At 35.0% G+C, this 55,630-nt stretch carries 56 protein-coding genes, 1 pseudogene and 3 riboswitches; of the genes and pseudogenes, 35 read left to right on the forward strand and 22 right to left on the reverse strand.

Annotation, left to right across the window (positions count from 1 at the left end; genetic code table 11):
• The 4 genes and pseudogenes from FOT98_RS26950 to FOT98_RS26965 form a co-directional block, all read right to left on the reverse strand.
• Positions 1 to 97: helix-turn-helix domain-containing protein (locus tag FOT98_RS26950; RefSeq protein ID WP_186292139.1), on the reverse strand; the 97-nt coding region annotated here is incomplete at its 3' end.
• Positions 94 to 693, reverse strand: a pseudogene (locus FOT98_RS26955) (IS607 family transposase). The pseudogene FOT98_RS26955 and the gene FOT98_RS26950, both read right to left, overlap by 4 nt.
• Before the next feature lie 60 nt (positions 694 to 753).
• Positions 754 to 1,566 carry a MetQ/NlpA family ABC transporter substrate-binding protein gene (locus FOT98_RS26960; protein ID WP_063259859.1) on the reverse strand — a complete coding sequence of 271 codons (813 nt, stop codon included), beginning with the start codon at positions 1,564 to 1,566 and terminating at the stop codon, positions 754 to 756.
• An 84-nt stretch (positions 1,567 to 1,650) separates the two neighbouring features.
• Positions 1,651 to 1,765: riboswitch (SAM riboswitch) on the reverse strand.
• Between the two features lie 81 nt (positions 1,766 to 1,846).
• Positions 1,847 to 2,755, reverse strand: a complete 909-nt coding sequence (locus FOT98_RS26965) for an NAD(P)-dependent alcohol dehydrogenase (protein ID WP_063259860.1) — start codon at positions 2,753 to 2,755, stop codon at positions 1,847 to 1,849.
• 145 nt (positions 2,756 to 2,900) lie between these two features.
• On the opposite strand from FOT98_RS26965, the gene FOT98_RS26970 reads away from it, so the two are divergent.
• From FOT98_RS26970 to FOT98_RS26995, 6 genes are all read left to right on the forward strand, one after another.
• A complete protein-coding gene (locus FOT98_RS26970; protein WP_063259861.1) occupies positions 2,901 to 3,665 on the forward strand; it encodes a DUF6612 family protein in 765 nt (254 codons plus the stop codon).
• Positions 3,666 to 3,782: 117 nt separating this feature from the next.
• Entirely contained in the window at positions 3,783 to 5,219 is a 1,437-nt protein-coding gene (locus FOT98_RS26975; RefSeq protein ID WP_063259862.1) for an FAD-binding oxidoreductase, read from the forward strand.
• Positions 5,216 to 5,749 carry an MFS transporter gene (locus FOT98_RS26980; RefSeq protein ID WP_063259863.1) on the forward strand — a complete coding sequence of 178 codons (534 nt, stop codon included), beginning with the start codon at positions 5,216 to 5,218 and terminating at the stop codon, positions 5,747 to 5,749. The genes FOT98_RS26975 and FOT98_RS26980 overlap by 4 nt, the downstream gene beginning before the upstream one ends.
• A 78-nt stretch (positions 5,750 to 5,827) precedes the next feature.
• Positions 5,828 to 7,546, forward strand: a complete 1,719-nt coding sequence (locus FOT98_RS26985) for a DUF3981 domain-containing protein (protein ID WP_063259864.1) — start codon at positions 5,828 to 5,830, stop codon at positions 7,544 to 7,546.
• A 127-nt stretch (positions 7,547 to 7,673) separates the two neighbouring features.
• Positions 7,674 to 8,924 carry a multidrug effflux MFS transporter gene (locus tag FOT98_RS26990; RefSeq protein WP_080467476.1) on the forward strand — a complete coding sequence of 417 codons (1,251 nt, stop codon included), beginning with the start codon at positions 7,674 to 7,676 and terminating at the stop codon, positions 8,922 to 8,924.
• 249 nt (positions 8,925 to 9,173) lie between these two features.
• Positions 9,174 to 9,677, forward strand: coding sequence for a hypothetical protein (locus FOT98_RS26995; protein WP_061677906.1), 504 nt, complete (start codon positions 9,174 to 9,176; stop codon positions 9,675 to 9,677).
• Positions 9,678 to 9,801: 124 nt separating this feature from the next.
• On the opposite strand, the gene FOT98_RS27000 is transcribed toward FOT98_RS26995, so the two are convergent.
• Positions 9,802 to 10,305: a hypothetical protein gene (locus FOT98_RS27000; RefSeq protein ID WP_063259865.1), complete on the reverse strand. Its 504-nt coding sequence runs from the start codon at positions 10,303 to 10,305 to the stop codon at positions 9,802 to 9,804.
• 506 nt (positions 10,306 to 10,811) lie between these two features.
• Between FOT98_RS27000 and FOT98_RS27005 the strand changes: the two genes are divergently transcribed.
• The 6 genes from FOT98_RS27005 to FOT98_RS27030 all read left to right on the forward strand — a co-directional run bounded on the left by FOT98_RS27005 (position 10,812) and on the right by FOT98_RS27030 (position 17,409).
• The gene (locus FOT98_RS27005) at positions 10,812 to 11,384 is read left to right on the forward strand and encodes a hypothetical protein (protein WP_000371230.1); all 573 of its coding nucleotides are present in this window, start codon (positions 10,812 to 10,814) and stop codon (positions 11,382 to 11,384) included.
• A 484-nt stretch (positions 11,385 to 11,868) separates the two neighbouring features.
• A riboswitch (SAM riboswitch) is annotated at positions 11,869 to 11,974 on the forward strand.
• A 134-nt stretch (positions 11,975 to 12,108) separates the two neighbouring features.
• The gene (locus FOT98_RS27010) at positions 12,109 to 13,026 is read left to right on the forward strand and encodes an ABC transporter permease (RefSeq protein ID WP_063259866.1); all 918 of its coding nucleotides are present in this window, start codon (positions 12,109 to 12,111) and stop codon (positions 13,024 to 13,026) included.
• Between the two features lie 17 nt (positions 13,027 to 13,043).
• Positions 13,044 to 14,048, forward strand: a complete 1,005-nt coding sequence (locus FOT98_RS27015) for an ABC transporter permease (protein ID WP_063259867.1) — start codon at positions 13,044 to 13,046, stop codon at positions 14,046 to 14,048.
• Positions 14,005 to 15,015 carry an ABC transporter ATP-binding protein gene (locus tag FOT98_RS27020; protein WP_063259868.1) on the forward strand — a complete coding sequence of 337 codons (1,011 nt, stop codon included), beginning with the start codon at positions 14,005 to 14,007 and terminating at the stop codon, positions 15,013 to 15,015. Before FOT98_RS27015 ends, FOT98_RS27020 begins: the two co-directional genes overlap by 44 nt.
• Positions 15,012 to 15,785, forward strand: a complete 774-nt coding sequence (locus FOT98_RS27025; RefSeq protein ID WP_061677909.1) for an ABC transporter ATP-binding protein — start codon at positions 15,012 to 15,014, stop codon at positions 15,783 to 15,785. Before FOT98_RS27020 ends, FOT98_RS27025 begins: the two co-directional genes overlap by 4 nt.
• 13 nt (positions 15,786 to 15,798) lie before the next feature.
• Positions 15,799 to 17,409 (forward strand): peptide ABC transporter substrate-binding protein, encoded by a 1,611-nt coding sequence (locus tag FOT98_RS27030; RefSeq protein ID WP_063259869.1) that lies wholly within the window; start codon positions 15,799 to 15,801, stop codon positions 17,407 to 17,409.
• Positions 17,410 to 17,425: 16 nt separating this feature from the next.
• Here the strand turns inward: FOT98_RS27030 and FOT98_RS27035 are convergent, their stop codons facing one another.
• Entirely contained in the window at positions 17,426 to 17,893 is a 468-nt protein-coding gene (locus FOT98_RS27035) for a YusW family protein (protein WP_063259870.1), read from the reverse strand.
• A gap of 172 nt (positions 17,894 to 18,065) precedes the next feature.
• Between FOT98_RS27035 and FOT98_RS27040 the strand changes: the two genes are divergently transcribed.
• The 3 genes from FOT98_RS27040 to FOT98_RS27050 are packed head-to-tail and all read left to right on the forward strand — an operon-like array spanning position 18,066 to position 19,522.
• On the forward strand, positions 18,066 to 18,965 hold the full coding sequence (locus tag FOT98_RS27040) for a helix-turn-helix transcriptional regulator (RefSeq protein ID WP_063259871.1): 900 nt from the start codon (positions 18,066 to 18,068) through the stop codon (positions 18,963 to 18,965).
• 18 nt (positions 18,966 to 18,983) lie between these two features.
• Positions 18,984 to 19,175 (forward strand): hypothetical protein, encoded by a 192-nt coding sequence (locus FOT98_RS27045; protein ID WP_061677913.1) that lies wholly within the window; start codon positions 18,984 to 18,986, stop codon positions 19,173 to 19,175.
• Between the two features lie 35 nt (positions 19,176 to 19,210).
• Positions 19,211 to 19,522: an ABC-2 transporter permease gene (locus FOT98_RS27050; RefSeq protein WP_063259872.1), complete on the forward strand. Its 312-nt coding sequence runs from the start codon at positions 19,211 to 19,213 to the stop codon at positions 19,520 to 19,522.
• 46 nt (positions 19,523 to 19,568) lie between these two features.
• On the opposite strand, the gene FOT98_RS27055 is transcribed toward FOT98_RS27050, so the two are convergent.
• The 7 genes from FOT98_RS27055 to modA all read right to left on the reverse strand — a co-directional run bounded on the left by FOT98_RS27055 (position 19,569) and on the right by modA (position 28,210).
• Entirely contained in the window at positions 19,569 to 21,209 is a 1,641-nt protein-coding gene (locus tag FOT98_RS27055; protein WP_063259873.1) for a peptide ABC transporter substrate-binding protein, read from the reverse strand.
• A gap of 480 nt (positions 21,210 to 21,689) precedes the next feature.
• Complete coding sequence (locus tag FOT98_RS27060) at positions 21,690 to 23,330, reverse strand: peptide ABC transporter substrate-binding protein (protein ID WP_063259874.1); 1,641 nt, start codon at positions 23,328 to 23,330, stop codon at positions 21,690 to 21,692.
• 132 nt (positions 23,331 to 23,462) lie between these two features.
• A riboswitch (SAM riboswitch) is annotated at positions 23,463 to 23,567 on the reverse strand.
• A gap of 153 nt (positions 23,568 to 23,720) precedes the next feature.
• A complete protein-coding gene (locus FOT98_RS27065) occupies positions 23,721 to 24,554 on the reverse strand; it encodes an aldo/keto reductase (RefSeq protein WP_063259875.1) in 834 nt (277 codons plus the stop codon).
• Between the two features lies 1 nt (position 24,555).
• Positions 24,556 to 25,359, reverse strand: coding sequence for a pyrroline-5-carboxylate reductase (proC, locus tag FOT98_RS27070; protein WP_063259876.1), 804 nt, complete (start codon positions 25,357 to 25,359; stop codon positions 24,556 to 24,558).
• 212 nt (positions 25,360 to 25,571) lie between these two features.
• On the reverse strand, positions 25,572 to 26,423 hold the full coding sequence (locus tag FOT98_RS27075) for a GRP family sugar transporter (RefSeq protein ID WP_000353549.1): 852 nt from the start codon (positions 26,421 to 26,423) through the stop codon (positions 25,572 to 25,574).
• A 300-nt stretch (positions 26,424 to 26,723) separates the two neighbouring features.
• On the reverse strand, positions 26,724 to 27,398 hold the full coding sequence (gene modB / locus FOT98_RS27080; RefSeq protein ID WP_063259877.1) for a molybdate ABC transporter permease subunit: 675 nt from the start codon (positions 27,396 to 27,398) through the stop codon (positions 26,724 to 26,726).
• A 5-nt stretch (positions 27,399 to 27,403) separates the two neighbouring features.
• A complete protein-coding gene (gene modA, locus FOT98_RS27085; RefSeq protein WP_063259878.1) occupies positions 27,404 to 28,210 on the reverse strand; it encodes a molybdate ABC transporter substrate-binding protein in 807 nt (268 codons plus the stop codon).
• Positions 28,211 to 28,343: 133 nt separating this feature from the next.
• Between modA and FOT98_RS27090 the strand changes: the two genes are divergently transcribed.
• The gene (locus FOT98_RS27090) at positions 28,344 to 29,291 is read left to right on the forward strand and encodes a helix-turn-helix transcriptional regulator (RefSeq protein WP_080467478.1); all 948 of its coding nucleotides are present in this window, start codon (positions 28,344 to 28,346) and stop codon (positions 29,289 to 29,291) included.
• A gap of 65 nt (positions 29,292 to 29,356) precedes the next feature.
• On the opposite strand, the gene FOT98_RS27095 is transcribed toward FOT98_RS27090, so the two are convergent.
• Both FOT98_RS27095 and FOT98_RS27100 read right to left on the reverse strand, forming a co-directional pair.
• Entirely contained in the window at positions 29,357 to 29,458 is a 102-nt protein-coding gene (locus tag FOT98_RS27095; protein WP_001060018.1) for a DUF3948 family protein, read from the reverse strand.
• Between the two features lie 255 nt (positions 29,459 to 29,713).
• Positions 29,714 to 30,580, reverse strand: a complete 867-nt coding sequence (locus FOT98_RS27100) for a LysR family transcriptional regulator (RefSeq protein WP_061677920.1) — start codon at positions 30,578 to 30,580, stop codon at positions 29,714 to 29,716.
• Between the two features lie 127 nt (positions 30,581 to 30,707).
• Between FOT98_RS27100 and FOT98_RS27105 the strand changes: the two genes are divergently transcribed.
• Both FOT98_RS27105 and FOT98_RS27110 read left to right on the forward strand, forming a co-directional pair.
• The gene (locus FOT98_RS27105) at positions 30,708 to 31,676 is read left to right on the forward strand and encodes a DMT family transporter (protein ID WP_063259879.1); all 969 of its coding nucleotides are present in this window, start codon (positions 30,708 to 30,710) and stop codon (positions 31,674 to 31,676) included.
• Between the two features lie 21 nt (positions 31,677 to 31,697).
• On the forward strand, positions 31,698 to 31,838 hold the full coding sequence (locus FOT98_RS27110; RefSeq protein WP_061677922.1) for a YrzO family protein: 141 nt from the start codon (positions 31,698 to 31,700) through the stop codon (positions 31,836 to 31,838).
• A gap of 60 nt (positions 31,839 to 31,898) precedes the next feature.
• Here FOT98_RS27110 and FOT98_RS27115 read toward each other — a convergent pair whose 3' ends face one another.
• Complete coding sequence (locus FOT98_RS27115; RefSeq protein WP_001060007.1) at positions 31,899 to 31,994, reverse strand: DUF3948 family protein; 96 nt, start codon at positions 31,992 to 31,994, stop codon at positions 31,899 to 31,901.
• Positions 31,995 to 32,330: 336 nt separating this feature from the next.
• On the opposite strand from FOT98_RS27115, the gene FOT98_RS27120 reads away from it, so the two are divergent.
• Positions 32,331 to 32,936 (forward strand): lysophospholipid acyltransferase family protein, encoded by a 606-nt coding sequence (locus FOT98_RS27120; RefSeq protein ID WP_000277789.1) that lies wholly within the window; start codon positions 32,331 to 32,333, stop codon positions 32,934 to 32,936.
• 73 nt (positions 32,937 to 33,009) lie between these two features.
• Here FOT98_RS27120 and FOT98_RS27125 read toward each other — a convergent pair whose 3' ends face one another.
• Positions 33,010 to 33,105, reverse strand: coding sequence for a DUF3948 family protein (locus FOT98_RS27125; protein WP_001060010.1), 96 nt, complete (start codon positions 33,103 to 33,105; stop codon positions 33,010 to 33,012).
• Positions 33,106 to 33,409: 304 nt separating this feature from the next.
• On the opposite strand from FOT98_RS27125, the gene FOT98_RS27130 reads away from it, so the two are divergent.
• The 6 genes from FOT98_RS27130 (at position 33,410) to FOT98_RS27155 (ending at position 39,579) form a co-directional block, all read left to right on the forward strand.
• Positions 33,410 to 34,387 (forward strand): LacI family DNA-binding transcriptional regulator, encoded by a 978-nt coding sequence (locus tag FOT98_RS27130; RefSeq protein ID WP_063259880.1) that lies wholly within the window; start codon positions 33,410 to 33,412, stop codon positions 34,385 to 34,387.
• Positions 34,388 to 34,536: 149 nt separating this feature from the next.
• On the forward strand, positions 34,537 to 34,866 hold the full coding sequence (locus FOT98_RS27135; protein ID WP_063259881.1) for a PH domain-containing protein: 330 nt from the start codon (positions 34,537 to 34,539) through the stop codon (positions 34,864 to 34,866).
• 117 nt (positions 34,867 to 34,983) lie between these two features.
• The gene (locus FOT98_RS27140; RefSeq protein ID WP_063259882.1) at positions 34,984 to 35,820 is read left to right on the forward strand and encodes a YitT family protein; all 837 of its coding nucleotides are present in this window, start codon (positions 34,984 to 34,986) and stop codon (positions 35,818 to 35,820) included.
• Between the two features lie 138 nt (positions 35,821 to 35,958).
• Positions 35,959 to 36,315 carry a YxeA family protein gene (locus tag FOT98_RS27145; protein WP_063259883.1) on the forward strand — a complete coding sequence of 119 codons (357 nt, stop codon included), beginning with the start codon at positions 35,959 to 35,961 and terminating at the stop codon, positions 36,313 to 36,315.
• 898 nt (positions 36,316 to 37,213) lie between these two features.
• Entirely contained in the window at positions 37,214 to 37,978 is a 765-nt protein-coding gene (locus tag FOT98_RS27150) for a TatD family hydrolase (RefSeq protein ID WP_063259884.1), read from the forward strand.
• A gap of 95 nt (positions 37,979 to 38,073) precedes the next feature.
• Complete coding sequence (locus FOT98_RS27155; RefSeq protein ID WP_063259885.1) at positions 38,074 to 39,579, forward strand: DL-endopeptidase inhibitor IseA family protein; 1,506 nt, start codon at positions 38,074 to 38,076, stop codon at positions 39,577 to 39,579.
• Positions 39,580 to 39,613: 34 nt separating this feature from the next.
• Here FOT98_RS27155 and FOT98_RS27160 read toward each other — a convergent pair whose 3' ends face one another.
• Positions 39,614 to 41,263 carry a DUF2334 domain-containing protein gene (locus FOT98_RS27160; protein WP_063259886.1) on the reverse strand — a complete coding sequence of 550 codons (1,650 nt, stop codon included), beginning with the start codon at positions 41,261 to 41,263 and terminating at the stop codon, positions 39,614 to 39,616.
• Positions 41,264 to 41,513: 250 nt separating this feature from the next.
• On the opposite strand from FOT98_RS27160, the gene FOT98_RS27165 reads away from it, so the two are divergent.
• On the forward strand, positions 41,514 to 42,047 hold the full coding sequence (locus FOT98_RS27165; protein ID WP_063259895.1) for a transglycosylase SLT domain-containing protein: 534 nt from the start codon (positions 41,514 to 41,516) through the stop codon (positions 42,045 to 42,047).
• An 11-nt stretch (positions 42,048 to 42,058) separates the two neighbouring features.
• Here the strand turns inward: FOT98_RS27165 and FOT98_RS27170 are convergent, their stop codons facing one another.
• Together FOT98_RS27170 and FOT98_RS27175 are read right to left on the reverse strand one after the other, a co-directional pair.
• Positions 42,059 to 42,853 carry a DUF4931 domain-containing protein gene (locus FOT98_RS27170; RefSeq protein ID WP_063259887.1) on the reverse strand — a complete coding sequence of 265 codons (795 nt, stop codon included), beginning with the start codon at positions 42,851 to 42,853 and terminating at the stop codon, positions 42,059 to 42,061.
• A 134-nt stretch (positions 42,854 to 42,987) separates the two neighbouring features.
• Positions 42,988 to 43,110 (reverse strand): hypothetical protein, encoded by a 123-nt coding sequence (locus FOT98_RS27175; RefSeq protein WP_063259888.1) that lies wholly within the window; start codon positions 43,108 to 43,110, stop codon positions 42,988 to 42,990.
• 426 nt (positions 43,111 to 43,536) lie between these two features.
• On the opposite strand from FOT98_RS27175, the gene FOT98_RS32590 reads away from it, so the two are divergent.
• Both FOT98_RS32590 and abc-f read left to right on the forward strand, forming a co-directional pair.
• Positions 43,537 to 43,671 carry an RAxF-45 family protein gene (locus FOT98_RS32590; RefSeq protein WP_046956655.1) on the forward strand — a complete coding sequence of 45 codons (135 nt, stop codon included), beginning with the start codon at positions 43,537 to 43,539 and terminating at the stop codon, positions 43,669 to 43,671.
• Between the two features lie 124 nt (positions 43,672 to 43,795).
• A complete protein-coding gene (gene abc-f, locus FOT98_RS27180) occupies positions 43,796 to 45,676 on the forward strand; it encodes a ribosomal protection-like ABC-F family protein (protein WP_063259889.1) in 1,881 nt (626 codons plus the stop codon).
• A gap of 244 nt (positions 45,677 to 45,920) precedes the next feature.
• Here abc-f and FOT98_RS27185 read toward each other — a convergent pair whose 3' ends face one another.
• Positions 45,921 to 46,118, reverse strand: a complete 198-nt coding sequence (locus tag FOT98_RS27185) for a hypothetical protein (protein ID WP_000369258.1) — start codon at positions 46,116 to 46,118, stop codon at positions 45,921 to 45,923.
• Between the two features lie 236 nt (positions 46,119 to 46,354).
• Here FOT98_RS27185 and FOT98_RS27190 point away from each other — a divergent pair, with 236 nt between their 5' ends.
• The 6 genes from FOT98_RS27190 to FOT98_RS27215 all read left to right on the forward strand — a co-directional run bounded on the left by FOT98_RS27190 (position 46,355) and on the right by FOT98_RS27215 (position 53,971).
• Positions 46,355 to 48,058, forward strand: coding sequence for an ABC transporter substrate-binding protein (locus FOT98_RS27190; protein WP_063259890.1), 1,704 nt, complete (start codon positions 46,355 to 46,357; stop codon positions 48,056 to 48,058).
• Positions 48,059 to 48,296: 238 nt separating this feature from the next.
• Positions 48,297 to 50,024 (forward strand): ABC transporter substrate-binding protein, encoded by a 1,728-nt coding sequence (locus FOT98_RS27195; RefSeq protein ID WP_063259891.1) that lies wholly within the window; start codon positions 48,297 to 48,299, stop codon positions 50,022 to 50,024.
• Positions 50,025 to 50,127: 103 nt separating this feature from the next.
• The gene (locus FOT98_RS27200; protein WP_000860734.1) at positions 50,128 to 51,084 is read left to right on the forward strand and encodes an ABC transporter permease; all 957 of its coding nucleotides are present in this window, start codon (positions 50,128 to 50,130) and stop codon (positions 51,082 to 51,084) included.
• Positions 51,085 to 51,097: 13 nt separating this feature from the next.
• Positions 51,098 to 52,018 (forward strand): oligopeptide ABC transporter permease, encoded by a 921-nt coding sequence (gene opp4C, locus FOT98_RS27205; protein WP_063259892.1) that lies wholly within the window; start codon positions 51,098 to 51,100, stop codon positions 52,016 to 52,018.
• A 10-nt stretch (positions 52,019 to 52,028) separates the two neighbouring features.
• A complete protein-coding gene (locus tag FOT98_RS27210; protein ID WP_063259893.1) occupies positions 52,029 to 53,009 on the forward strand; it encodes an ABC transporter ATP-binding protein in 981 nt (326 codons plus the stop codon).
• Positions 53,006 to 53,971 (forward strand): ABC transporter ATP-binding protein, encoded by a 966-nt coding sequence (locus FOT98_RS27215; protein ID WP_001294507.1) that lies wholly within the window; start codon positions 53,006 to 53,008, stop codon positions 53,969 to 53,971. The genes FOT98_RS27210 and FOT98_RS27215 overlap by 4 nt, the downstream gene beginning before the upstream one ends.
• Before the next feature lie 36 nt (positions 53,972 to 54,007).
• Here FOT98_RS27215 and FOT98_RS27220 read toward each other — a convergent pair whose 3' ends face one another.
• Complete coding sequence (locus FOT98_RS27220; protein WP_000766410.1) at positions 54,008 to 54,880, reverse strand: Cof-type HAD-IIB family hydrolase; 873 nt, start codon at positions 54,878 to 54,880, stop codon at positions 54,008 to 54,010.
• Between the two features lie 604 nt (positions 54,881 to 55,484).
• Here FOT98_RS27220 and FOT98_RS27225 point away from each other — a divergent pair.
• Positions 55,485 to 55,592, forward strand: a complete 108-nt coding sequence (locus FOT98_RS27225; RefSeq protein WP_000664237.1) for a DUF3948 family protein — start codon at positions 55,485 to 55,487, stop codon at positions 55,590 to 55,592.
• Positions 55,593 to 55,630 lie beyond the last annotated feature (38 nt).

A 55,630-nucleotide genomic window follows, 5' to 3' on the forward strand; every position in this document is an offset into this window, starting at 1 on the left:
ACAGGTTATATACATATCGACACACCCCAATAGTTTGACGGATTTTACTAACTTGTTCAGTTGTCGGTTTGATTTCTATTAAATATGCTCTTTTCATAGGTCTTCATCTTCCGAGATTTTCTTTTTGTATTTTCTCAACCCATATATTCTACAGCTAAATACATGAATGATAGATATTAAATCCTGAACAAGTTCTTCTTGAGGAGATAGTTTTTCATTGTTAACAATCATAATTTCCACTCCCATTTTACGAAGAAACTCTTCAAACCAATCATATCCAAAACGTACAAATCTATCTTTCTGTGCAATGATGATCGTCGAAATATTTCTTTCCATACAACTGTCAATCAGTTTATTCCACTGTTTTCTTTTGTAGTTTAATCAGCTACCAATATCTTTGATAACTTCATCTACAATCATTCCTCGTGCATTTGCGAATGTTTTTAAAAACTCAACCTGATTTTCTAAATCATCTTTCTGACCTGGATTTGATACTCTTGTGTAAATAACTACTTTACCTACTTTATTTTCTTCTTGAATACCCATATATTCCTTATACTGTTCTTCTGTATAATATCTTCTTCCTTTTGGGTTTCGGTAAGCAGGTAAAACACCTTGATTGTCCCACCTTTGTAATGTCTTAACAGAGACATTAAGCATTTCTGAAAATTCTTTTGGTTTATATTGTTTCATAATTACTTTTTATTATATACGCCTACTTTTGTCTATGTTTTTGTTTACTGTTTCTTTCTCCTACCAAGACGGTAAAACAGAACCATCAAATTTTTTCTCGATAAATTCTTTTACTTCTTTAGATTGATAAGCTTTTTTTAATTTATTTACAACAGCATCATCTTTATTTTCAGTACGAACAACGACCCAGTTCACATATGGTGAATCTTTTCCTTCACGGAAGATAGAATCTTTCGAGGGGCTTAATTTTGCACCTAATGCAAAGTTTGTATTAATTGCAGCTGCTTTCACTTCACTTAGTTGTGTTGGTAATTGGGATGCTTCTAATTCAACAATCTTTAAATTTTTTGGATTTTCAATTACATCTTTCGCAGTCGCTTTTTCTGTCGCTTTTGGATCTACTTTTAAAACTCCTGCTTTTTCAAATAGCTTTAAAGCTCGAAGTTCATTCGTTGGATCATTTGGTACAGCGATTGCGTCGCCCTCTTTTAAGTCTTTTACATCTTTTAAGCTTTTAGAATATACGCCCATAGGGAATGTTACTGTTGAAAATACTTCCGTTAATTTCATATTGCGCTCAGCTTTAAATACGTCTAAATATGATTTCGTTTGATAGCTATTTACATCGAGGCTTTTTTCATCTAAAGATACGTTTGGTGCTACATAATCATTAAATACTTTTACATCAATTTCGAGTCCGTCTTTCGCTGCTACTTCTTTTACCTTTTCAAAAATTTGTTCATGCGGTCCGCCAGTTACACCGACAGTAATCTTTTTCTCATCTAATGCTTTTACCTCTTTATCAGAATTAGCACCACATGCACCTAGCAATAATACCGCTCCACTTACAATGCTCAATAATACTTTTTTCATCTATAATTCCCCCTCCATATACGTTCCAAAATAAAAAGCACCTCTCAAAATAAGAGAGGTGCCGAATAGACAAAATAGGTTCCTCTCTTATCTTCCAAAACGAAAACTCGTTTTGCAGGAATTAGCACCTTAGCTTATACGTCATAAGCTCGGTTGCCGGGCATCATCGGGCCAGTCCCTCCGCCACTCTTGATAAGAGTTTGTGTATGTAGTTTTTTTAATATGGTATTAATAGTAAATCTTACAAAAAGAACTGTCAATGTTATTTTCTGAATATATTTTATTTTAAGGTAATCGAAACATTACCTTTCTTATGTCCCTTTTCCACATATATATGAGCTTCAGCAATTTCTTCTAATTGGTAGGTTCTATCAATAACAGGTTTTAAATGTTCTGTTTCAGTTAGTTCTTTTAGTAGAATCATATCCTCTTTACTTACCTTTGCCATCATTCCATTAACAGATACATATTTTCCATTGGGTGTTAATGTATTTGTGCAAAGGGATTTTTTATACTTCCCAACTGCATCAAATATAATATCATAGCGCTCGCGCCGCTTAGTAAAATCTTCTTTCGTATAATCAATTACCTTATCAGCTCCTAAAGATTGAACGAGTTCAAAATTTGAATTACTACAAACAGCCGTAACAGTCGCACCGAAATATTTAGCAAGTTGTACAGCAGCTGTTCCTACTGATCCTGAGGCACCATATATGAGCACTTGTTGCCCTTTTTTTACACGGCCCTTTCTCAGAAAATGCAATGCGGAAGTTCCACCAAAAGGAATAACTGCAGCTTCTTCATACGTCACATTGGTAGGTTTTAATGTTATTAATCCACTTTCATGTACGCATGTGTACTCGGCATAACCACCGAGGTTTAGTTCTGTTAATGCAAAAATTGGATCCCCTTTTTTAAATTGGGTTACATCTGTTCCTATTTCTTCGATTTCACCGGATAATTCTACGCCGAGTATAGGTTTTCTCGGTTTTCTGAAACCTAATATGATCCGCATAGGGATCCAAAATAAGAGGGGACTATTAAAACCACGTATTCTACAATCTCCAGTTGATACACTTGTTGCATGAATTTTAACTAATACTTCGTTTTTTTTAGGCATAGGTTTTTCTATATTTTGAAGCTGAAGAACGTTAGGTGGTCCATACTGTGTGCAAATGATCGCCTTCATAATGACCTCCTGAAATGAATTGTTGTTATTTACATCATATTTAAAACTTTTATCAAACATGTCGCGATATAGCGAATATAGATTAAAAATTATATAGATTTCATAGGAAAAGAGGTGATATTATTTTTGGAAAGGGGGCAATATTATGAAAAAAATTATTTTTGTTTCAAGTTTAGTACTTGCAATCAGTCTAGGGGTAGGGTGTAGTAATGACAAAACAGCAAAGACGGACGAACCGAAGAAAGAATCAGTTCAAAAGGAAAAGGAATTAACAGCGAAGGATGTTTTCAAGAAAACGAACGAAGCTTTTAAAAATGAAGAACATGTAACGATGACATATGATGTAGGGGTAAAAGCTGAAGGAACAGAGATGGATATATTAAAGGCTAAGATGCAATTAGAGCCAAAGACAAAAAATTCTCGTTCTGAAATGAATATTTCTGGTACAGATGTTGTAGTGTATACTGTGGATGGTAAAGTTGCTGGTGAGGTGAAAAAACCTAATACAGGAGAAGTTATAACCGTACCAGAGGAGCAATTAAACGCTGGTGGAATGAAGGCAACTCAAGATATTGTAGATAAGTTGGAAGTACCGGAAGTAGTTTTAGATAAAATGAAGATGGAGAAAAGCGGAGATAAATATAAACTGAAATTTACATTAAAAGGGCAAGAAACAGAAAGTATGTTAACTAGCATGGATGAAACGCAGAAGAAAATGTTACAAGCACAAAATGCGAAGATAGAAGAAGTAGATGCAGAATATATTATTACAAAAGATTTTAAATATGAATCAGCAAAGATAGACATGATTATGAGTAGTAATGGCAAGGATAAAGCACATATTATTACGAATGCAAAATATACGTCGTACGAAAAGTTTGACCCAATACAATTGCCAGCAGCAAAATGATAGTTTTGATAAGAGAGAGACCTAGAATAAGGGCTCTCTCTTTTTTTATTCATACTTTCTTCTTAAGAAAATAGGTACAATATGAAGAGGAAGAATTATAGAAGAGGAGAGTGTCATTTGAAAAAAAGAAAGATAGCGGTGGTCATTGTAGCTTATACAGTGTTGCTTGCAACATCTGTAAATACATATAAAGAGCAACTAAATCATCCCATTATGAGCGATGTAGGAAAGCTACTTCCAACGAAAATTAAACGTGTTGAAAATGCTGAAGATGAAGGTTCATTAAAACAGGTCGTGCAAGATGCAAATGTTTCTGGGGAGAAAATTTCTATTGCTGGTATGCAGCATAGCCAAGGCGGGCAGACGTATTATCCGAACGGTACGATGCTTGATATGAAAGGGTACAATGAAATATTAGAATTTAATCCGGCGGAGAAGAGGATTAGGGTGCAAAGTGGTGTCACATGGAATGACATTCAAAAGAAAATCAATCCATATGGTCTTGCGGTTCAAGTGATGCAATCTCAAAATATTTTTACTGTTGGTGGTTCATTAAGTGTAAATGTACATGGGCGTGATATTCGTCATGAAGCATTGATTGATACAGTAGAGTCGTTTAGGTTGTTAATGGCAGATGGTAAGGTGCGTAATGTAAGTAGAGAAGAAAATGCGGATCTGTTTCCGTATGTAATTGGGGGATATGGATTGTTTGGCGTGATTTTAGATGTGACGCTAAAGTTAACAGATGATGAATTGTATGAAGCGCATACGAAGGTACTAGATTATAAAGAGTACTCTTCATATTTTAAGAATAAGGTGCGAAGGGACGAGAATATACGCATGCATTTAGCACGTATTTCTGTGGCCCCACATTCATTTTTAAAAGAAATGTATGTGACAGATTATGTATTGGCAAAAGATCAGCAGAGGTTGAAAGAGTACAGTAAATTGAAAGAAGAAAATATTATAGCTGCGCCAAAATTTTTACTCGGTTTATCACGCTATAGTGATTGGGGAAAGGATACATTTTGGGATATACAAAGAAGTTATTTTGAACGTACAAATGGTAAGTACGAAACACGAAATAATGTAATGAGGTCGGATAGTGCCTTTATGGAATACGATAATCCAAACTTGACCGAGATTTTACAGGAGTATTTCGTACCGGTAGATAGTTTTGCAGCTTATATAGATGACTTGCGAAGTGTTTTGGATGAAGAGGAATTAAACCTTCTTAACATTACCATTCGCTATGTAGAAAAGAATGAGAATGCGGTACTATCATATGCGAAAGATGATATGTTTGCACTTGTGCTTTTAATTAATCAAGGGCGCTCAGAGGATGAAATAAAGAAAACAAAAGCGGTCATTCAGAAGATGATTGATGTTACTTTAAAGCATAATGGGAGTTATTATTTACCGTATTATTCTTATCCAGAAAAGGAGCAACTAAAGAAAGCATATCCTCGCATAGAAGAGTTCCTTCAGAAGAAGAAGGAAGTAGACCCAGAGGAACGGTTTGTGAATTTATTTTATAAGGAGTATAGCAAATGACATATAGAAGATTTGTAGCGTCACAAAGCATAATTATGATGGCGGGAAGTATGGTATTTCCTTTTTACATTCTATTGCTTCGTAATGTTGGGAATAGCTTCTCGCAGTTTGGCTGGGCGTATGGTTTATTCGCCTTAACTTCAGCACTTGTATATCCGGTAGTAGGAAAGGTGTCTGATCGAGTAGGTGATCGGAGATTATTAATTATATATGCTTGGTCCATGGCAATATTAATGCTTTGTTTCCCGATTGCCACGGAAGTCTGGCATGTGTACATTCTTCAAATTGTCATGGGGGTTTTAGGTGCTGTCCAGCGTAATACGGAGAAGACATCGTTAGCGCGAAAGGTTGTGCAAGAAAATGCTGGTTATGAGATTGGAAAATATCATGTGTGGACATCGATTGGAGGAGCAGTAGCAATTATTGCAACGGGATATTTAGTAGATTTCTTTACGATTGGTACGATTTTTTATATTGCATCTATCTTATATGTAGTAAGCGGCGTTGTATTAAGTAGTAAAAAAATATAATCATCCCCATTTTTACCTGAATACCCTTTATTTGTTATACTAAAAGGGAAGACAAAAGAAAAGGGGACATTGCCTTTGATGAAATTTTTAATTTTAGCTATTCTCACTTTGTTTTTGATTCCATGGACAAGAAGCGGTAGTAAACTTCGTGCAGTGGATAAGAAAGGGGATGAGAAGGTTGTAAAGGGTAAGAAATCATCCATTTTAGTTATTCCTGTTTTATTTTGGATCGGTATTGCAATCTATGAATATCTTTGGCTAATTGATGATCGAGCAGATTCGATTCTTACTCATTATTCTGTTGCAGTAGCAATTTTAATTGGGCTTGTTTTATTTTCACAAGATCAAATAGGGAAATTAGAAGGTACGTTAAAAGGACTTCTAATGTTTGTTTTACTCGCAAGTTACGGCTATTTTGGTTATTTGCACGATATAGTAATCACGCAAAAAAAATATGATTCTGTTGTAAAGGTAGAGAAAGATATTTCAGAGCCATTTACTGAAAATGATCAGCCGTTTACAGTGCCGCCAAAGACAGCGGAGAATAAAATGAAAAAAGTATTTGGGGACATTCCGAAAGTAGCTTATTTTGAGCTAGGGGAATTAACGCCACAAATGGTAAATGGTGAGGCTTTATATGTAGCACCGATTGAAGTTTCAGGCTTTTTTAAAGCACGTAAAGCTGAGACAATTCCAGGGTACGTAACGATGTCAGGTACGAATCCTGATGCGGAAGCGAAACTGCATCTTGGTTATAAAATGAAATATGTGCCGAGCATGTTTTTTGGTAATAAATTAGAACGTGTCGTTCGAAAAGCAGAACCGGATTTGATTTTTAAAGGGAAACCTAAATTCGAAGTGGATGATAAAGGGAAACCGTATTATACAATGACGTATGGTGAATTTATCTCAGGAAGATCTGGATTTGAGGTAGAGGGCGTTGTAGTAGTAGATGCACAAACAGGTGAAGTGAAAAGATACGATAAAGGAAAGGCACCTAAATTTGTTGATGGTGTATTAAATCATGAGACCGCATCTACATTAAATACGTATTTCGGTAAATATATTCACGGATTTTGGAATACAAAATTCTCGCAAACGGATATGAAGATTCCGACTGAGTGGGGAACGAAAGAAGGAGTTACACCAATTTTCGGTAAGGATGGAACGTTATATTACTTTACTGATTTCACCTCTCCGAAAGAGGGAGTAGATTCTGCACTAGGTTATTCGCTTATCGATGCGCGTACCGGTAAGTTGTATTACTATAACGGAAAAGAAGTGAAGGGAATTATGGATGGTTCAGCTGCTTCGGAAGTAGTGGATAATTCCTTTAAGAGAGAGAAATGGCATGGAACGATGCCGGTTATTTATAACGTGTATGGTAAACCTTCTTGGATTGTACCTGTTATTGATGACGGGGGATTAGTACGTGCTCATACAGTTATCTATGCTTCTAATGCAAAAATATTTGCAACAGGTTCGACGCAAAAAGAAGCGCTTGAGAATTATAAAAATGCGCTGAGTGGCAGTGGAGATTCATTTAGACCAACTTCAAATGGTAAAGAGGCACAAAAAGAAGGCGTTGTACAACGTGTATATAAAGAAAAATCAGGTGAAAATACTATTGTGTACGTACTGTTAGAAAATGAACAAAAAGTATTTATGATACCTGTGAAGAAATTCCCATATGCTATGTTTACAGAAGTGGGAGATCCAATTCAAATCACATATTTAGATACAGGAGAGGCGATGTCTTCCGTATCTAAATTTGCCAATAGTAATTTGAAAAAGTAAAGCGATAGAAATTCTATCGCTTTTTTTTACAGCATGAAACAGGAAAATGCACTATACTTGACGTATGTTTATGTTGTAACTATAATTGTTACGATTCAGTAGTTATAGGAAAGGGTGAACGGAAAAAGTGAATGGAGTTAATCAAGAAATATATAAACCTGTAAAGACAAATAGGTTATGGATGATTCTTGTACTAGGGACACTTACGGCGATTGGGCCATTATCTATTGATATGTATTTGCCTTCTTTACCGAAATTAACGGATGATTTACAAACAGGTGCATCCCTTGCGCAGCTTACATTGACAGCTTGTTTACTTGGGCTTTCAGTTGGGCAATTATTTGTCGGTTCAATTAGTGATATTTACGGAAGGCGCAAACCTCTTATTATTGCTCTTATTATTTATGTTGCTTCTTCTTTACTTTGTGCTATTGCGCCATCTATTTGGAGTTTAGTGTTATTACGCTTCTTACAAGGAGCTTCAGGATCGGCTGGAATTGTTATATCACGTGCAATGGTACGTGACATGTATTCAGGTTCTGAAATGACGAAGTTTTTCTCACTGCTCATGTTAGTAAACGGAGCAGCGCCTATTTTGGCACCGATTATTGGAGGACAATTGCTACAGTTTACAACATGGCGCGGTGTCTTCATCGTTCTTGGAGCAATTAGTGTATTCATGTTAATATCAGCTACTTTCGTATTACGTGAAACATTACCTCCTGAAGAAAGAGAAACAGGTGGTTTGTCAGGGACATTGGCGACGTACGGAAAACTGTTAAAGGATCGTTTGTTCATGGGATATGCATTGTCACAAGGACTAGTAACAGCGGCAATGTTTGCTTACATTTCAGGCTCACCATTTGTATTGCAGAACATATACGGAGCATCACCACAGCAATTTAGCTTATTCTTTGCAATCAACGGTATCGGTATTATTATTGCTAGTCAGGTTACGGGCCGTTTAGCAGGGAAAGTGAATGAGAAAACGTTATTCGTTTCCGGTATTATTATCGCAGCTGTTGGTGGTCTATCGTTACTATTTACAATCGTATTAGGAATAGGACTAATCGGTGTCTTATGCTCGTTATTCCTTGTCGTATCAAGTGTCGGGGTTGTATCAACAACGGGGTTCTCATTAGCGATGAGAAATCAGAAACAAGCTGCAGGAACAGCATCAGCTTTATTAGGCTTATTACAGTTTATTTCAGGAGCACTTGTTGCACCGTTAGTAGGGATTGGTGGAAGCAACACCGCATTACCGATGGGTATTGTAATAGCTCTTTGTGAAATTGGTGCTGTGCTATGTTATCTATTTATGGCCAGAAGAAGTGAGAAGCAGTTTGAACTGCAACAAAGACAAAATTTAGAGGCTTAATTTATAAAAAGAGCTGATTCAAACGTGTGTTGAATCAGCTCTTTTTTCATTTCTTTGAAATAACTTATACAGTATTGTAAGGTGATGCAAAATTTATTTGCATAAAGTGACGATACTGTGACAAAAATGTTGGTGTGTATATTAAGATATCGTCTTAAGTGTAAAAAGTAGGGTGTTCTCGGTATAATAACAAGTGGAGATAAAAGAAACTATAATGAGTAATAGCTGTAGATAAAAGGAGAAGAAGAGATGAAGAAGGTTTTGGGTATTGCTGTAATGGGAAGTATGCTCCTTCTAGCAGGGTGTAATGGAAATAAAGATACGAAAGAACCGAAAGAAAAGGTAGAGCAATCTACTGAACAAACAGAAGAGATAAAAGAATATCTTGCAGTACATGAAAAATACGATATAAAAATAAATAAAGAAATTAATAAAGCACTGCAGTTATTTGAAGTAGCAAAAGAAAAGGGCGGTAAGGAAATAACGAATGCTACATATAAAGAGGATGTGCAAAAGGTAACAACGAGCATGTTAGAAGATATCGATAATATACGTAAAGAAATTCGTGTTCCAAAGTCGAAAGAGCAAGAACATGAGGTATACGCTGGTTTCTTGAATGAATCGGAACAAGCGATGAAAAAATTACAGAAGCTAGCTAAAGAAGAAGACTCATCATTGATTCGTGATATAGAAATTAATTTTGCAACAGCATCGACATACTATAAACGTTTTCAAGCAGAAACGAAAAAATAACCTTGCGCGTGCAAGGTTATTTTTTATTGTCTAAAGTATTTAAATAGTACGGCACAACCTGCACCAAGCAATATTAAACTGCCTACAAGGACTCCTATAACGATTAAAGTGGGTTTATCCATCATTATTTTAAGTATCCTAAATCTTTACAAGCTGTTTTAACTTTGCTGTACTTTTGCCATTTACGACAAAAAGAAATAGCAGCTAACTTATATACATCTGCTATAATTTGTGCAGCAACAGCCGCAGCTGCAGCAACTAATACTGGAATTACCGCTTGTTGTACTTCTGGCGTAGCTGACATATAAAGAGCATTTTTATTTACCTTAGCATCTTCACTATTTACACCTTCAAAAATATCTTTCATAACTTCTTGTGATTGAGTTGTGAAAAAGATCTCTAATTCTTTTACGTGTTCTTGTGTAAGATTAGAATTATTTAGATTTTCTTTATTAAACTTGTAAATTCCATTTTCTAATGAAAGACCCGCTTTAACGGCATTAAATCCATTATTGAATTGTTCCTCGCTAACATTTTCAATAACATCTTTTGTAACCTCATCAATAACCGCAGCCTTTGTTTTTTCTTGTAACGAAATTGTAAAACACAATACCGCTACTAATGCCATTACTAGCACTTTAGTCCATTTGAATTTGTGTAATGTTTTCTACCCTACAACAAAATATTGAAATTTATGGTATTTAAATACAATTATGGTTGTCTATTCATTTTTTTGGTACAATTAACCTGTAAAGAAATGTAAACTTCATGAAGTGTACCATTGGGAATTATCAGATTTTCATCCTTTTATTGGAATGTGAAATTGTAGTTCGAGTCGGAGAAAGGCACCTTAGGGTGTCTTTTCTTTATTAAAAAATATAATAAGTATCTTTGTCGATTTTTCAATATATACATACCTTGCCCCCTATAGTATAATAAATGTTGTAATTATACATTATTTTCCTAACGAACCCTATATAGTTAAAACCATTTTTTATCAAGATGTTTTTTTGAAATCGATATATAGGCCTTGAACAAACAAAAAAATGTAAATCTTTCATTTGTTTATTAAGTTTTAGTAATTTATAAAATAAAATCAACATATCATTGGTAAAAAAAGGAGAGTGTTTGTTAGTGGATCCATTTACTTCACGTTTTGCGAAACGATTTTTTATTACAGTTGGGTCAGCTGTAGGGTTATTTTTGATAGGAGCTATGATTAATAGCGAAGCCATAGCATTTTCTTATCTGCTTGCTTTGTTTGGGATTCCTATTTATTTTGTGATTCAGGATAACAAAGGGAAAAACAGTTGTAAAGAAATTGTTCGTAATAAGTATAATCAAACCAGTATATTGACACTAGAAGTATTTCATCATTCAGATTTTGGATGGGGATGTCTTACGTTAACAAAAGAGGCGCTAATTTTCGTTCCAAAGAAAGGTGATATAATATATATTCCTCATAGTAATTATGCGGAATATGGTTATAAAGGCCTTGGTACTGGCGATTATATAACAACTTCAACAAAAATCGGGAATACGAATATGAGTATTAATAATACGAGTGAGAAAAAAGCTCCTGTATTCTACCTTATTGGGCACGATGGTACTGAAGTCCAATTGCATACAAGAAAAAACAAGCAGATGTATAATGCTGTCAAAAAAGCACTTGGTCGAGATAATAGTCATCTTAAAAGTAATTATTAAGAAATTGAAATGCAATTATATTTTCTTTTATTAGTTTTATAATAAGTAATTAATGCGAATAAGTGTTACAAAAAACCATTTCATATTGGAATGGTTTTTTTATGGTCTAGTAGGGGCCCACCATATCGTATCAACTTAACAGAACAGGTTGCCCCTAAAACGATAAAAATGAACTTCGGTGCTATAAAACACACAAGATTTCCGTTTGGGGGGGTATTCTAAAATCTTAGCTTGATGGGTATGGGGTCCCGCCAACATTTCGTGGAAAACATACGCTAAGGGTATTTGTGAATATTTTCCTTAATATATATTTTATGCGTTTTGCTGGTACTACTCCTGTTAAGTATAAGTGAAAAAACGCGATTTAGATAAACTTCTTATTAAAAACTGATTTTTCTAAAAATATCCAATTTGATTGACTTTTCATTTTTTCAGAATTATAATTCGAAATATACAATTTGAACCAAATAATAATATAGCAATTTACTTATCCAGAGAGGTAGAGGGACTGGCCCTATGACACCTCAGCAGCGGGTTCTGTAACAGGAACACCGTGCTAATTCCAGCAAGCAAGTCTTGAAAGATAAGTGATGGGCCTTCGTTTATTAAGCCTTGATCTTATTTTTTAAGATCAAGGCTTTTTGTATTTTAAGAAGTGGAAAAGTAAGGAGAATAAATATGTCAATAAAACAAAGTAAATTCATTTGTTTAGGGGGTTATTGAAGTGTATGTTATTAAAAAACTATCGGTTATGGTGTTCACGCTATGGGTCATTACGACAGTAACATTTTTGATTATGCATATCATTCCTGGAGATCCATTTTCATCAGATGCGAAAATCTTCCCAGAGGAAGTAATACAAAATATGAGGGCGAAGTATCACCTCGATGAACCGTTATGGAATCAATATGTCGCTTACTTAGATGGTGTAGTTCATTTTGACTTTGGTGAATCGGTTCAATCGACGGGACAAGGCGTATCAGAAATTATAACGACAGGATTTGGTCCGTCAGCGATTATTGGTTTACAAGCACTGATCATTTCATTATTAGTCGGAATTGCAGCAGGTACATTTGCAGCTCTATATCATGGGAAAGTAATTGATTATAGTGTGAGCTTACTTGCGATTCTCGGTATTTCTATTCCAAGTTTTATTTTAGCACCATTATTTATACAAGTATTTGCTATACAGTTTGAACTGTTACCTGTTGCTTCTTGGGGCACATTCGAACATACAGTATTGCCATCCTTCGCATTAGCATTAGGGCCAATCGCGGTTATTACAAGATTTGTTCGCTCTAATATGATTGAAGTTTTGCAGAGTGATTATATTAAGCTAGCGAGAGCGAAAGGCATACCAATTAAAAAAATTATTATAAGACATGCTCTTCGAAATGCGATTGTGCCAGTACTTACCTTTGTTGGACCATTAATGGCTGGACTGTTAACAGGGACTTTCGTTATTGAAAAAATATTTTCCATTCCTGGTCTCGGGAAATATTTTGTAGACAGCATTTTTAACCGAGATTATCCGGTCATTATGGGAACAACCATTTTCTATAGTGCGCTATTAATTGCATGTATTTTTATTACAGATATTATTCATCGTATTGTTGATCCGCGTATTCGTTCTATTACATAAGGAGGGGGGACATTTAAATGGGAGCTTATGAAATCAATAACCAGTTATTAACGAATGAAGAGAAAAAAGAATTAACGATAAATAAAGAGCAGCAAACGATTAGCCGAAAGAAGGAAGTGTTTCGCAAGTTTATATCAAACCCTATAGCGGTTTTAGGAGCAGTGACGTTATTACTAATTATTATTTTCTCACTAATTGGCGAAAGTTTAACATCATTTACTGCGAGTGAACAAGTGAAGGAAGCAACTAATTTACCTCCTAGTAGCGAGCATTGGTTTGGAACCGATGATTTAGGAAGAGACATATGGGTGCGTACTTGGGCTGGTGGGAAAATCTCACTAACAGTTGGGTTGGTAGCAGCAGCTCTAGACATAGGGCTTGGTGTACTAATCGGAGGTTTTAGCGGATATGTAAGAGGGCGTAATCGTCTTGGAACGTTAATTGATGAGTGGATTATACGAGGGATTGAAGTATTATATGGTATCCCATATCTACTAATTGTTATTTTGCTATTAATTGTTATGAAACCAGGTCTTTTTACCATTATCATTGCCCTTGCATTAACAGGATGGATTGGAATGGCTCGTCTTATTCGAGCACAAGTACTGTCTTTAAAACAAAGAGAATTTGTTATCGCTGCAGAACGGTTAGGTACGTCTCATATGAAAATTATATATGGACATTTAATTCCGAACTTAACAGGGATTATTATCGTAAATTTATCATTTACAATTCCGGCAGCTATTTTCTCTGAATCATTTTTAAGCTTTATCGGACTCGGAGTGCAATCACCAGCGGCTAGTTGGGGAACGATGACGAACGATGCACTCGGGACATTGCTAAGCGGAGAGTGGTGGCAATTATTTTTCCCGGCAATCATGATTGCACTCATCATGTTCGCATTTAATGCAATTGGTGATGGTTTGCAAGATGCAATTGATCCAAAAATCGTAAAAAGGAATCGAAAGGAGAAAAAACATGGGACAGCTTTTATCTTTAGAAAACGTAACGTTAGCCGTTGAAAAAGAGAATAGTAAGCAAGCGATTGTGAAACATGTTTCCTTTTCTATTAACGAAGGTGAAATAGTTACACTTGTAGGAGAAAGTGGCTCAGGAAAAAGTGTTACAGCACAATCTATTATCGGACTAAATCAAGATTCTATTCATATCGATGATGGAAATATTTCTTTCCAATCTCAAGGATTAACGAAATTACAAGAATCAGAATGGAATCAAATTCGAGGGAAAGATATTTCCTTTATTTTTCAAGACCCTCTGTCCTCCTTAAATCCGACGATGAAAGTGGGAAGACAAATTACAGAAGTGATTTTGCAACATGAGAAAAAATCGAAAAGGGAAGCAAAAGAAATTGCGATTAACTTATTAAATGATTTAGGGATACATGAAGCAGAGAAACGTTTTGAACAGTACCCGCATCAATTAAGCGGAGGTATGAGACAACGTATTTGTTTAGCAATTGCATTTGCGTGTCACCCAAAGCTCGTTATTGCAGATGAGCCTACAACTGCATTAGATGTAACAATTCAAAAACAAATTATGGGGTTATTAAAAGAGCGAAAAGAAAAACAAAATACGAGTATTTTATTAATTACACATGATTTGGCACTTGTACGTGAAGTAGCGGATCGAGTAGTTGTGATGTACGGGGGACGTGTTGTTGAAAAAGGAACGATACAAGAAGTAATAGGTTCACCGAAGCACCCATATACGAAAAGCTTATTGCAAGCCATTCCGAATATGGATGATTCTGAAAAGGTGCTTAGGGCTATAGAGGGAACAACACCATCAATTGAAACGTTAAATAGCTTTGGGTGCCCATTTGTAAATAGATGCCCAGTAGCAATAAAAGAATGTATTCATCGTTTCCCTGATAGAACATCGTATTCTGAGGAACATAATTCACATTGTTGGCAACATGTTCTAGAGCATAACCAAGCGAAATCAAAAGAGAAGGTGAATGCCTCATGACTACAGATTTAATTACTGTAAAGAAAGTAACAAAAACGTATGGAAGTAAAAAGAAAGAAATAGCAGCGCTAAAAGAAATATCACTTTCTATCCCGAAAGGAACAACACTTGGCATTATTGGAGAAAGTGGTTCAGGAAAAACAACACTTGGTAAGCTCATAGCTGGGATCGAGAGTCCAACGTCTGGTCAAATAGATTATAACGGTCAAGTTGTCCACAAGTTGAAGTCAGCTCATAAACGGGATTTCTTGCAGAAAGTACAGTTCATTTTTCAAGATTCAACAGCTGCATTAAACCCGCGCTGGAAAGTACGCGATAGTGTAACGGAAGGCTATATTTCATTCGGTTTAGGCGATAAAAGGCTGAAAGATAAAGTCGCAGGTGATGCACTAGAACGTGTTGGACTAGATAGACGATATATTGATCGTTACCCACACGAATTTAGCGGAGGGCAACGTCAACGAATTGCTATTGCAAGGGCGTTATTATGTGAGCCAGAGGTATTAATTCTTGATGAACCAATTTCTGCATTAGACGTTTCATTGCAAATTCAAGTTGTACATTTACTGCAAAAGATTCAAAAGGAGCAAGGGTATACATATTTATTTATCGCTCACGATTTGCCGATGGTTCACTATTTATGTGAAAAAGTGGCTGTCTTATATAAAGGAGAACTTGTTGAATTTGGAAATACGGATGAAGTATTCCGTAATCCACAACATTCTTATACAAAAACATTATTAGCATCAACACCAAAAATTTCGGGTTAAAGGAGAATGTAGGATGAAGAAGTTTTTATTATTTGTCATTATGACCGTATTAGCAATTACTTCTGTCGCTTGCGGTAAGAAAGAGGCGCAAAAGGCGAGTGCAGGTAAGGGAGAAGGGGATCGATTAGTAACGAATATTGGTAGCGATCCATATACACTCGATTCCGCTATTGCAACGGATAGCACATCAGGTTATGTAATTGGACATTTATTCTCAAGCTTATATACGCAAGATAGTGATGGGAAATATCAAAATGAGTTAGCAGAAAAAGAAGAAGTAAATGCGGATGGAACTGAATATACAATCCATTTAAAGAAAGATATTAAATGGTCAGATGGTTCTCCTATTACAGCAAATGATTTTGAATTTGCATGGAAGCGATTATTAAATCCGAAAACAGGCTCTATGAATGCGACAGAAATGTATTTTGTTAAAGGTGCAGAGGCATATAATACTGGAAAAGGTGAAGAAGGCCAAGTTGGTATTCAAGTCGTTGATCCTCAAACATTAAAGGTAACACTTGAGCACCCAGTTGCTTCTATTAAACAAAAATTAGCGAGTTCATTATTTATTCCATTATCTAAAAAATCAATTGATGATAACAACAAATTAAAAACAGATCCAAAAGAGTTAATTACAAATGGACCATTCACGTTAAAAGAATGGAAGCATAACCAAGCAATTACAGTACAAAAAAATAAAGAATACCATGATAAAAAGGTAACATTAAAAGAAATCGAGTTTCGTATTATTCCAGACTCTAAAACAGCGTATCAATTGTACAAATCAAAAGAATTAGATTTATTAAGTAGCTTACCACAAGAGATGATTGAGAAAGAAAAAGGGAATAAAGAATATAAACGTGTTGCGGGATTCTCATCTTATATTTACTCGTTTAACGTAGAAAAAGAGCCATTTACAAATGCGAAAGTACGTAAAGCATTTTCATTAGCAGTTGATCGTAAGTTTATCGTTGAAAAGCTGTATAAGAATAATGCACAAGAAGCATATGCATTCGTACCAGAAGGAGCAAAAACACAAAGTGGTCGTGATTTCCGTAAAGAAAAAGGTGATTACGTAAAATTTGATACAACAGAAGCGAAAAAATTATTAGAAGAGGGTATGAAAGAACAAGGTTGGTCTACATTACCTGAAGTAACATTAAAATTCACTACAGATACACAGCATAAAAAAGTAGCAGAAGCAATGCAGGAAATGTTTAAGAAAAATCTTGGTGTAGATATTAAATTAGAAAATAAAGAGTGGAAGAGTTACATCGATACATATAAGCAAAGTGATTTCCAATTAGCTTATATGGGATGGGGTGGTTCTTTATTAGATCCGATTACTAAACTAGATTTATATGCAGGTGATGGTCCGAATAACTATGCAAAATGGCATAATAAAGAATTTGACGCTTTAGTAAAAGAAGCAGAAGTTGAACAAAACGAAGATAAGCGTTTTGACTTATTGCATAAAGCAGAAGATATTATGTTTACAGATTCACCATTAATTCCAATTATATTCCCTTCTGATTCTTATTTACAAAAAGGATCAGTATCAGGTCTTCAATATTATGTGGGATCTAAACCGGATTTAAAATATGCAAAAATAAAGAAGTAGGCAACCGCCTACTTCTTTATTTTATTTCTCTTTTATATTCTTTTTTCGTTCCATCAGAGAAGACAACTTCTAAATCGAACTTTTGGTAGTCTTTATCAAGCTTGAACACGTTTACTACTTGGTCGATTACTTCTTGGTCAGGAGTATCTTTATTAAATTTTAATTCTTGTAGAAGTGGGCTTAATTTTGTGATGGCCTCGTTTCCTGTTAATTTTACATCTGCTTTATGATCTTCAATTTTTGCTTCCATTTTTTTATCTGCTGCTACATTTTTATAGTCAGCTTCGTAGTCTTTCTTTGTATCTTGGTAGTCTGCCTTTAAATCGAATTCATTAAAGTCTAGTTTTAAATCAGCAGGAGCTTCATTCTTTGCCTCTTCTGTAGTCTTTTTATTAGAAGTTGTGTCTTCTTTTGCAGGAGCTTTACATCCTGTTAATGCAGGTACTAGCATAAGAGCTAATAAAACTGATAGTAACATTCTCATTATAAATTCCTCCTTATGTAAATTCGTTCTATACAAGTTTTTCCCAAAATCATGTAATTATGTATGAGTTGAAAATAAATTATTACCCTATAGCCACAAGGGATAATCCGCAATTTAAATCAAAAATGATTTGTATGTATATGGTAAATTGAAGTTGTGAGGGGGTACTAACATGCATGAAGAATATAAAGAGATGATAAAAGAAGCAATCGAATATATAGAAGATCATTTGCATGAGGAGCTTACAACAGAAAGAGTAGCATCTCACAGTGCAGTATCGATGTACCATTTTCATCGCATCTTTCAAAGATATGTTGGGATGAGTGTAACGGATTATATTCGAAAGAGAAGGTTAACTCATGCTGCGCAAGTTTTAGTTTCAACGGAGAGAGCTGTTATTGATATTGCAGTGCAATACGGTTTTTCCTCACAAGAGGCATTTACGAGAGCTTTTAAAAGAATGTTTCAATTGCCACCAAAGAAATATCGAAAGTACTTTCAGTCATTTTATATAGAAAGAGAGGGTGTTTCAATGCAAAAAGGTATACCGAAAGGATGGATCTTAAGTGGAAGTCATCCTGCTGAATATGAGATGGGTTTAGATTATGAAATTGTCCATCAAGGAAAAGTATCTGCATACATAAAAGCAAAAGAGAATGTTACGCATGGAGGATTTTCAACATTAATGCAAATGTTCCGAGCAGATAAATATGTAGGTAAAAGATTACGTTTAACAGCATTTGTTAAGAGTGAGAACGTAAGGGATTGGGCAGGATTGTGGATGCGAGTAGACGGAAAAGATACAGAACCACTGGCTATGGATAATATGCAAAATCGCCCAATTAAAAATACGAATAACTGGCAATCGTACTCGGTTGTATTAGATATAAAAGAAGGGGCGCTTGGTATTGCATTCGGTGTTTTATTGTCAGGAGAAGGTTGTGTATGGCTAGATAGTATTCGATTTGATGAAGTAGATGAAAAAATTCCTTCAACAGATTTGGCAGAAAATTTTTATGAAACACTCTTAGAAGAGCCGGTGAATCTGCAATTTGAAGAAGTAGAAAAATAAAAAATAAGGAGAAAAGATATGCTCAAATATGTAAAACTAATAAGTATTAGCTTAGTAATATCGTCTTGTATTATGGGGATTAACTATTTAATTAGCTATCTTTGGTCAGGGCATGTACCTTCTTTGACGTGGCGAACATATTTGATGTTTATGTTTATATTTCTGATGAGTTTTAGTTCGATGCAAAAAGAAGGGGAAGAGGATTATTAAAAATAGTCTTCTTCGCCTTTCTTTCATTAACACAAATGTTCATAACTGTTTTCGGAAATGCAGGTATGATCTTTAATATAATTTCACTTTCACTACAACTTGTAAGTTCGGGTGTCATTGTACCACACGAGATGCTTTCTAAAACATATGAAACAATCGGCGAATTATTTCCCGCAACCTATGCAGCGAATGGCTATTATACAATAATATTTAGGGGAGTTAGTTTAGAGAAAAATATTATTTCATTATTAGTCATTATATTAGTTACACAATTGGTAGCAATGATTACTGTATCTATAAAAGGAATAGTAAAGGGAAGAAGAAGCTCTGTAGTTAAAGAAGTATAAAGTAAAAAGGTATCCTTCAATTGGATACCTTTTTTACTGGTACTTATTATTTTGCAACTTCTGTCCACTTGTAGTTAAATTCACCGCCGAAGTCAGTTGTTACAAGCCCTTTAATGAAAGAGCGTTGTAAGTAAGAACGACCTTGTTGGTATAAAGGAGCGACAGCGCCGTCTTGTAATAGGATTTTTTCAGCTTGCTTCATCGCTTCAAAGCGAGCTTTTTCATCGCCAGCTAAATCTGTTTTCACTTTATGGATTAGCTCATCATACTCTTTGTTAGAGTATTTATCGAAGTTATAAGCACTATCTGTTGTAAATAAATCTAAGAATGTAATTGGATCCGCGAAGTCAGGGCCCCAGCCATCAATACCGATTTCATAGTCACCACTTAATAGTAGTTTTAACTGTTGTTTACGTGGTTGTGGTTTTAATGTCACTGTTAATCCATCTAGATTCTTTTCTAGTTCACCTTTTAAATATTCACCAGTCTTTTTAGCTAAAGCATTATCACTTGTTAATAGTTCGATTGTTACTTTGTCAGTACCAAGTTCTTGTTTCGCTTTTTTCCAGTTTTCTTTCGCTGTTTTCACATCATCTTTGACTAGGTTTCCGTTTTCTTTACGGAAGTCGTTACCTTCTGGACTCTTTGCGAATTTCGCAGGAATCATTCCTTCAGCTGGAACAGCACCGTTATTTAAAATTGTTTCTACGTATGCTTTTTTATTCATTGCTCCGTTAATAGCAAGGCGTGCATGTTGATTTTTTAATGTTTCATTTTTTTGATTTAGTCGTAAGAATTGAATGCCAACTTCAGCACGGTCCTTGAAGTTTGGATCGCCCTTATATTTATCAACAAACTCCGCAGTTAAAGCAACGCGATCAATTTGTCCTGAATCATATAAGTTAACTTCTGTAGACTTATCTTTAACGACATTGAAGTTGATTTCTTCTAATTTTACAGTTTTAGCATCCCAATAGTTAGGGTTTTTCTTCAATTGGAAGCTTTGCTCATGTTTCCAGTTATCTAATGTGAAAGCACCGTTGTAAATTAAATGATTTGTTTCTAAACCATATTTATCTCCTTGAGATTTTAAGTACTCTTCGTTAATTGGTAAGAATGTTGAGAATGTCGTTAAGCTTAAGAAGTAGGGAACAGGACGGTCTAGTTGTACTTCTAACGTTTTATCATCAAGAGCTTTGACCCCTAGTTGATCAATTGGCAATTGTTTCTGGCTTATTTGTTTTGCATTCTGTATATCGAAGAATAAGAATGCATATTCAGCTGCTGTATCAGGATTTACGGCACGTTGCCAAGCGAAGACGAAGTCCTTTGCTGTAACAGGAGTACCGTTTGACCATTTTGAATCACGCAGGTGGAATGTATATTTTGTTTTGTCGGGACTAACGTCAACCGACTCAGCAACACCAGGAATCGGTTTGTTATCTTCTCCCATTGCATATAAACCTTCAAAAACATTTCGCATTACGCTCATGGATTCCCCATCCGTTGCTTTTGCAACATCCATTGTTGGAATTTCTGAAGCAAATGATAAGTTAATTGCCTGTTTATCAGGTGCTTTATCATTTGCTTTCGCTCCGCTTGCATGATCTTTATTTCCCCCACAAGCAGTTAGTAATAGACTTGCCCCTAAAACAGATGCAACAACAGGTATAACTTTTTTCTTCATTGTTCGTTCCTCCCTAAATGTGTTGTTCGTAACGTCGTAATGTCCACGTTTTGAAGTGTAGCTATAGAAGAAGAGAAAACCTATTACGGATATGTGTATGTAGGTAATCAGGTGTTCTATATGTATATACATGTTGAACTATAATCTATCGTTATATGTTTCAACGTAGTAGACGTTATATTTTGATGGTGAAATATTTCGTTTCTTTGATTATTTAGAATATTAACACTGGAAAGAACTATATGTCAATAATAAAAATAGATTGTTAATTTCTTAGAATAATATATTGAAAAAGCAGATTTCCTCGGATTAGGGAATCTGCTTTTCATATGTTTTGCTAAAAAAGTAATTGGTATGGGGGAGAAATTTTAAATAAAGTGGCCTTTTATTCCGCTATTTGCGGGCTACCGATAAACCCCCGATTGATGCGGGTTAATAATTAGTGGGGGTGAAGAAAACCCCGCTAATTAAAGTTTTGCTTTATTTTTCAATTTTTGCCCATTTGAAGTTTAATTGACCTGCAAAGTCTACTTGCACAATTCCTTTCACATAAGAACGTTCTAAATAAGATTCGCCTTTTTGGTAAAGAGGAGCGATAACAGAGTCTTTAAATAATATTTTCTCGGATGCTAGTAATGCTTCCCAGCGAGCTTTTTCATCACCGGCTAAAGTTGTTTTCACTTTTGCTATTGTTTCATCAAACTCCTTATTAGAGTAATGATCTAAGTTATAAGGGTTATTCGTTGTAAATAGCTCAAGGAATGTAATTGGATCTGCAAAGTCAGGGCTCCAGCCGTCAATTCCAATTTCGTAGTCACCTTTTAATAAAAGTGAAACTTGTTGTTTACGTGGTTGCGGCTTTATATTTACTGTTAGGCCATCTAAGTTCTTTTCTAGTTGTCCTTTTAAGAATTCACCAGTTTTCTTTTCAAGGTCACCGTCACTTGTTAATAGCTCTAACGTTATTTTTTCAGACCCAAGTTCTTGTTTTGCCTTTTTCCATAATTCTTGAGCAGATTTTGTATCAACCTTTGTTAAATCGCCGTTTGCAGCACGGAAATCTGTTCCGTCAGGTCCTTTTGCAAAGTTTTTCGGTACGAGACTAGATGTTGGTGTAGAGCCATCATTTAATAACGTATTTACAAAGGATTTTCGATCAATTGTTTGATCGATTGCTTGGCGTGCAGAAACGTTTTGAAGTACTTTGTTTTGTTGATTCATACGTAAAAACTGTACTCCTACATTCGGACGCTCTTTAAAGTTAGCATCCTTTTTATATTTATCAACGAAGTCAGATGTTAGTTTGATACGGTCTAATTGTTTTGACTCGAATAAATTTACTTCGGTAGACTTTTCTTTTACGATGTTAAAGTTGATTTCTTCTAGTTTGACAGTATCTTTATCCCAATAGGTAGGATTTTTCTTGAATTTAAAGCTTTGCTCGTGCTTCCAATCGCTTAGTGTAAAAGCTCCGTTGTACAAAATTGTATTGTCTTCTAAAGCGTATTTATCACCTTGTGCTTTAAAGAATTCCTCGTTAATTGGTAGAAATGTTGGGAACGCTGTTAAGCTTATAAAGTACGGAACAGGACGTTCTAATTCTACCTCAAACGTATGGTCATCAATTGCTTTTACACCAAGTTGATCGGCTGGAAGTTCTTTGTTGTTAATTTTTGTTGCATTTTTAATATCAAAGAATAGAAATGCATATTCAGAGGCTGTTGCTGGATCAACAGCTCTTTGCCAAGCGAAGACAAAGTCTTTTGCTGTAACAGGAGTGCCGTTTGACCATTTTGAATCTCGTAAATGGAATGTGTATTTCGTTTTATCGCCACTTACTTCATGAGATTTTGCAACACCAGGGACAGGTTTGTTACCTACACCAAGATTATACAAACCTTCAAATACGTTTCTCATTACTTGACCAGAATCAGTATCTGTAGCGCGAGCTGTATCCATTGTTCGTATTTCAGTAGGTGAAGATAAGTTTAAAACCTGTTTACTAGGCGCCTCGTCTTTTGCATTTGCTCCGCTTGCTTCGTTTTTATAACTACCGCAACCAGTTAATAAAATACTTACTCCTACAACTGATGCAATACCGGGTACAAACTTCTTTTTCATTTGATTTTCCTCCTAAATAATTAAGTTTGGATGATGATGAGGGAAATGAAAAATAAAAAATCCCTCTTTTCGTATTGAGAAAGAGGGATTTTTACGTACAAGTTATGCACCCGTATATAAACGAAGTCCCTCATTCTATCTTTCAAGCATAAAGCTTGCAGGAAGTGGCACAGTATTCAAAATGAACCTGCTGCCGAGGTTTCAAAGGGCCAGTCCCTCCACCTCTCTTGATACAATGAGTAAACGAATAAACTTTATTAATTTTTGTGTTTCTTTGATAATTCAAAATCTTACACCTTGGATAATGAAGTGTCAACCAAATGAAATATAGTTTAAATTTTCAGTTTTCTTTGATAAAAAAAACCACTGCATATGGCAGTGGTTTTTCTATTAGAAGTTAAAGTTATCTGGATCTGGACCAACGCGACGATCTTCATTTAGAGCTTGAATTGCTTTCATGTCATCGGCGCTTAATTCAAAATCGAATATATTTGCATTTTCAATAATGCGATGTTCTTTAATAGATTTAGGGATTGTTACAACTTCGTTTTGTAGATCCCAGCGTAAAATAACTTGTGCAGTTGATTTATTATATTTTGTTGCAATGTCTTGTAATGTTGGGTTGTCTAGCAGTTGGCCTTGCATTAATGGTGACCAAGCTTCCAGTTGGATGTTATGTTCTTTACAGAAAGCATGCAGCTCTTCTTGTGCTAAACGTGGGTGATATTCCACTTGGTTGACCATTGGCTTAATTTCGGCAATTTCAAATACGTCTTGTAAGTGGTGAATGTGGAAATTACTCACACCGATAGCGCGAACACGGCCGTCTTTATAAAGCTTTTCTAATGCTTTCCATGATTCAGTATACTTCCCTTTTACAGGCCAATGTACTAAATATAAATCTAAATATTCTAGGCCTAATTTCTCTAATGTAGTTTCAAATGCTTGAAGTGTTGTTTCATACCCTTGATCGCTATTCCACACTTTTGATGTAATAAATAATTCTTCACGTGAAACACCTGATTCACGGATCGCTTGTCCAACGCCTTCTTCGTTTTGATAAATTGCTGCAGTATCAATGCTGCGGTAGCCATTTTTAATTGCTGCTTTTACAGATTCAATTACTTCTGAACCATCTTCTACTTTAAAAACACCTAAACCGAACCAAGGCATTTTTACACCGTTATGTAATGTTGTGTAGTCTTTTAAACTTGTTAAATTCATATTATTTCCCCCTAGCTTTTTTGTTTGTTGCTTCTACTGCTTTTTGAATTGCCTCTGAAAAATTATATTCATATAAAGCTTTGAGACCCTCAGCTGTGGAACCACCTGGTGTTGTTACTTGTTCGCGGAGGTTAGCTGGATCTTGCGTTTGTTCAAGCATAGAAGCAGAGCCAGAAATCATTTGAATGACAAGGTGTTTGGCAGTTGCTTCATCGACTCCATAACTTTTTGTTGCTTCAATTAAGCTTTCAGCAAAGTAATAAAGGAAAGCTGGTGCACTTCCAGTAACTGCAGTAAGCTGATGAACTTCCTCTTCAGTGCAAAGTTGCGAAGCACCAATGCCTCTTAAAAGCAGTTGCAGGGTTTCTTGATGCATCTCGTTTACTGATCGTCCCATTGTATATAAGGAGATAGACTTTCCAATTTCAGCAGCTGTGTTTGGCATAATCCAAGCAACAGGTGTTCCCCCGGGAAGTCTTTCTTCTAAATAAGATGGGCCAATGCCAGCGGCTACCGTTACGACAAGTTGATTCGATAGTAACGGAGATAATTCTGCTAATAATTCTTCATGTGCAGAAGGTGGCATTGCTAAAACAATCGTATCAACAGATGTAACATGCTGCTTCCAATCTGTTGCAGTAGACACATTATATCGTGCTTGTAATTGTTCTAGCTTTTCTACGTTGCTTCGGTTAGAAACGATAATTTCTTCGATGTATTCTTTGCTTGTTTTAAGTAATCCGGAAAATATAGCTTCTGCCATACGACCAGCACCAATAAATAGAATTCGATGTTTAGTTAGCATATCCTTTATTCCTTTCTAGTGGAGATATGTTATAAAAAACGATACCATTTTTAAGAGAATTTTGTAAAAAGAAAAGACTTATCGTGAAAAGAATGGAATGGGAGGGAGGAGAGGTGATACAAATAAGGCTATAAAGATTATTATATTTAAAAAATAGTTGTAATAAAAAATCCCTGAAACATAATTGCTTCAGGGATTAATAGATTATAAGTTTATGCTTTTGTCATACCTAACAATACAGCGCCGCCGATAATTAAAACACTACCTAGTGCAATAAAGATCAATTGACGTTTTGTTTTCTTTTCACCTAAGAAGACAATCGCACCGAATGTTGAGATAACGATTCCAGTTTGAGATAATGGGAAGCTTGTTGCTACTCCGACACGTGGTAATGAAAGAAGTAAGAATAAGTTTCCAGTTCCCCATAGTAAACCAGATAAAGCATTACGGATTGCATATTTATTAAATGGCTTATGTTTAGATGTCAGTACAACCGCACCAACAAACATACCAACTGCTTGTGGTAAAATAGCAGACCAACCATCGATATTATACCAACGAATAATAATTACATATACAAGGTAGCCGAAAGTAGAAACAATTAAAGTAAGAAGTCCTTTTTTCAATTGTCCTGGTGGCTGTGCATTTTCTTTATCATCTAGTGATGTGAATACAACACCAACTACGATTAATAGGATTGCAATCGTTCCCAGAACAATCGTCGTTGTAGTAGTCCACTCACGGAAAGCGATAACCCCAAAGATAGAAGTTGCAACAAGTTGCATACCAGTAGAAATCGTTACAGTAGTTGAAACACCTAGTTTTTCAACTGTTTTTAATTGGTTTACTTGTCCTAATGCCCAGAATAAACCTGAAATAAAACCAACAATCAAGACTGTCATTGTTAAAGCTGGTTGAGTAAATACATACATAATTGTTGCGAAGAATAGAGCACCGATTGTCATACCTACCGTTTGGCTATATGCACCACCGCCCATTTTTACGCTTACTAATAAGATGTTTCCCCATGCAATTGCAGGAAGAAGCGCTAATAAAATGTCCATTACAAGACTCCCTTCGGTTTTCTATACCAATATAATTACATATCGTTCTAACGATCGGTAATGCCCCACTAATAGAGTAGAAGATTACCGATCGCTAAAACAGGATGAAGAATTCACGATATAAATGCGTTTTCATTTCTTCATTTTTTGAAACACCTCCATATAATAACAGGAAATTGCCTATTTTAGAAAGTGAATTCAAATAAAATGTATATTTTAATAAAAGGTAAAATTCAGTTATTTCCCGTTAGTATATTTTATTTCCTAAGAAATAAAGAAGCAGCTTCGATAGAAGCTGCTTTAAGAGTTAGTGATTCTTTTATTAATAAGCTGAATACATAGCAGAAATAGGAGTGACATACTAATAGTTATAACTACTAGTGTCCAAGCAAGTTGCATATTACTTGCATCAATCGCCATATAAATTGCAGTTGGGATAGTCTGTGTTTTACCAGGAATATTTCCAGCAAACATGAGTGTAGCACCAAATTCCCCTAGTGCACGAACAAAGCTCAAAATCATTCCGCTTAGTAAGGCAGGAAATGCAAGCGGGAGTGTGACGTGTAGAAAAACTTGATATTCACTTGCACCAAGATCACGAGCACTTTCTTCAATTTGTACATTTGCGATAGAAAATCCTGTTTTTGCTGATTGGTACATAAGCGGAAATGCAACAACTGTAGAAGCGATGATAGCAGCAGTAGATGTGAACATAATAGACTGCTGAAATATTGATTCTACCCACGTTCCAATGGGACTATTATTTCCGAAAATGATAATGAGAAAAAAGCCGATTACAGTTGGCGGAAGTACCATTGGTAATAAGAAAATAGTTTCTAATATTACTTTATATCTCCATGAGGAGCGTGCTAGCGCTCGTCCAATTATCGTTCCTAAAATTGTAACGATAAGGGTGGCGCATGCAGCTACTCGTAAAGATAGAAAGATTGGTGACAAAATAGCATCAAAGCTCATGGCAATTAGGATAGGACTGTAAATCCATATTTCTTAAAGATAGATTGTGCATCTTTTGACTGCAAATACTCATAAAATGAGGTCGCCTCTTTCTTGTGCTTAGATTCTTTTATAACACCTAAAGGATAGTGAATTGGCTCATGCGAAGTAGCTGCTGCTGTCTCGCCAATTTTTACTTTGTTTGAAATAAGAGCATCTGTTTTGTATACAATACCAGCATCGACATTACCTGTTTCTACATATGTTAACACTTGGCGAACATCTTTTGTAAATACAATTTTATTTTGAATATCATTCCATAGATTTTCATGTGTGAGAGAAGCCTTTGCATATTTACCAGCAGGTACTGATTCAGGTGTACCAAGTGCGATTTTCTTAATTTTTTCATCTTTTAAATCTTGAATTTTTGTAAGAGAACTATCTTTTGGGACGACTAGAACGAGTTCGTTTCCAAGAAGATTTTTCCCTTCTTTTTCATTAATGAATCCATTTTTAACAAGAGTTTGGAATTTATCTTCGGCTGCTGAGAAGAATAAATCAGCAGGTGCACCTTGTTCAATTTGTTGTTGAAGTGCACCAGAAGCACCGAAGTTAAAAGAAAGTTTAATAGTAGGTTCTTTTTCTTTATATTTTGTTTCAATTTCTTTTAGTGCATCTTGTAAGCTTGCAGCAGCTGATATAGTAAGTTCTACTGTTTTTCCTTCTTTAGCAGTTGATTTCTCTTTCTTTTCACCGCTTGTACATGCAGCACTAAATATAAGAAGAAAAGAAAGTATAAGTGCTCCGATGGATCGTAATGTAAACTTGTTCATAAAAATTCCCCTTTCGTTTTGACATATTTAATTATAACTAAATATAACTAATTATAACTAGTTATAATTGAATATAATTTGAACGATGTAGTTGTTTTTAAAATATAGGAGAAATATTCTTTTCTTTGTTACAATGAAGGAAGAAAGTGAGGAATCGTCTATGGATCATCATTCCTACACAACGGAAGAAGTAGCGAAGCGATTAAAAGTATCAAAATTAACTGTATACGATCTAATTAAAAAAGGAGAACTGCCTTCTTATAGAATCGGTAGACAGATGCGCATTGATGCAACAGATTTAGAACAATATATAAAGCAAATGAAAACAGGGAAAATACAAGGTGCTCCTGTAAAGAGCGAAGATAGTAGAGGCTTGGATACATGTATTATTAGCGGACAAGAACTAACGTTAGATATGTTGGCAAAACGTATAGAAAATCGCCTGCCAAGTTCAAATATATTAAGGGCATATCAAGGTAGTTTAACGAGTTTAATAAAAATGTATCAAGGAGAAGGAAGTATCGTTAGTCTTCATTTGTTTGATGGAGAAACGGGTACATATAATGTTCCTTACGTAAAACGTATTTTAGTTGGACAACCATGTACTATGATTAATTTATTAGCAAGGAACGTTGGGTTTTATGTGCAAAAGGGGAATCCTAAAAATATAAAAACATGGGCTGATTTATCTCAATCATCTATACGATTTGTAAATCGAGAAAAAGGTTCTGGTATTAGGGTGTTAGTCGATGAACAATTGCGCATTCAAAAGTTAAATAAAGAACGTATTAGTGGATATGAATGGGAAGAATCGAATCATCTTGGTGTTGCCACGCAAGTCGCGAATGGAAGAGCTGATGTGGGAGTAGGATCAGAAAAATTTTCGCAAATTGTAAATGTAGATTTTATTCCAATCATGAAAGAACAGTATGATTTGGTGATTTTGAAGAATAAAGAAAATGAAGAGCTGATTGAAGTCGTGAAAGATATTCTGCAATCAGAAGAATTTCATAATGAATTAAAAGCAATTGGCGGATACGATATGACGAAAACAGGTCAAATTATATATGAAATAAACTAAAAAGCAGCTTGTCCATAAGACGAGCTGCTTTTTCTATATATAAAGGGGTTTGGGGAAACAAAGTATTAAACAAGACCTTGAGCAAGTGTGTAAATGAAAGCTGTAAGAAGAGTAGCTCCACTTGCAAGTCCGATGAAGTCTGATTTGTTAAATGTGATGTTGTTCATTATAATCTCTCCTTATTTGTTTAATGTAGTTGCAACGGCTTTTGCATCGACAAGTGCGGATAGCACCATGCCCATTGTATTTAAAAATTTGTTTGATTTCATTTTGTTCATCATGCGTATCCGCTCCTTTTCGAATTGTTGTTGCCCTGCTTTATATCTTAATTATAGGGAATATGATCGCCTACAACTATCGAATTAGCTTACGGAAGGCTTACACTTTTGTAAGAAAAAAAGACATTCGTGTAAGAATGTCTTTTAAAGCATATTGATATGATGATGCTCTTCAATTGTTTTTAAAAAGCTACGCATTGAATTCGTCATATAGCTATCTTTACGGCGTATGAAAACCGTTGAAATACTACCATATTTTTCAGGGATTGCATGACAATGTACCTTACCAGCTTTAGAAAGATGGTGGACAGCGGACTGTGGTACGAGTGTAATTCCAAGGCCGAGTGCAACACTGTTTAATATTGTCTCTAATATATTAAATTCCATAATTCTTTTTGGTAGCAAACCCTCATCTTTCAGCCATCGTTCTAGTTTGGAACGGTATCCACATCCTTGGTTAAAAACGAGTAGGGGCGTGGTTGTAAATTCTTCAATATGAAAAGCTTTATTTTGTGTTACAAGCATTAATTTCTCTGTACTAACATCATATTGTTCGATTAGTGGATGTTTAATTGGACCTGATATAAAGGCACCATCTAATTGATGATTAAGGACTTCTCTAATCAATTCTTCTGTTAGACCTGCTTGTAATGATAAGTCGACATTCGGATAGCGTTTATAGTAAGAAGATAAAATGGTAGGTAATGTACTTACTGTTTCGACTGTACCAATTTTTAATATACCGGAGGGTGTTTCACTATCTAAAAATACTTGTTTTAGCTCGTCAACATCTTGCAAAATTTTATGAACATAAACGAGCATTTTTCTTCCTTCGGCTGTTAAAGTCATACCTCGTTTATGACGATAAAAGAGCGGTGTTTTTAGTTCGTTTTCTAGTTGTTTAATACGTGCAGTTACATTTGATTGTACGTAGTTTAATTCCTTTGCTGCGCCGCTTACACTACCTTGGTCGGCAACGCTTTGGAAGATTTGTAAGTCTCTTAATTCCATTTTATGCTCCTCCTTGATGTTAACTATCATTATAAGTGATAGTTAACATCATTTCGAATCATTTTACGTGATATATTTTTTCTTTTACAATTCTCTTTGTGCAAATAGAAAGAAGTGGGGGATTGTGGTGAAAAAAGGTCAAATGATAATAGGGGCTTTAGCGTGTTTAATTGCAAGTATGTCGTGGGGAGCAATGTTTCCGGTTGCTGATCATGCGCTAGAATACATAGATCCATTTTATTTTTCTCTTATTCGCTATGGAGCGGTGGCAATCGTATTGATTGTATTGTTGTTAGCGAAAGAAGGAAGGCAGGCATTTCGTTTAGAGGGAAGAGGAAAGTTACTCGTCTTTTTCGGGACGATGGCGTTTACTGTATATAATGTACTTATATTTTTAGGTCAAATGTTAATGGGAAAATCAGGCGTGATGGTAGCCTCCATTATGGAAGCACTTATGCCGATGATTTCTATTTGTATTCTATGGGGATATAAGCATGTAAAACCGAAAAAGTATATGATAACGAGCATGATTATCGCTTTTGTAGGAGCTATATTTGTTATTACAAAAGGTGATATGAGTTTCTTTTTAACGTTGAAAGATAACATGTTTTCACTAGCATGTATATTTGTTGGAGTTGTAGGCTGGGTTATTTATACGATGGGTGGTCAAACGTGTAGCGACTGGTCAACATTACGTTATTCTACGTTGACGTGTGTATTCGGTACGACTGTCACAGGGATTATAACTGTAATTATTACATCGCTTGGATATGTATCGGTTCCGAGTATGGGAACGATTTCTATCGTGAAATATGATTTATTGTTTATGATGACATTACCGGGAATCGTAGCGTTACTCGCTTGGAATTACGGTGTGAAGATTTTATCATCTATTAATGGGATTTTATTTATTAACTTTGTGCCGATTACGACTTTAATGATTATGATGATGCAAGGATACAAAATAACGATGTTTGATATTGTAGGAACTTTACTTGTTATTGCAGCACTTATTCGCAATAACGTTTGTCAGAGAAAAGAAGAAAAAATAAATAAGAAGGTTTTACAAGAAGAGCAATTACGCCAAGCTGTTTAGTAGGCAATTGGAGGATTTCACATGTTAGAAAGTGTATTGTTTTTCTTTGCTGTCGGAGTTGCTTGTGAGCTTGCAGCGATTAACCGAAATGGTCGTAAGAAGATAAAACAACAAGCTGAAATGATACAGCTTTTAAAAGAGTTAAAAGAAAGAAACATTTAAAAAGACGACCGGGCATAGACGGTCGTCTTTTTCTATATAAAGGGGAAAGGGGACACAAAGTTATACAAGCGTAGCAGCGTAAATAAAAGCAGTAAGAAGAAGAGAGCCGCTAGCTAATCCTAAAAAATCTAATTTGTTAAAAGTGATATTGTTCATAATGAATTCTCCTTACTTGTTTAATGTAGAAGCAACAGCTTTTGCGTCGATTAGAGCGGAAAATACCATGCCCATTGTATTTAAAAAATTGTTCGTTTTCATCTTGTTCATCATATTGATCCGCTCCTTTTCGAATAGTTGTTGTTTCTTTCTGACTTAATTGTATGAAATATTGCAAGAAGTAACTATCGAATTAGCTTACAAGAAAATTACACTTTTGTAAGAATTGAAATTTAACAATTAATACTCATTTTTATTACCAACTCCTAAAACTTAGTGTTATAATCGTTGTAAGAGAATGATTATAATTCGGATGTTCAGAAAGGAACGAAACAAATGTATAAACCAATTACATTTTTGTTGAAATATATATTTAAAACAGCTGGAAAAGTAGAAGTGCAAGGAAGAGAAAAGTTACCAGAAGGCGGCCCGTATGTTGTTGCGTGTACACATACAAGTTTTATGGATGTATTAATGTTAGCTACAGGGATGTATCCGACCCAAATTCATTACATGGCTAAAAAAGAATTATTTGAAGGGAAATTCAAAAACTGGTTCTTTAAAAATGTGAATGCATTCCCTGTAGATCGTGCAAATCCAGGACCGAGCACACTCAAAATTCCGTCACGCTTATTAAAGGAAGGAAAAGTAGTAGGGATCTTCCCAAGTGGAACGCGATCAACAGAAGACGTTTCATTAAAAGCTGGAGCTGTTACGATTGCGCTACGTTCTAATGTCCCGTTAGTACCGGCAGCTTATGTTGGTCCATCAAGTGTAAAAGAATTAATAAAGGGGAAAAAGGCACAATTGATTTTTGGAGACCCAATTCAAATTGATGCTGAAGAACAAATAGATCGAAAAACAGCTATGAAAATGATGACAGATCAATTAAATGAGAAGTTTGAGGAGCTAAAGGAAACTTTGCAATCAAATCAAAAATAAGAAAAGACGACCGGGCATAGACGGTCGTCTTTTCTATTACTATTTATAATAAGGGGGAAAGGGGACACGAAATTTATACAAGCGTAGCGGCGTAAATAAAAGCAGTAAGAAGAACTGATCCGCTAGCTAGTCCTAAAAAATCTAATTTGTTAAAAGTGATATTGTTCATAATGAATTCTCCTTACTTGTTTAATGTAGAAGCAACAGCTTTAGCATCGATTAGAGCAGAAAATACCATGCCCATTGTATTTAAAAAATTGTTTGATTTCATTTTGTTCATCATATGAATCCGCTCCTTTTCGAATAGTTGTTGTTTCCTTCTGACTTAATTGTATGAAATATTGCGGGGAGTCACTATCGAATTAGCTTACAGGAAAATTACACTTTTGTAAGAAAAACGAATGCAGGTGTAATGATGAGTAGATTTGACATATGTGCATGGAATTCATTAATTTAAAAGTAGAGGTGAGTGTATGGCTAATATTAAAGATATTGCAAAGATGGCGGGAGTTTCAGTTACGACTGTTTCGAGAGTATTGAATGATCATCCGTATGTAAGTGAAGAAAAAAGGAAAGCGGTTATAGAGATAGTTGAGAAATTGAATTACTCGCAAAACGCAAATGCTGTTCATTTATCAAAAGGGAAAACGAATATTGTTGGTGTGATTTTACCGTATATTAATCATCCATGCTTTGATGCGATGGTGGGCGGGATGATGGAGGTGGCGTTAGCTCATAATTACAGAGTGCTACTTTGCCAAACGAATTATAATAAAAAAGAAGAAATGAAAAGTTTACATATGTTAAAAACAAAACAATTGGATGGTCTTATTATTTGTTCTCGTGCAAACGATTGGGAAACGATAGAGCCGTATGCTTCCTATGGGGCAATTGTTGCTTGTGAAGATAATGATATTTCAAATATCTCAAGTGTATATACGAATCATTCGGCCGCTTTTCAATTAGGAATGGAGTATTTAATCGAGAAAGATTATAAAAAAATTGGTTATTGCACGGGAAGGAAGTTAGGACCGAGTAGTCAAAAGCGTTTTGATGTTTATAAACAGCAATTGCAATCTATAGATGAAGAAGTGAATGAAGAATGGATTTTCACAGAATGCTTTACATTAGAAGATGGTGTGAGAGTGGCTCATAAATTAAAGGAGATGCAGCATCTTCCTGAAGCGTTAATAGTAGCAGGAGATGAAGTTGCGATTGGGGTGATGACAGAAGCTGAAAAATTAGGTATTCAAGTTCCTAAAGATTTAGCGATTATTGGATTTGATAATCAACCTATTTCGCAAGTGTTACAACTTACAACCATTGATCAAAATTTAAAGGACATAGGTAAAAAGGCCTTTGAAATGTTTTGCAGGCAAATAAGTGATGAAAGTTCTAAACGAGAAAAGGTGGAGATTCCATACGAACTTGTGGAACGCTCTACTGTTTAGTTTTAATCCGTTATGTGTAAATTGCATAACGGATTATTTTTTTGAAATATCTTTGACAGGAAACGCGTTTCATACTTTATAAAGGAGTTAAACCGGTCTGTAATAATCCATGGATTCTTTTCAAGAATAGTATTTTTGGAGGAATATGCATGAATGAACTTTTATCGAGTATGAAAAAGTATATAGAAGATGATGAAAAGATTTTGGCCTTTGTAGTAGGGATATTTGAGAAGGATGATTTTGCGCTATCGTATCAGCATGGGATTTTTGCGGCTACTACTAGACGTCTCCTCTTTTACGGGAAATTTCCATACTATCCTGCAACAGTTAAAGATTATTCGTATTTGCATATAGATAGCATAGTTTGTCGTTCGCATTTCGAATGTACTTGTAATCATGAAACCATTCGAGCTAAGTATATTCAGAAGGGGAATGTGGAGCGATTTGTCCGTACAGTTAGAGCAAATATGAATAATTAATCACCCCTTTGTTTAAACATAATATCTCGATTTTTAGGAGTGAAAATGCGCAATAAAAACAACTTCTAAACCTCTAGGAGATAGTGATACAATGTCAAATGGGGGGAGGTATGAACTATGGTTAATCAACGTATAAAGGAAATAACACTAATTACAATTGGTTCATTATTATTCGCAATTGGTATTAATTACTTTGCAATTCCAAACCGTTTATCAGAGGGTGGAATTATTGGTGTAACGGTTGTTACGTACTATTTATTTGATTGGTCGCCGGGGATTGTGAACTTTGCTATAAATGCAATTTTACTAGCTATCGGTTATAAATTTTTTGATAAGAAAACGATGGTTTATACAATTTTAGGGATTGTAGAAACATCCTTGTTTTTATATGTTACGGAACATATTGAGTATCATGTAAATAGTGATACGTTATTAGCTGCTCTATTCGCTGGTTTATTTGTCGGTGTTGGATTAGGCTGTATGTTCAAAGCTGGAGGTACATCAGGAGGATCGGCAATTTTAGCTCAGTTAGCAAATCAATATTTAGGGTGGAGCGTAGGTAAAGGCGTACTTATTATTGATATCGTTGTAATTGCTGGGTCTGTATTTATAATAGGACAAGAAAAAGCAATGTACACACTTGTTGCAGTATTCATTGGAGCGAAAGTGATTGATTTCATTGTAGAAGGAATGGATACAAAAACGGCTGTTACAATTATTTCGAATCAACCAGACTTAATACGTGAAACTATTACGAGAAACATGACACGCGGTGTCACTGTATTAGAAGGACGCGGCGGATATACTGGTAAAAATAAAGAAGTATTATATATTGTTATTAATAAACAAGAGCTTGTTAAGTTAAAGCAAGTTATCAGCCGAGTAGATGAAGATGCTTTCGTTGTTATTCATGATGTACGTGATGTACTTGGCGGTGGCTTTAAAGCGAGCTAAAAGGTGAACGAGTAAATTCGTTCACCTTTTTTAATTCTTACAAAAATGTAAGTGTAATGTAATGAGATTCAATAGTAGATTTTATTCCTTCTTTTTAAAATGGATGTATATATATCCTGCTGAGGAGGAATGTTTATTATGAAGAAAAAAATGATCACTACTATAATAGCGATGGTAGTGATAGTAATAATGTTACTGCCTACGAAACTTGGACCGGTTATCGATAAATATAATCCGCTTTATAAGACGAAAGAATACTATACTGTTGTGAATACAATTGGTCAGCCTATTGGTGATGAATGGTATGAATATGAATTAATTGCATTTGATGAACGTGGAAAAGAACAAAAAATAAAGAAGACTGTTAAGCATATGTTAAAGAGAGATGAAGCATTGAAGGTGTATGCAAAAGGGCGCTATGGCGAGGCGATTGAAGAAATTGAAGCTGTAAATATTCCTATTAATGCGAAGAGTAAACTTTTAGCGATGAGATAGCGAATTATACCCCCACCTATTTTTTGTCGAAAATAAAAATACTAGGTAGGGGTATTTTTGGGTGTGTAAGAAGGCCTTAGTCCATATGGACTAAGGCCTTCTTCATTATATAAAGGGGAAGGGGGTACATTGTAGTAGCATGAGTGAAAGGTATAAGAAGAGTAGCTACTAGCAATGTAATTTGGTTATGTGAGTGTTCTTCTTATTTGGCTTACTTTCTAACTTTATCCCGCTTTAATGGGCAGTAAGACCCCCCACCTCAAAATTCAGCGAAAGCAAAGAAGTTAGGTGGGGGATCAACTGCCCATAAAAGTCCGATTGGTGAGGGCTAATAATCAGTGGGGGATGAAGAAAACCCCCACTGATTAAAGTTTCACTTTATTGTACGAGATGTAGCGAAGGTAAACTATCGAATTACATTACACATAGCTTACAAACATGTAAGCCTTCTGTAATGTAATTCGATGGTTAAAAGATAGTGAATTTTATATAGTGTACTTAGAAAGTCTCACTGTATTACTTTCTTTTTGTAATATGAATGAAGAATGAAAACCAACTACTTTTTAATAGCCCTCATCTGTATGTAGATGAGGTTCTTTTTATAAACCTTACAACATTGTAAGGTTTACGTAAGTTAATTCGATAGTAAATTTGTCATATTTTTTGCATAATAGATACAAATAGATAAAAATAATTAGGGATATAGTAAGAAGGGAGAAAACTGGGATGCGTAAAGAAGAAGTAGTGAAGTTTCCAATTAAAGATTTCTGTAGCTACTTTACTGTTGCCGTAGTATGTATTGGATTATTTGATATCATAACAAACTTAATTGTTAAATAACATAGATGATAAAACAAGAAGGGAGATCCTTTCTTGTTTTTTTTATGGGGGAATAAATATGAAATGGATTGATAGCCATATACATGTTGACCAATATAAGGATGAAGAAAGAAGTAGATTACTTAAAGATGTGGAACATAGTAAAGAGATAAAGGGGCTTATCGCGGTATCTATGAATTATCAATCATGTAAAGAAACTTTATCTTTAGCAAAGCGATATCCTTTTGTACATCCAGCTATAGGTTTTCATCCGGAGCAACCAATTCATAAAGAAGAATGTGAGCAAATTTATAAATTAATTGAAGAGCATGTAGAAGACATAGTTGCGATTGGTGAAGTAGGCTTACCATATTATTTAAGAAAAGAAGATGAGCACATTGCTGTCAATTCATATATGTCGGTGTTACAACGATTTGTTGAACTAGCTAGTAAATATGATTTACCAATTATATTGCATGCAGTATATGAAGATGCTGATGCTGTATGTGATTTATTGGAGAAATATAAAGTTTCACGAGCACATTTCCATTGGTTTAAAGGAAGTGAAACAACAATGAAACGGATGATCGGGAACGGTTATTATATTTCTATCACGCCAGATGTTTTACATAGGGAGAAAATTAGAAAAATTGTTTCGTATTATCCACTTGAATATATGATGGTAGAAACGGACGGACCGTGGGAATTTCAAGAGAATGTTATGACGCATCCGAGAATGATTCGAGAGGTATTGAAGGAAATTAGTGTTATAAAAAACATATCTGTTGATAGGGTTGCGGAAACGATATATGAAAATACGATTCAATTTTACTTGAAAGGATAGGAGAGTTACTCTTATTCTTTTTATTATGGATATTTTTTCTAATATTTTCTATAATTTATGATGTGCTTAATTTGATGAGGGAAGTGGGGAAGAAAATGGGGAGAACATATAAAAAAATAGCTATTACAATGATGGTCGGTGTACTTTCACTTGTAGCGTTTGGGTGTGAGGCAGAAAAAAAGGTTATAAATCCAAACACAACACAGGAAAAGAAGGAAGAACCAATTGATCCAGTAGTTGAAAAACAGATGAAAGAAAATGAGAAAAATGGGAATACGGTTGGAAACAGTTCTAATAAAGGGAAGATGGTAGAGAGTAAGGGATGGGTTTACTATGCGGTAAATGGTGATAAAAATACAGGAGGCATTTATCGTACGAAAGATCAATTTCAGACTTCGGAACGTGTAGTGGAAGGTGTAAATGCTTCGTACATAAATATAAAAGACAAAGCTTTATATTTTATTCATACGGATGAAGATAAGAATGCGGGATTATCTTCTTTAATAAAGTATGATATATCTAACAAAAAGCTAGACACGTTAAAAGCAGATACAAATTATGTTTATATAAAAGATCAAACTTTATTTTATCCGAAAAAATATTCTGAGCATGGTGGTTTTGATATTGTAGGAATAGTAAAAATGGATTTGAACACGGGGCAGGAAGAAGAAGCGGCATTTAAAAACTCAGGTTGGTCTCAAACGATAGACGATAGTATTCTACATTGGAATAAAAATCGTGGAACACAAGTGACAAAAGATAATAAAACTTGGTCAAAGGAAAATTATGCAACAATATCTAGTGCTACTTATAATAATGAAAAATTATATGCTGTTGTCGACTTTTCGTTACCTTTTGAAACAAATGAAGCTGAGCATGGCATATATGAAATAGACATTCAACAAAATAACGAAAAGTTATTGGTAAAGGATGCCCTGCAGATGAATGTGAAAGGGGATACTTTTTATTATTTAAAAAAGGATGGAGTATATAAGAAGAAAATGAATGGTGGAAATGAAAAAGTAATTTATAATAAAACAGTTGAACCAACTAAATCCTATTTATATTTTGTAGCAGGAGATATGTATCTTTATACAGATAATGGAACTATTTTAAATTTAGATACAAAGAAATCAAATGAAGAAAAAGATAAGAAATTAGCAGATGATGTTATGTTACAGAAAGTATGGAATGCACAGAAGGAACTTACTAATGTTCAAATGGCTGCACTAACAGGAAACCCAAAACGAGTAGGAGATTTTTCATACGGGGAATTAGTGAATCCTATTTATAATACGAAGGATACTTTAGAGACTACGCTGTCTACGTACTTCTCAAAAACATTTATAGCAGAGTATATGAAGAGTAAGTATATTAAAGAGTTAAATGGAAAAATGCACTATGCTATTGGAGATCCAGGATCAAAAGCAGCAACTAAATTTACAAAAATTATTTCTGCCGAGTTAAAGGATGGAAAAATAAAAGCGCAGGTAGAAACATATAATGACTATGATAATGTAACGGAAAAAGTAGAAGTTGAATTTATTTATGAAAATAATCAATGGGTTATTAATAATATGCCGCGTTTTGGTTTAAGTTAAAAAACCACCAAGCATTTTGCTTGGTGGTTTTATTTTAGGATTCTAATTTTTTCGCACGTCTTAATAACAATAGAAAGACAATGATGAAGAAACCAAGTATAAGGAAGAATCCATATTGTTTTACATAGTCCATTACGTCGCTTGCGCTTGTTGGTTTTTCAACGTGAATGCCGTCCTTATTAGTAGTGATATGAATATCTTGCATTTTCACTTCATTTGTTTCTTTTTGTAAATCAATCCATTCTATATTCGGAATGCTTTCTAGATCCTTTAATACTTCTTTTAATGGTTTCACACCTAAGTAAGGATGATAGAATGCACCAATAACTCCATCGGATAATTTAGCAACAGATGCAGCACGTTCCTTCATCTTTGCAATAGCATGTGGCTTATCTTCTTCAATAAAACCAACTGTTTCAGGCATTAATTTCATCCCGTGTAAAAATGATGGGGTGCTTGTATAAAATGGTGAGTGCATGGATTTCCAAGTTGTATCACTTAACTGTAGTTGTCCTACATAAGTTGAAAAGTATCTTGATAATATTTCATATCCTTTTTGGGACATCGTGTAATGGGGTGCTTCAAATGCGACAGGATATAGTTTGGCATCTACAAGTTCTTGAATACCTTTTTCAATATGCTCAGTCGTATATTTTTCTTCAAATTCTTCCCCTTTTTTTACGTATGCATTATATGCTTCTATATTAGGAAAGTCATCTTTTGTTTTTGGTTCTTCATGCTTCGGTTGACGAATTGGTTGGTCTGTTTTTACGTCCCAAAATTCAAAACCTTCTCCAGTTTCACTATCATAAAATTGGTGCGTATAACCATGCATAATAATTGCTGCACCATCATCTTGCATAGAGCGTAAAAGATCGACTAGCTCAGGTTTATCTTTTAAATGTATTGTCTTTCCTGTATCCGGATCTTTATATACCGGTATGACTGTAATCATGTAAGGAATCTTTTTCTCTTTTAGTAATTCAGCAATTTCTTTTAATTGATTTATATCTGCGGCTGGATGAACATCCTCAAGACGTAAATAAGCTTCCACTTTATCTGTCATTGGTTTTTGTCCGAAGTAAGAAAATAACATTTCGCCGACGTAATGAGACATCCAGTCAAAGAGATTTGATGTTGCAACATAATAAGATGTTTCATGCTGGACGATTAGTGGGCTCTTGCTATTTGGGCTTAAAGCGTTAGCAAGAACAGTTCCGTTGGTATCAAAAGCTTGAATCAATCGTTCCTCTTCTAAAGTGTTTTTTAGCTTATGGCTTGGATATTCGATTTTATTAACTCGTATATCATTATCCTTTAGTGTAATGAAAGAAAAGCGATTAGATAATTGTTCAACATTTTGTCCTAAAACTAATACTGGGCCTGAGAAATTTTCTATCAGTTGTTTTGTTTCAGTAGGAAATTCTTCTTTTTGCTCACCGATATAGACAATATGTGTATAAGAAGATGAATTAGTAATTTCATTAGCCTTTTTAAAACTTTTCGTAGTTATATCGTTTGTAAAATGTCCTAATTGAGTATTAAGGATTTGAATATTATTTGTAATTTGATTGTCTTTTGTACTGTATAAAACAAGTACTTTTGGTTTTGATGATGTTTGTGCAGAGGTGTGGATAGGGATAAGTAGTAAAATGCTGAACAAGAGTAATATGCACTTCTTCATTTGGTCTGCTCCTATTCTATATGTAGAGTTCAATTTACAATTATATACAAGAAATACGTTGTAGTCTATGAAAGTTACATTTTTGCACGTATTTACCAGCTGTTTTTTCACAAAATCGGTCTAAAGCATGATGATAATATGCATAGTTATTTGCTATGATAAAAGGGTAAGAGAATGATAGAATGTGGGTAATTGTAAAGGGAAGAAGGCTGAAAGGGGACAAATTTCAGCGGAGAAAGAGGTAGAGGTAGTGAAGAAATTCTTTGTAGGATTTTTAGTTGTTCTTGGGGTGTACTTATATTTCCAAGGAAAGTCTGAAGGAATGGACAAGCTAGTGAATGAGACAAGCTATGTTGACTCAGAGGAAGCAAAACAGATGAAACAAATTATTATAGAGGAAGCAAAGAAAGTCAATCTTCCAGAATGGATACCTCTTACAATTGCCGAACATGAAAGCCGGTTAAATCCAAGAAGTATTGGAGATAACGGAACTTCATTCGGATTGTTTCAATTGCATCGCGGTGGCGGGCTTGCACCAGATCATTTAACTGATGAAGAGTTGAAAGATCCGCGCACAAATGCGCAAATTGCAATGCCGCATTTAATGAAAGGGTATAAGCGCGGGGTGCAGAAAGGTTTGACGGATTTTGCATTACTAAAATATGTAGCAAATACATCTGGATGGCCAGGAAATTTAGGGCCCGAGTGGACGGATAATAACATGAAGTATAACATCGGATTAGAAGATGTGTACTATCGAAATAAAGGCGTAATAAAAGAGTAGGTTTTTTGTACCTACTCTGTTTTTTTATGAATAACTTCATCCTTTTCTTGTATGAAATACTGCGCTAGTTGTATTTTCACGTCTTCTAGTTTTGTAGAAACTTGCGGTATTTTATATCCTACATACAATGGTGAAACGACAAACCTAGGAACAACTTTACAAATGATTTTTTCGTTCAAGTAATAGAAGAATAAGTTATAACTACTACATCCTTTGTGGAAATCTGTCAGTATATAACGTACAGTTTGCTGAATATAATTTGCTAGTTCATCTATGCATCCAATATCTTCAATGATGATATTAAATTCAGTAAAACCAATAATAGGACGATCTGAAATATTGAGTTCAATGCGTTCGTTTTTTTGTACAATTACTCCTCGGAAGTTGTCCTGTTCTACGTTACCGAGATAGTCTACATATTTCATTCCGATAATCTGCATGTGTGCATGATGCAAACTTCCGCCTGAGAATGGCCCGTGATTTTTGTATAAAATCACAGATGTGAATTCTTCATTCTTCTGTAAGCCTAACCAATGTTTAATCGAGAAACGAATTAGCGATCTCATATGTTCTTCTGTATATGTCGCAATATGATCTTCACAATTATCGGTTTCGATTAGCACCGTTTGAAATGTATCTTTTAATGTAGGAAATTTGTTTTTTAGCCAAATAATTGAGCCCTCAGTTGCTAAAATATCCGTTAAATTTTCTCTGTCACAAAAAGGACATGCAGCGCTTCTATTCCGGATGCTTTCTGGTTTTTGTTTGCCGATATCGTTTAAAAAGTATAGTTGTTGTGTATCCATTTGTATATATGCCCCTTTAAAATGTGTGTAAAAATCCCGCTTAATACATTCGGGAAAAGGAGAAGGAAATCCTTTAAAGGGAATAGGAAAAATAAAAGACAAGATATCCTCATTACAACAGGGTACCTTGTCTTTTATTTTTTCTTTAATAATGTGTATGGATAATATAGATCGTTTTTATTATGTTTCTTTTTTCTATTTTTTATTGTGTATAAGGCAATTGCTGTACTCACGATTACAATAATGGCTTTCTTCATATTCGTTTACCCCTTTTTTATTGTTGGTTTAATTCTTGGCTAACTGCTTTTGCATCAACTAGAGCGTGTAAAATCATTTTTACCATGTTCATCATATTCTCTCACTCCTTTTTATAGTTCGTTTAGTTCTTTTACAACTGCTTGTCCGTTCACTAATACCTCAAAGATTGCTTTTACGATTTCCTTCATCATGATTGTTTCCTCCTTTTGTTTTCTCTCTTGTTTACATCTTTATTGTATAGGGAGGCATCTTTTCGTACTATCGCTTTCCATTACGTGAACATAACAGTTTTGTAAGATTTGATGTCACTTATTGAAATGTTTAGTCTATCTTCATTATTTTCAGAAAAATGACTATTCAAACATGAAATGGGAAAGTATAATAAAGAAGTAAGTATTAAATTCCGTACGAAAGAGGTGAATGAGATGAAACGTTCTTTAGCTGCACGTGCCAAATTTTTAGATTATATCTATTTTTGTCGTGCGATTTTTCATGATGTAGTTGTTAACGGGATACGTCTGTCCTTTTTTAACAATTGCATAGTAGCTATTGAACGATAGAAATCTCTTCACCCATTTTTAATAAACGTGTGAAAAGGGAGCTATTTGGCTTCCTTTTTCTATGTCGAAAACCATGGGGAATGTTTCTTTCCCATGGTTTTTTATATTGAAAGGAGTACGGAAAATGACAATTTGTAGTGTAAATAATGTAACGAAATCTTTTGGTGGAAACATCATATTTGAAAATATATCGCTTGAAATAAAGAATGGTGAACGTGTTGGATTAGTTGGTCGTAACGGTAGTGGGAAGACAACAATCTTTCAGCTTCTAACTGGAATGGAAAGTTTAGATGCAGGAGCCATTCATATGAAGAAAGGTACACGTATTGGTCATGTGGCACAAATTCCGAAATTTGATGAGGATATGACTGTATATGATGTACTGAGTTCGGCTTTTAAAGCAGAAAAGGAATTAGAAAGAGAAATGCGTACTTTAGAAAAAAATATGGCGGAAGAACGAGAATCGTCTGCTTTACAAAAGTTAATGGAGAGATACGGAGTAATTCAAGAAAAGTTTGCGTTCCTTGGTGGTTATGAAATAGAAGCGAATTTGATGAAGGTAGCAAATGGGCTACAGGTGACAGAACTATTTCCTCGATCCTTTCTGGAGTTAAGTGGTGGAGAACAAACAAAGATAAGTCTTGCATATATGCTATTGCAGAAACCAGATCTACTTCTATTAGATGAACCAACCAATCATTTAGATTTATTCGCCGTAGAATGGCTAGAACAATTTTTAAAAGAATACAATGGAACGGTTATGGTTATTTCACATGATCGCTATTTCCTTGATGAAGTTGTAACGAAGATTTTTGATTTAGAAGATGGAGAGATTCACGTGTATCATACAAACTATTCTCAGTTTGTTGAGGAAAAGGAAGAACGGTTGCTGCAGGAGTTCCAGGTTTATCAAGAACAGCAAAAGAAAATAAAGAAAATGAAAGAAGCAATTAAGCGACTACGTGAATGGGCAAATCAGGCGAATCCTCCGAATGAAGGATTGCATAAGAGAGCGAGAAGTATGGAACGGGCACTGGAACGTATAGAGAAACTAAAGAAACCTATTTTAGAACGAAAACAAATGGGACTTCAGTTTGAAGGGCAAGAGAGAAGTGGGAAAGATGTTGTTGTAATGAAAGAAGTGAGTAAAGGGTTCGCTGGCCATCTTTTATTTAATGAAGCGAGTTTACATGTTCGTTTTCAAGAGCGTGCGGCGATCGTTGGTCGTAATGGTACAGGAAAGACAACGCTACTAAAATTACTATTAGAAGAAATAGAACCAGACGCTGGTGAAATTCGAATTGGTAGTAGTGTGAAAATCGGTTATTTATCACAGCATGCGTACGGAAATGTGAAGAGTAATGTATTAGAAGCTTTCAGGGAATATGTAGCTGTAACAGAGGGAGAAGCGAGACATATATTAGCTAAGTTTTTATTTTATGGTCCAGCGGTGTTTAAGAAAGTAACGCAACTGAGCGGTGGAGAAAAAATGAGATTAAGGCTTGCACAACTTATGTATCAAGATATCAATTTTTTAATTTTAGATGAGCCGACAAACCATCTCGACATTGAATCAAGGGAAGTTTTAGAGGAAGCTCTCGAACAATATAATGGAACAATTTTAGCTGTTTCACATGATCGTTATTTTTTAAATAAGTTATTTGAAAAGACGTATTGGATTGATGAGCGTAAATTATTTGAGTTTGCAGGGAACTATGCATGGGCGCGTCAAAAGTGGGAAGAAAAACTTGAGACACAAGTAATAAAGCAGCAACGCCAAGGAAGAAAAAGTATGGAAACAGCTCCTATAAAAAAGAAAGAAGTTAGGAATGTTGAGGAGATTGAAACCGATTTAATGCGTGTAGAAGAAGATATATATACGCTTGAGTGTAAGATGGAACATGTAGTTGATGTTGAAATGCTTGAACAATTGTATGAGGAAAAAACGAAGCAAGAGTTGTTACGAGCGGAGTTATATAATGAGTTAGAGAATATTGTGGAGTAAAAAGTGGAAAGCGAATTCCTTTCAGTTTTACTGAAGGAATTCGCTTTTTTATATGGATACTTTATTTTAAGAGATAAGTAAAAGTTGTGTTTCACGTGAAACAGTAAATTTGATAAATCTTTGTTCCGTAATTGGCATAGGGTGTGAAACATAAAAGGTATTAGAAGCTTTTTGGATCGATAAATTATTTCCCGAGACATAAGTATGTGAACGGCGATTCGTGATTGAAAACAAAAAAACAGAGTTACAGCTTTACGCGCTGAACTCTGTTTTCTTTTTGTGTCGTATCTTCTCTTGTTGAAATGATAATGGCGATCCCGAGCATAATAAAAAAAGCTAAAAAGAGGACGAACTTTGGGAAGAATGGGAATAGTAATAGCGCCCCGACTATCATAATTGTTAATAATACGTAGTGCAGGACGTATTGGAATAGGTTGTCCATGTTTTCGCCCCCTTTTTGGTAATTGGTTATTAGTATTCTATGTCCCATACGGAACGAATAGAAGTGGATTTTTAATTTTTTAATACGAAATAAAAGAGAACAATTGACATGATGAAAGGAAAGGAATAATCTTGAAATTAATTCATACTATTTTTATAGGTAAAATAAAGATAGTTACAGGAAGGGGGCTATGTTCCTACATCGTTAAAAATTAGGAAGGTAAAGGTGAGCGTCTAATGAAAAATGCTTTTAAAGGAGCACTTGCTACATTTCTTAGTGTATCGGTATTACTAGCCGGATGTGGTCAAGAGGAAGCAAGTACAAATGAAGCCGGGAACGTACTAAAAGTAAAAGATGAATTTATTAAAGCAAGCGACAAAGCAAAAAGTCCTACTAAAGTAAAAGAAGGAAAAGATACTTTTGTAGTTGGAATGCCAAGTCCTGGCGGGATATTCCTTCCGCACTTTATGGAGAATGGATGGGATGGTAACATAACGCAAGCTATCTTTGCTCCTCTTGTTGGACTCGATAAGGAAGGAAAACCAATTCCAATTTTAGCGAAGAAGTGGGATATTTCGGAGGATCAGCTTACATATACGTTCCATTTGAAAGATGATTTAAAGTTTAGTGATGGATCCCCGTTAACTGCAGATGATGTAGCATTTACATTAACGTTATTACATGATCCAACTTATAGTGGTGCGACTGATATAAGTCAAACAGCAATAAAAGGTGGGCAAGCATATAAAGAAGGAAAAGCGAATTCTATTGAGGGAATTCAGGTCGTAGATTCGAAAACAATTAACATTACAACTGAAAAGGTAAATGCCCAAACATTATCGTTAATTGGCGGAGAAGTGATTTCAAAAGCTTATTACGGGAAAGAGTATAAACAAGGACACTTGGAGTATTTAAAAGAATTGTATGGGAAGCCGCTGGGAGCAGGAGCTTATAAATTGGATAAATATATTCCTGGTCAAGAAGTTCGATTTGTAGCAAATGAAAATTATTTTGAAGGAAAGCCGAAGATTGAGCACTTTATTTATAAAATTACAAAAGGTGATACGAAGCTACAACAATTTCAAGCGGGAGAAGTAGATTATGATGGTTTTACGACAAACGCGGAGACGATTGAACAGTTAAAGGATTTAGGTTTTGCTAATATTAATGTATATACAGGAAGCTCTTACGGCTACATTAAAATGAATTATAAGAAGCCATACTTTAAAGATAAACGTGTCCGCCAAGCATTTATTTACGGATTAGAGCGTCAAAAGGTTATTGATACGTATTTCCAAGGATATGCGTCACTCGTTAATGTACCGATTACGCCAGTTTCTTGGGCGTATACAGAAGAGGGTATTAATAAATATGAGTATAATTTAGAGAAGGCGAAGAAACTACTGGATGAGGCTGGGTGGAAAGCTGGTTCAGATGGAATTCGTGAAAAGGACGGACAAAAACTGAAAGTAAGTTATTTTGCCTCATCAGCAAGTAAAATAAATGATGTAATGATTCCTGTGATGAAAGAAGATTATAAAAAGCTTGGTGTAGAGTTTAACCCAGAATATATGGACTTTAATACGATGATTTCAAAAGTGATAAAAGGTGATTATGATTTGGCGATGGTATCTACGCCAATGATTGATGATCCGAGTGGAACGATTGAGGAGTTTGTTTCAACAAGTAAACGAAATTATGATGGATATTATAATCCGAAAGTAGATGAATTAGCTAAGCAAGCATTAGAAACGTTGGATATTGAAAAGCGAAAAGAAATTTATAAAAGGTTATATCAAGAGTTAAGCGAAGACCCGCCTGTAATCTTCTTAAATAATAGTAAAGTTGTGTCCGCACATAATGCACGAATTCAAGGATTACAAGAAGATAACTATAACGGTATTTTATTAAGTTTACCTAAATTAAAGATAGAACAATAATTTAGGGGGAATTATCAAAATATTTATTCAGAAAGAATTGACAAAATATAACTGACGATATAAGCTAATAACCATAAAGTCTACCGGAAAGGTCGGAATAGGATTGTTACCCCTCAAAAACATCTATTTTTTTACGATTAAAACCGACTTTTCCGATTGGCTATAAATATGCTGTGGGAGGCATACATAAGCTAATAAGTTCAAAGGGTATAACTATTAAACAGTTAGGGTGGGGACAATGAAGACAAAGACAAAAAAATGGGCTGGTGTATTTTCGGTATTACTGAGTAGTTCGCTTGTGTTATCTGCTTGTGGGGGACAGGAAGATACGGCTTCTACAGAACCGGTTAAACAGCAGGATTTAAAAAACATAAAAATAGAAAAGATTGCTGCTACAGATAAAACGAAAGTGCCAGATAAAGCGAAGAATAGAAAAGATACGTTAGTTGTTGGGATTAATAAACCAGGCGGCGTATTTTTACCATATTTCCAACAAAATGGTTGGGACGGAAACGTAACTTCAGTTATTTTTGCATCTCTCATATCAACCGATAAACAAGGGAAACCAATTCCAGAATTAGCTGAGAAGTGGGACGTTTCTTCTGATCAGTTAACATATACATTCCATTTACGTAAAGATTTGAAATTTAGCGATGGCTCGCCATTAACAGCGGATGATGTAGCGTTCACATTGACACTTTTACACGATAAGGCATATGAAGGCGAAGTGGATATCTCTCAATATGCAGTTAAAGGTGGTAAAGAATATAAAGAAGGAAAAGCAACTTCAATTGAAGGTATTGAAGTTGTCGATCCACAAACAATAAAAATTACGACTGAAAAGGTTAATTCACAAGCTATATTTGTTTTTGGTAGCACAGTACTATCAAAAGCTTATTACGGAAAAGATTACAAACAAAATACAAGTTTAGATTACTTAAAAGATTTATATGGCAAACCACTAGCTGCGGGTCCATATAAATTTGAAAAGTATATTCCGGGTCAAGAAGTTCGATTTGTAGCAAATGAAAATTACTATGCGGGTAAACCAAAAATTCAAAACTTCATTTATAAAATTACTTCTGGCGATACGAAGCTTCAGTTATTCCAAACAGGTGAGGTTGACCACACTGGTTTAGGTACTGGTGACGAAGTTCTTGAACAGGCTAAGGCTTTAGAATTCGCAAATATCCAAATCGAAACAGCACCATCATTTAGTTATGTTTATATGAATCATAATAAGCCGTACTTAAAGGATAAAAAGGTTCGCCAAGCGCTTATCTACGGATTAGATCGTAAAAAATATGTTGATACAGCATACAAAGGATACGGTACGGTAGCGAATGTACCAATTCATCCGACTTCTTGGGCTTACACAGAAGAAGGCGTTAATAAATATGAGTATGACAAAGAAAAAGCGAAAAAGTTATTAGATGAAGCAGGGTGGAAAGTTGGCTCGGATGGAATCCGTGAAAAAGATGGTCAAAAATTAAAACTTTCTTATTTCGGCCCAAGTTCAGCTAAAGATAGTGATTTGTTAATTCCAATTGCGAAAGAGAATTATAAAGAGATAGGTGTAGAATTTAATCCTGAATTTATGGACTTTAATACGATGCTTTCAAAGGTGAACAAAGGTGATTATGACTTAGCTTCTGTTTCAACACCGATTACAAGTGATCCAAGTGAAACAGCTGGTGAATATTTATCTAGTGCGAATGAGAAGAGTCTTGGTTATAAAAATGCAAAAGTAGATGAGTTAATTCAAAAAGGTATTGAAACGGTAGATATTGAAAAACGTAAACCAATCTATAAAGAACTTTATAAAGAATTAAGTGATGATCCACCAGTAATTCTATTAAACTATCGCAGAACAATTACTGGTTATAACGGGAATATAAAAGGAATTGATCCTGAAAAATACAATAGTATTAGTGCAAACTTACCAGTATTATCATTTGAAAAATAACGAGAAGAATGTATAAGCAGAAGACATTTTTTCATTCGGTTAGAAATGTGCCGATTTGAAAAAATGTTCTTCTATTTTAAGCATTAGATTGGAGAGAAAAAGGGTGAAAACATATATCGTTCGTAGGTTGTTACAAATGATTCCTACACTGTTTGGAACATCAATTATTATCTTTTTCCTGTTCGCGCTTCTTCCAGGTGATTATATTGATTCAAATCCAAAGATCACACCGGAAAGAGCAGCTGAGCTTAGGGAATTGTATGGATTGAACAAACCAATTGTTGAACGTTATTTCCACTGGTTAGGTAATGCGTTACAAGGAGACTTTGGTTTTTCGCTTCAATATCAAGAACCTGTAACGTCACTATTAAATAAGTTTATTTGGAACTCTTTTAGTGTAGCAATTATTGCATTATTTTTTATTTGGTTAATTGCACTTATTATCGGTGTATTTTCGGCGACGAAACAACATTCTTTATTCGATAAACTTGTAACGATTGGTGTCTTTGCAGCAATGTCATTCCCGTCCTTCTTTATCGGTTTGTTCTTAATTAAAGTGTTCGCAGTTGATTTTAAGTTACTACCGATAGGTGGAATGATTGATGTTGGTAGTAATTCAACTGGATTCGCTTATGTGATAGAAGTTGCAAAACATATGGTTTTACCGGTATTTATTTTGACACTTCTTGGAGTGGGTTCATTAACTCGTTATTTTAGAACGAGTATGTTAGAGGTTGTAAGACAAGATTACATACGAACAGCACGTGCGAAAGGTTTAAAGGAGAAGACAGTTATTTATAAACATGCATTAAAAAATGCTATTTTACCGGCGATTACTTTATTGGCATTTGAATTACCAGGTTTATTTTCAGGAGCAATTATTATTGAACAAATTTTTAATTGGCCAGGTATCGGTAACATTCAGTTAGAGGCACTTAATTTTCGTGATTATACAGTATTAATGGCATTTACGATGTTTCTTTCTTGTTTAACAATTGTTTCAAACTTTTTTGCAGACATTGTATATGCAGTTGTTGATCCACGTATTCGGTTGAAGTAAAGGGGGGAACGAGATGGAAACTGTTACAGCGATTACAGAGAAAAAAGGAAAAAAGAGAAGAAATGAATCATCACCATGGCGACAAGCTCTTAAAAAGATAAAGAAAAATAAGATGGCACTAGTAGGGTTGTATGCATTAATTTTTATGTTTTTATTTTGTTTTATTGGACCATTTTTTTCACCATATGCATCAGGGAAAATACAAGTTGCGTTAATTAATAAACCACCTAGTTTTTCTCATTGGCTCGGTACAGATCAATTAGGGAGAGATATTTTAACGAGACTGATGCAAGCGGGACGAATTTCATTAACAATTGGCTTAGCTTCAATGGTTTTATCAGTAATACTAGGAGCTGTATTAGGGGCTATTGCAGGGTTTTATCGTGGCATCGTTGATAATATTATTATGCGTCTTGCTGATATTTTAATGTCGATGCCAGGATTACCGTTACTTATTATAATGGGGGCGATTTTATCAGAGTGGAAAGTACCGTCTGATTATCGTCTGTATGTCATTATGATTATTTTAAGTTTAGTAGGTTGGCCGGGGCTTGCACGTCTTGTAAGAGGGCAAATTTTATCACTTAGAGAGCAAGCGTTTATGCAAGCTGCTGATGTACTAGGAATAAAAGATTACCGGAAAATTATCTATCACTTAATTCCTAATGTTTTACCGATATTAATTGTCGTATCCACATTAGGCGTTGCTGGTTCTATTTTAGGGGAGTCCGCACTAAGTTACTTAGGTCTCGGAGTTGTTCCACCTACACCATCATGGGGGAATATGATTAGCGCAGCTAACTCATTAATTGATTTCCAAAAGCGTCCGTGGTTATGGATTCCACCTGGTTTCGCAATCTTTATAACAGTTGTATCAATTAACTTACTTGGTGATGCACTTCGTGATGCGTTAGATCCAAAGATGAGACGGTAGGTGAGGGAATATGAGTAGAGCGGTAGTAGAGCTGAAAGATTTACAAACACACTTTCAGACAGAAGAAGGAACAGTAAAGGCTGTAAACCATGTTAGTTTTACAGTTCGAGAAGGTGAAACTGTTTGTGTTGTAGGCGAATCAGGTTGCGGGAAAAGTGTAACAGCTTTATCTATTATGGGACTTATTGCTGAATCAGGCAGTGTAGTAGGTGGAGATATTTTATATGAAGGAAAAAGTCTTTTAGGAATGAAAGAGAAGGAGCTTCGTAGTTTAAGAGGTAATGATATTGCGATGATTTTCCAAGAACCGATGACATCGCTGAATCCGGTCTTCACTGTAGGGGAACAGATTGTAGAGACGTTAAGGGAGCATGAATTACTTAGTAAAAACGAAGCGTATAAGAAAGCAATTGAGTTAATTCGTAAAGTCGGCATAGCTCGTGCGGATGAAATCGTCCATTCTTATCCGCACGAACTAAGTGGCGGGATGTTACAACGTATTATGATTGCTGTTGCACTTAGTTGTAATCCTAAGTTATTAATTGCTGATGAACCGACAACGGCTCTTGATGTTACAATTCAAGCTCAAATATTAGACTTATTAAGACAAGTAAAAGAGGAATTCAAAACATCCATTTTATTAATTACACATGATTTAGGCGTTGTAGCAGAAATGGCTGATTACGTTGTCGTTATGTATGGCGGGAAAGTTATTGAAGAAGCCCCAGTACTAGAGATATTCCAAAATCCGAAACACCCGTATACGAAAGGCTTGTTGAAATCAAAACCAGTGATGGGAAAACGAATAGATAAACTATATTCTATTCCAGGGCAAGTTCCTAATTTAGTTGGTTTGGATGAATTTTGCTATTTCAGCGGTCGTTGTGAGCATTGTATGGAAATATGTAAAGAAGAAGCACCGAATCTAAATGTACATGATGAGAATCATAAAGTAGCTTGCTGGTTATATGAGGAGCGTGCGGGACAATGAGTGAACCATTATTAGAAGTAAAAAATTTAAAAACCTATTTCCCTATTAAAGGCGGCATATTTAGTAGAACGGTTGGACATGTAAAAGCAGTTGATGGAGTAAGTTTTACTATTAATAAAGGCGAAGTGTTTGGTCTTGTTGGTGAATCAGGAAGCGGAAAAACGACGATAGGAAAAACAATTTTACGTCTCGTCCAAAAAACGGAGGGAGAAGTGAAGTTTAAAGGACACGATGTTCATTCTCTATCAAAAGAGGAATTGAGAAAACATCGTCCTAATATGCAGCTTGTGTTTCAAGATCCATTTAGCTCACTAAATCCGAGAATGAGAATTGGAGAAGCACTGGGCGAGCCAATGTTGGCCCACGGACTAGCGACGAAAGAAAATGTTCGTGAAAAGGTAACAGAAGTATTAGAGTTATGTGGCTTAGCACCATATCATATTGACCGGTATCCTCATGAGTTTTCTGGTGGACAACGTCAGCGTATCGTTATCGCAAGAGCTATGGTATTAAACCCGGAATTCATTGTAGCTGATGAACCTGTGGCGGCACTAGATGTATCTATTCAAGCACAAATCATTAACTTATTTAGTGAGTTACAGGAGAAAAAGGGATTATCCTATTTGTTCATTTCACATGATTTAAGTGTAGTCGAACATTTATGTACGAAAATCGGGATTATGTATTTAGGAACAATTGTGGAAACAGCGCCACGTGATGAGTTATTTACGAACCCGCTTCATCCGTATACAAAAGCATTGTTATCGGCTGTGCCAATACCAGATCCAACAGTGAAGCGAGAGAGAATCATACTAGAGGGTGACATTCCAAGTCCAGCAAATCCACCTTCGGGTTGTCGTTTTCATACACGTTGCCCGTTTGCAACAGATATTTGTAAACAAACAGTACCAGAATTCCGTAATGTTGGTGAGGAGCATTTTGTTGCTTGTCATCATGTATAAAAAAAGGACTCTTTCAAATAGAAAGAGTCCTTTTTTTTATTTACTAGATGAAGTTTGTTTCAATACAAATTGCTCGATTGCATGAGCAACACCATGTTCATTGTTTGTTAATGTTACAACATCACATAATTTTTTTACATCTTCTTCAGCATTTCCCATTGCAACTGATAAGCCAGCTACTTGTAACATTGGTACATCATTAAAGTTATCCCCGATAGCAATAGTATCTTCAATTGGTATATTGAAATAAGCAGCCATTTCTTGTAGACCGTTCCCTTTATGACCATGCTTATCCATAATTTCTACATTAGTAGGAGCTGATGCCGTAACTGAAATATCAGTGTCTTCTTGTAACATGCTTAATAGCTGTGCACGATGCGCGGCATTAAATGTCAAAATGAAGAATTTAGATATTTCTAATTCTGGATTATTTACAACATCTTCGATTTTTTGGAAATCAGTAATTAAGTTTGATTTCTTTTGTTTTTCTGTAATTCTTTCAAGTTCTTCAAGTGTAACATCTAGAGCATGCTTGTTCTCTTCAAATGCTTGCATGACTTGATCTTGCCATGTATATGGAGAATAAACTCCTTTATTCGTATATAGCTTATATGGAAAACCTTCAGATTCTAGTAATTTTGCAAGCTTGTATACTTTATCGTTTTGTAAACAACGCGAGTTAATTACCTTTCCATCCACATAAACAATTGCCCCATTGCTCGCTCCAACTGGAAGGGATAGTTTATATTCTTCCAATAATTTTAAAGCATCCTCTTTTGCGCGACCAGAACAAATCATGACAATATGACCAGCTTCTTTGGCAGTTTGGATAGCCTGTAAGTTCTCTTTGGAGATCTCAAGATTAGATGATAGTAGTGTACCATCCATATCTAATGCGATTAATTTCAAAATGACCACCTCTTTGCTTTTATTATACATAGTTATATAGAGGAAACATATAAACTTATCTTGGAAAGATTGTATTTTATCCCGCTTTAATGGGCAGTAAGACCCCCACCTCAAAATTCAGCGAAAGCAAAGAAGTTAGGTGTGGGATCGACTGCCCATAAAAGTCCGATTGGTGAGGGCTAATAATCAGTGGGGGATGAAGAAAACCCTCACTGATTAAAGTTTCACTTTATCTAGCACGGACAGTTAGTAAAAGCTTGATAGATTCCAACGTATTCATTTAGATATGTACTTTGATTTGTAACAAAAGTAGAGGTAAGTAGGGGGATGTTTCGTTATATGACTGTAATATTACAATAACATTACAAATGTTAACTTAGTAGAAAGTGCATTAAAACAAGGTTTTTAAGGGTGTTTATAAAAAAACGTAAAAAAAGTGTAATAAAATTTACGTAATTATATTGCAACGTAACAATAGTTATGTTACATTAATGTTACAAACGTTACGTTATTAACTTTAATGTAACGCTAACATAAAAACTATGAAATAAACATTTCTTAGAAATTACATATAGATAACTTATTAAAAAGGAGGATATATAAAATGAAAGAGCAAGTATTACAAGTAACAAAAGGTGACTTCGTAGGATCAGCAAGTGGAGCAGTAGTATTAACAGCATTAATCGTATTTCTATCAAGCGTATTAGTATAATAGAAGTTTTGTAATAAAAGAAAAAGAGAGGAGAATGC

This window comes from Bacillus sp. HY001 (genome assembly GCF_007558965.1).
In the GTDB taxonomy this organism is placed as follows: domain Bacteria; phylum Bacillota; class Bacilli; order Bacillales; family Bacillaceae_G; genus Bacillus_A; species Bacillus_A mobilis.

What these genes read in the sequence shown, in the direction of transcription:
- FOT98_RS26960 (WP_063259859.1), bottom strand. Translation starts at nt 1,566, where the DNA reads ATGAAAAAAGTATTATTGAGCATTGTAAGTGGAGCGGTATTATTGCTA.
- FOT98_RS26965 (WP_063259860.1), bottom strand. Translation starts at nt 2,755, where the DNA reads ATGAAGGCGATCATTTGCACACAGTATGGACCACCTAACGTTCTTCAG.
- FOT98_RS26970 (WP_063259861.1), top strand. Translation starts at nt 2,901, where the DNA reads ATGAAAAAAATTATTTTTGTTTCAAGTTTAGTACTTGCAATCAGTCTA.
- FOT98_RS26980 (WP_063259863.1), top strand. Translation starts at nt 5,216, where the DNA reads ATGACATATAGAAGATTTGTAGCGTCACAAAGCATAATTATGATGGCG.
- FOT98_RS26985 (WP_063259864.1), top strand. Translation starts at nt 5,828, where the DNA reads ATGAAATTTTTAATTTTAGCTATTCTCACTTTGTTTTTGATTCCATGG.
- FOT98_RS26995 (WP_061677906.1), top strand. Translation starts at nt 9,174, where the DNA reads ATGAAGAAGGTTTTGGGTATTGCTGTAATGGGAAGTATGCTCCTTCTA.
- FOT98_RS27000 (WP_063259865.1), bottom strand. Translation starts at nt 10,305, where the DNA reads ATGGCATTAGTAGCGGTATTGTGTTTTACAATTTCGTTACAAGAAAAA.
- FOT98_RS27015 (WP_063259867.1), top strand. Translation starts at nt 13,044, where the DNA reads ATGGGAGCTTATGAAATCAATAACCAGTTATTAACGAATGAAGAGAAA.
- FOT98_RS27020 (WP_063259868.1), top strand. Translation starts at nt 14,005, where the DNA reads ATGGGACAGCTTTTATCTTTAGAAAACGTAACGTTAGCCGTTGAAAAA.
- FOT98_RS27025 (WP_061677909.1), top strand. Translation starts at nt 15,012, where the DNA reads ATGACTACAGATTTAATTACTGTAAAGAAAGTAACAAAAACGTATGGA.
- FOT98_RS27030 (WP_063259869.1), top strand. Translation starts at nt 15,799, where the DNA reads ATGAAGAAGTTTTTATTATTTGTCATTATGACCGTATTAGCAATTACT.
- FOT98_RS27035 (WP_063259870.1), bottom strand. Translation starts at nt 17,893, where the DNA reads ATGAGAATGTTACTATCAGTTTTATTAGCTCTTATGCTAGTACCTGCA.
- FOT98_RS27040 (WP_063259871.1), top strand. Translation starts at nt 18,066, where the DNA reads ATGCATGAAGAATATAAAGAGATGATAAAAGAAGCAATCGAATATATA.
- FOT98_RS27045 (WP_061677913.1), top strand. Translation starts at nt 18,984, where the DNA reads ATGCTCAAATATGTAAAACTAATAAGTATTAGCTTAGTAATATCGTCT.
- FOT98_RS27050 (WP_063259872.1), top strand. Translation starts at nt 19,211, where the DNA reads ATGTTCATAACTGTTTTCGGAAATGCAGGTATGATCTTTAATATAATT.
- FOT98_RS27055 (WP_063259873.1), bottom strand. Translation starts at nt 21,209, where the DNA reads ATGAAGAAAAAAGTTATACCTGTTGTTGCATCTGTTTTAGGGGCAAGT.
- FOT98_RS27060 (WP_063259874.1), bottom strand. Translation starts at nt 23,330, where the DNA reads ATGAAAAAGAAGTTTGTACCCGGTATTGCATCAGTTGTAGGAGTAAGT.
- FOT98_RS27065 (WP_063259875.1), bottom strand. Translation starts at nt 24,554, where the DNA reads ATGAATTTAACAAGTTTAAAAGACTACACAACATTACATAACGGTGTA.
- proC (WP_063259876.1), bottom strand. Translation starts at nt 25,359, where the DNA reads ATGCTAACTAAACATCGAATTCTATTTATTGGTGCTGGTCGTATGGCA.
- FOT98_RS27075 (WP_000353549.1), bottom strand. Translation starts at nt 26,423, where the DNA reads ATGGACATTTTATTAGCGCTTCTTCCTGCAATTGCATGGGGAAACATC.
- modB (WP_063259877.1), bottom strand. Translation starts at nt 27,398, where the DNA reads ATGAGCTTTGATGCTATTTTGTCACCAATCTTTCTATCTTTACGAGTA.
- modA (WP_063259878.1), bottom strand. Translation starts at nt 28,210, where the DNA reads ATGAACAAGTTTACATTACGATCCATCGGAGCACTTATACTTTCTTTT.
- FOT98_RS27090 (WP_080467478.1), top strand. Translation starts at nt 28,344, where the DNA reads ATGAAGGAAGAAAGTGAGGAATCGTCTATGGATCATCATTCCTACACA.
- FOT98_RS27095 (WP_001060018.1), bottom strand. Translation starts at nt 29,458, where the DNA reads ATGAACAACATCACATTTAACAAATCAGACTTCATCGGACTTGCAAGT.
- FOT98_RS27100 (WP_061677920.1), bottom strand. Translation starts at nt 30,580, where the DNA reads ATGGAATTAAGAGACTTACAAATCTTCCAAAGCGTTGCCGACCAAGGT.
- FOT98_RS27110 (WP_061677922.1), top strand. Translation starts at nt 31,698, where the DNA reads ATGTTAGAAAGTGTATTGTTTTTCTTTGCTGTCGGAGTTGCTTGTGAG.
- FOT98_RS27115 (WP_001060007.1), bottom strand. Translation starts at nt 31,994, where the DNA reads ATGAACAATATCACTTTTAACAAATTAGATTTTTTAGGATTAGCTAGC.
- FOT98_RS27120 (WP_000277789.1), top strand. Translation starts at nt 32,331, where the DNA reads ATGTATAAACCAATTACATTTTTGTTGAAATATATATTTAAAACAGCT.
- FOT98_RS27125 (WP_001060010.1), bottom strand. Translation starts at nt 33,105, where the DNA reads ATGAACAATATCACTTTTAACAAATTAGATTTTTTAGGACTAGCTAGC.
- FOT98_RS27130 (WP_063259880.1), top strand. Translation starts at nt 33,410, where the DNA reads ATGGCTAATATTAAAGATATTGCAAAGATGGCGGGAGTTTCAGTTACG.
- FOT98_RS27135 (WP_063259881.1), top strand. Translation starts at nt 34,537, where the DNA reads ATGAATGAACTTTTATCGAGTATGAAAAAGTATATAGAAGATGATGAA.
- FOT98_RS27140 (WP_063259882.1), top strand. Translation starts at nt 34,984, where the DNA reads ATGGTTAATCAACGTATAAAGGAAATAACACTAATTACAATTGGTTCA.
- FOT98_RS27145 (WP_063259883.1), top strand. Translation starts at nt 35,959, where the DNA reads ATGAAGAAAAAAATGATCACTACTATAATAGCGATGGTAGTGATAGTA.
- FOT98_RS27150 (WP_063259884.1), top strand. Translation starts at nt 37,214, where the DNA reads ATGAAATGGATTGATAGCCATATACATGTTGACCAATATAAGGATGAA.
- FOT98_RS27155 (WP_063259885.1), top strand. Translation starts at nt 38,074, where the DNA reads ATGGGGAGAACATATAAAAAAATAGCTATTACAATGATGGTCGGTGTA.
- FOT98_RS27160 (WP_063259886.1), bottom strand. Translation starts at nt 41,263, where the DNA reads ATGAAGAAGTGCATATTACTCTTGTTCAGCATTTTACTACTTATCCCT.
- FOT98_RS27170 (WP_063259887.1), bottom strand. Translation starts at nt 42,853, where the DNA reads ATGGATACACAACAACTATACTTTTTAAACGATATCGGCAAACAAAAA.
- FOT98_RS27175 (WP_063259888.1), bottom strand. Translation starts at nt 43,110, where the DNA reads ATGAAGAAAGCCATTATTGTAATCGTGAGTACAGCAATTGCCTTATAC.
- FOT98_RS32590 (WP_046956655.1), top strand. Translation starts at nt 43,537, where the DNA reads ATGAAACGTTCTTTAGCTGCACGTGCCAAATTTTTAGATTATATCTAT.
- abc-f (WP_063259889.1), top strand. Translation starts at nt 43,796, where the DNA reads ATGACAATTTGTAGTGTAAATAATGTAACGAAATCTTTTGGTGGAAAC.
- FOT98_RS27185 (WP_000369258.1), bottom strand. Translation starts at nt 46,118, where the DNA reads ATGGACAACCTATTCCAATACGTCCTGCACTACGTATTATTAACAATT.
- FOT98_RS27190 (WP_063259890.1), top strand. Translation starts at nt 46,355, where the DNA reads ATGAAAAATGCTTTTAAAGGAGCACTTGCTACATTTCTTAGTGTATCG.
- FOT98_RS27195 (WP_063259891.1), top strand. Translation starts at nt 48,297, where the DNA reads ATGAAGACAAAGACAAAAAAATGGGCTGGTGTATTTTCGGTATTACTG.
- opp4C (WP_063259892.1), top strand. Translation starts at nt 51,098, where the DNA reads ATGGAAACTGTTACAGCGATTACAGAGAAAAAAGGAAAAAAGAGAAGA.
- FOT98_RS27210 (WP_063259893.1), top strand. Translation starts at nt 52,029, where the DNA reads ATGAGTAGAGCGGTAGTAGAGCTGAAAGATTTACAAACACACTTTCAG.
- FOT98_RS27215 (WP_001294507.1), top strand. Translation starts at nt 53,006, where the DNA reads ATGAGTGAACCATTATTAGAAGTAAAAAATTTAAAAACCTATTTCCCT.
- FOT98_RS27225 (WP_000664237.1), top strand. Translation starts at nt 55,485, where the DNA reads ATGAAAGAGCAAGTATTACAAGTAACAAAAGGTGACTTCGTAGGATCA.